Annotated in this window: 57 protein-coding genes (1 of these 57 only partly in view); 16 read left to right on the forward strand and 41 right to left on the reverse strand. The window is 56.3% G+C overall.

Annotated features, from left to right (window positions below):
- A partial coding sequence (locus tag IM299_RS03455) for an integrase core domain-containing protein (RefSeq protein ID WP_193357063.1) occupies positions 1-487 on the forward strand: 487 nt, incomplete at its 5' end.
- An 80-nt stretch (positions 488-567) separates the two neighbouring features.
- On the opposite strand, the gene lpxM is transcribed toward IM299_RS03455, so the two are convergent.
- The 3 genes from lpxM to znuA form a co-directional block, all read right to left on the reverse strand.
- The gene (gene lpxM, locus IM299_RS03460; protein WP_028013618.1) at positions 568-1,539 is read right to left on the reverse strand and encodes a lauroyl-Kdo(2)-lipid IV(A) myristoyltransferase; all 972 of its coding nucleotides are present in this window, start codon (positions 1,537-1,539) and stop codon (positions 568-570) included.
- A gap of 120 nt (positions 1,540-1,659) precedes the next feature.
- Entirely contained in the window at positions 1,660-2,979 is a 1,320-nt protein-coding gene (gene mepM / locus IM299_RS03465) for a murein DD-endopeptidase MepM (RefSeq protein ID WP_028013619.1), read from the reverse strand.
- A 15-nt stretch (positions 2,980-2,994) separates the two neighbouring features.
- Positions 2,995-3,939, reverse strand: coding sequence for a zinc ABC transporter substrate-binding protein ZnuA (znuA, locus tag IM299_RS03470; protein WP_047363007.1), 945 nt, complete (start codon positions 3,937-3,939; stop codon positions 2,995-2,997).
- Between the two features lie 77 nt (positions 3,940-4,016).
- Here znuA and znuC point away from each other — a divergent pair, with 77 nt between their 5' ends.
- Both znuC and znuB read left to right on the forward strand, forming a co-directional pair.
- Positions 4,017-4,772 carry a zinc ABC transporter ATP-binding protein ZnuC gene (gene znuC / locus IM299_RS03475; protein WP_028013621.1) on the forward strand — a complete coding sequence of 252 codons (756 nt, stop codon included), beginning with the start codon at positions 4,017-4,019 and terminating at the stop codon, positions 4,770-4,772.
- Positions 4,769-5,554: a zinc ABC transporter permease subunit ZnuB gene (gene znuB / locus IM299_RS03480; protein WP_041909449.1), complete on the forward strand. Its 786-nt coding sequence runs from the start codon at positions 4,769-4,771 to the stop codon at positions 5,552-5,554. The genes znuC and znuB overlap by 4 nt, the downstream gene beginning before the upstream one ends.
- A 52-nt stretch (positions 5,555-5,606) precedes the next feature.
- On the opposite strand, the gene ruvB is transcribed toward znuB, so the two are convergent.
- The 6 genes from ruvB to aspS form a co-directional block, all read right to left on the reverse strand.
- On the reverse strand, positions 5,607-6,617 hold the full coding sequence (ruvB, locus tag IM299_RS03485) for a Holliday junction branch migration DNA helicase RuvB (RefSeq protein WP_028013623.1): 1,011 nt from the start codon (positions 6,615-6,617) through the stop codon (positions 5,607-5,609).
- An 8-nt stretch (positions 6,618-6,625) separates the two neighbouring features.
- Positions 6,626-7,240, reverse strand: coding sequence for a Holliday junction branch migration protein RuvA (gene ruvA / locus IM299_RS03490; RefSeq protein ID WP_061097873.1), 615 nt, complete (start codon positions 7,238-7,240; stop codon positions 6,626-6,628).
- Between the two features lie 80 nt (positions 7,241-7,320).
- Complete coding sequence (ruvC, locus tag IM299_RS03495) at positions 7,321-7,842, reverse strand: crossover junction endodeoxyribonuclease RuvC (RefSeq protein ID WP_003859749.1); 522 nt, start codon at positions 7,840-7,842, stop codon at positions 7,321-7,323.
- Positions 7,843-7,876: 34 nt separating this feature from the next.
- Positions 7,877-8,617, reverse strand: coding sequence for a YebC/PmpR family DNA-binding transcriptional regulator (locus IM299_RS03500; protein WP_003859747.1), 741 nt, complete (start codon positions 8,615-8,617; stop codon positions 7,877-7,879).
- Positions 8,618-8,644: 27 nt separating this feature from the next.
- Positions 8,645-9,088 (reverse strand): dihydroneopterin triphosphate diphosphatase, encoded by a 444-nt coding sequence (nudB, locus tag IM299_RS03505; RefSeq protein WP_041909447.1) that lies wholly within the window; start codon positions 9,086-9,088, stop codon positions 8,645-8,647.
- Position 9,089: 1 nt separating this feature from the next.
- Positions 9,090-10,862 carry an aspartate--tRNA ligase gene (gene aspS, locus IM299_RS03510; RefSeq protein WP_028013627.1) on the reverse strand — a complete coding sequence of 591 codons (1,773 nt, stop codon included), beginning with the start codon at positions 10,860-10,862 and terminating at the stop codon, positions 9,090-9,092.
- Positions 10,863-11,126: 264 nt separating this feature from the next.
- Here aspS and IM299_RS03515 point away from each other — a divergent pair, with 264 nt between their 5' ends.
- From IM299_RS03515 to cmoB, 5 genes are read left to right on the forward strand one after another with little or no spacing between them, the layout of a single operon-like run.
- Positions 11,127-11,693, forward strand: a complete 567-nt coding sequence (locus IM299_RS03515) for a hydrolase (RefSeq protein ID WP_041909443.1) — start codon at positions 11,127-11,129, stop codon at positions 11,691-11,693.
- Positions 11,690-12,508: a DUF72 domain-containing protein gene (locus IM299_RS03520; protein WP_048956525.1), complete on the forward strand. Its 819-nt coding sequence runs from the start codon at positions 11,690-11,692 to the stop codon at positions 12,506-12,508. Before IM299_RS03515 ends, IM299_RS03520 begins: the two co-directional genes overlap by 4 nt.
- 52 nt (positions 12,509-12,560) lie before the next feature.
- Entirely contained in the window at positions 12,561-12,956 is a 396-nt protein-coding gene (locus tag IM299_RS03525; protein ID WP_028013630.1) for an MAPEG family protein, read from the forward strand.
- Between the two features lie 40 nt (positions 12,957-12,996).
- Complete coding sequence (gene cmoA, locus IM299_RS03530; RefSeq protein ID WP_193357064.1) at positions 12,997-13,740, forward strand: carboxy-S-adenosyl-L-methionine synthase CmoA; 744 nt, start codon at positions 12,997-12,999, stop codon at positions 13,738-13,740.
- Positions 13,737-14,708 (forward strand): tRNA 5-methoxyuridine(34)/uridine 5-oxyacetic acid(34) synthase CmoB, encoded by a 972-nt coding sequence (gene cmoB, locus IM299_RS03535; protein WP_028013632.1) that lies wholly within the window; start codon positions 13,737-13,739, stop codon positions 14,706-14,708. Before cmoA ends, cmoB begins: the two co-directional genes overlap by 4 nt.
- 120 nt (positions 14,709-14,828) lie before the next feature.
- On the opposite strand, the gene cutC is transcribed toward cmoB, so the two are convergent.
- Together cutC and IM299_RS03545 are read right to left on the reverse strand one after the other, a co-directional pair.
- Positions 14,829-15,572: a copper homeostasis protein CutC gene (gene cutC, locus IM299_RS03540; RefSeq protein ID WP_048956523.1), complete on the reverse strand. Its 744-nt coding sequence runs from the start codon at positions 15,570-15,572 to the stop codon at positions 14,829-14,831.
- Between the two features lie 78 nt (positions 15,573-15,650).
- Positions 15,651-16,211, reverse strand: coding sequence for a VOC family protein (locus tag IM299_RS03545; protein WP_047362797.1), 561 nt, complete (start codon positions 16,209-16,211; stop codon positions 15,651-15,653).
- Positions 16,212-16,450: 239 nt separating this feature from the next.
- Here IM299_RS03545 and argS point away from each other — a divergent pair, with 239 nt between their 5' ends.
- A complete protein-coding gene (gene argS / locus IM299_RS03550) occupies positions 16,451-18,184 on the forward strand; it encodes an arginine--tRNA ligase (RefSeq protein WP_028013635.1) in 1,734 nt (577 codons plus the stop codon).
- A 34-nt stretch (positions 18,185-18,218) separates the two neighbouring features.
- On the opposite strand, the gene IM299_RS03555 is transcribed toward argS, so the two are convergent.
- From IM299_RS03555 to IM299_RS03630, 16 genes are all read right to left on the reverse strand, one after another.
- Positions 18,219-19,358: a glycoside hydrolase family 105 protein gene (locus IM299_RS03555; RefSeq protein WP_193357109.1), complete on the reverse strand. Its 1,140-nt coding sequence runs from the start codon at positions 19,356-19,358 to the stop codon at positions 18,219-18,221.
- A 4-nt stretch (positions 19,359-19,362) separates the two neighbouring features.
- Positions 19,363-20,946: an MFS transporter gene (locus IM299_RS03560; RefSeq protein WP_048956518.1), complete on the reverse strand. Its 1,584-nt coding sequence runs from the start codon at positions 20,944-20,946 to the stop codon at positions 19,363-19,365.
- 263 nt (positions 20,947-21,209) lie between these two features.
- Entirely contained in the window at positions 21,210-21,602 is a 393-nt protein-coding gene (locus IM299_RS03565) for a flagellar protein FlhE (RefSeq protein WP_028013640.1), read from the reverse strand.
- The gene (flhA, locus tag IM299_RS03570) at positions 21,599-23,677 is read right to left on the reverse strand and encodes a flagellar biosynthesis protein FlhA (protein ID WP_193357065.1); all 2,079 of its coding nucleotides are present in this window, start codon (positions 23,675-23,677) and stop codon (positions 21,599-21,601) included. Before flhA ends, IM299_RS03565 begins: the two co-directional genes overlap by 4 nt.
- Positions 23,670-24,818 (reverse strand): flagellar biosynthesis protein FlhB, encoded by a 1,149-nt coding sequence (gene flhB, locus IM299_RS03575; RefSeq protein ID WP_041909432.1) that lies wholly within the window; start codon positions 24,816-24,818, stop codon positions 23,670-23,672. Before flhB ends, flhA begins: the two co-directional genes overlap by 8 nt.
- Before the next feature lie 148 nt (positions 24,819-24,966).
- On the reverse strand, positions 24,967-25,611 hold the full coding sequence (gene cheZ / locus IM299_RS03580; RefSeq protein WP_028013643.1) for a protein phosphatase CheZ: 645 nt from the start codon (positions 25,609-25,611) through the stop codon (positions 24,967-24,969).
- Between the two features lie 10 nt (positions 25,612-25,621).
- Complete coding sequence (cheY, locus tag IM299_RS03585) at positions 25,622-26,011, reverse strand: chemotaxis response regulator CheY (RefSeq protein WP_008500431.1); 390 nt, start codon at positions 26,009-26,011, stop codon at positions 25,622-25,624.
- Positions 26,012-26,028: 17 nt separating this feature from the next.
- Positions 26,029-27,078 (reverse strand): chemotaxis response regulator protein-glutamate methylesterase, encoded by a 1,050-nt coding sequence (locus IM299_RS03590; protein ID WP_014884341.1) that lies wholly within the window; start codon positions 27,076-27,078, stop codon positions 26,029-26,031.
- Positions 27,075-27,941 carry a protein-glutamate O-methyltransferase CheR gene (cheR, locus tag IM299_RS03595; protein ID WP_014884342.1) on the reverse strand — a complete coding sequence of 289 codons (867 nt, stop codon included), beginning with the start codon at positions 27,939-27,941 and terminating at the stop codon, positions 27,075-27,077. Before cheR ends, IM299_RS03590 begins: the two co-directional genes overlap by 4 nt.
- A gap of 19 nt (positions 27,942-27,960) precedes the next feature.
- The gene (gene tap, locus IM299_RS03600) at positions 27,961-29,562 is read right to left on the reverse strand and encodes a methyl-accepting chemotaxis protein IV (RefSeq protein WP_193357066.1); all 1,602 of its coding nucleotides are present in this window, start codon (positions 29,560-29,562) and stop codon (positions 27,961-27,963) included.
- Between the two features lie 44 nt (positions 29,563-29,606).
- The gene (gene tar / locus IM299_RS03605; protein WP_193357067.1) at positions 29,607-31,274 is read right to left on the reverse strand and encodes a methyl-accepting chemotaxis protein II; all 1,668 of its coding nucleotides are present in this window, start codon (positions 31,272-31,274) and stop codon (positions 29,607-29,609) included.
- Positions 31,275-31,358: 84 nt separating this feature from the next.
- Positions 31,359-32,321 carry a spore coat U domain-containing protein gene (locus IM299_RS03610; RefSeq protein WP_048956514.1) on the reverse strand — a complete coding sequence of 321 codons (963 nt, stop codon included), beginning with the start codon at positions 32,319-32,321 and terminating at the stop codon, positions 31,359-31,361.
- A complete protein-coding gene (locus IM299_RS03615; RefSeq protein ID WP_045260326.1) occupies positions 32,318-34,702 on the reverse strand; it encodes a fimbria/pilus outer membrane usher protein in 2,385 nt (794 codons plus the stop codon). Before IM299_RS03615 ends, IM299_RS03610 begins: the two co-directional genes overlap by 4 nt.
- Entirely contained in the window at positions 34,678-35,439 is a 762-nt protein-coding gene (locus IM299_RS03620) for a molecular chaperone (protein ID WP_045260435.1), read from the reverse strand. Before IM299_RS03620 ends, IM299_RS03615 begins: the two co-directional genes overlap by 25 nt.
- Before the next feature lie 17 nt (positions 35,440-35,456).
- Positions 35,457-36,005, reverse strand: a complete 549-nt coding sequence (locus IM299_RS03625; RefSeq protein ID WP_028013649.1) for a spore coat U domain-containing protein — start codon at positions 36,003-36,005, stop codon at positions 35,457-35,459.
- Between the two features lie 8 nt (positions 36,006-36,013).
- Positions 36,014-36,586 (reverse strand): spore coat protein U domain-containing protein, encoded by a 573-nt coding sequence (locus tag IM299_RS03630; RefSeq protein WP_028013650.1) that lies wholly within the window; start codon positions 36,584-36,586, stop codon positions 36,014-36,016.
- A 432-nt stretch (positions 36,587-37,018) separates the two neighbouring features.
- Between IM299_RS03630 and IM299_RS03635 the strand changes: the two genes are divergently transcribed.
- On the forward strand, positions 37,019-38,278 hold the full coding sequence (locus tag IM299_RS03635; RefSeq protein WP_041909418.1) for a dicarboxylate/amino acid:cation symporter: 1,260 nt from the start codon (positions 37,019-37,021) through the stop codon (positions 38,276-38,278).
- Positions 38,279-38,373: 95 nt separating this feature from the next.
- On the opposite strand, the gene cheW is transcribed toward IM299_RS03635, so the two are convergent.
- The 6 genes from cheW to flhD all read right to left on the reverse strand — a co-directional run bounded on the left by cheW (position 38,374) and on the right by flhD (position 43,806).
- Positions 38,374-38,877 carry a chemotaxis protein CheW gene (cheW, locus tag IM299_RS03640; protein ID WP_041909416.1) on the reverse strand — a complete coding sequence of 168 codons (504 nt, stop codon included), beginning with the start codon at positions 38,875-38,877 and terminating at the stop codon, positions 38,374-38,376.
- 19 nt (positions 38,878-38,896) lie between these two features.
- Positions 38,897-40,933, reverse strand: a complete 2,037-nt coding sequence (gene cheA / locus IM299_RS03645; protein WP_193357068.1) for a chemotaxis protein CheA — start codon at positions 40,931-40,933, stop codon at positions 38,897-38,899.
- Between the two features lie 4 nt (positions 40,934-40,937).
- Complete coding sequence (gene motB, locus IM299_RS03650; RefSeq protein ID WP_028013653.1) at positions 40,938-41,867, reverse strand: flagellar motor protein MotB; 930 nt, start codon at positions 41,865-41,867, stop codon at positions 40,938-40,940.
- Positions 41,864-42,751, reverse strand: coding sequence for a flagellar motor stator protein MotA (gene motA, locus IM299_RS03655; protein WP_008500417.1), 888 nt, complete (start codon positions 42,749-42,751; stop codon positions 41,864-41,866). Before motA ends, motB begins: the two co-directional genes overlap by 4 nt.
- A 123-nt stretch (positions 42,752-42,874) precedes the next feature.
- The gene (flhC, locus tag IM299_RS03660; RefSeq protein ID WP_013096051.1) at positions 42,875-43,453 is read right to left on the reverse strand and encodes a flagellar transcriptional regulator FlhC; all 579 of its coding nucleotides are present in this window, start codon (positions 43,451-43,453) and stop codon (positions 42,875-42,877) included.
- Positions 43,454-43,455: 2 nt separating this feature from the next.
- Positions 43,456-43,806: a flagellar transcriptional regulator FlhD gene (gene flhD / locus IM299_RS03665; RefSeq protein ID WP_028013654.1), complete on the reverse strand. Its 351-nt coding sequence runs from the start codon at positions 43,804-43,806 to the stop codon at positions 43,456-43,458.
- 795 nt (positions 43,807-44,601) lie between these two features.
- Between flhD and uspC the strand changes: the two genes are divergently transcribed.
- On the forward strand, positions 44,602-45,030 hold the full coding sequence (uspC, locus tag IM299_RS03670) for a universal stress protein UspC (RefSeq protein ID WP_047362802.1): 429 nt from the start codon (positions 44,602-44,604) through the stop codon (positions 45,028-45,030).
- Positions 45,031-45,047: 17 nt separating this feature from the next.
- Here the strand turns inward: uspC and otsA are convergent, their stop codons facing one another.
- The 5 genes from otsA to araF form a co-directional block, all read right to left on the reverse strand.
- Positions 45,048-46,472 carry an alpha,alpha-trehalose-phosphate synthase gene (otsA, locus tag IM299_RS03675; protein ID WP_028013656.1) on the reverse strand — a complete coding sequence of 475 codons (1,425 nt, stop codon included), beginning with the start codon at positions 46,470-46,472 and terminating at the stop codon, positions 45,048-45,050.
- A complete protein-coding gene (otsB, locus tag IM299_RS03680) occupies positions 46,447-47,250 on the reverse strand; it encodes a trehalose-phosphatase (RefSeq protein WP_193357069.1) in 804 nt (267 codons plus the stop codon). Before otsB ends, otsA begins: the two co-directional genes overlap by 26 nt.
- A gap of 176 nt (positions 47,251-47,426) precedes the next feature.
- On the reverse strand, positions 47,427-48,407 hold the full coding sequence (gene araH, locus IM299_RS03685; protein ID WP_032644894.1) for an arabinose ABC transporter permease AraH: 981 nt from the start codon (positions 48,405-48,407) through the stop codon (positions 47,427-47,429).
- 14 nt (positions 48,408-48,421) lie between these two features.
- Entirely contained in the window at positions 48,422-49,936 is a 1,515-nt protein-coding gene (araG, locus tag IM299_RS03690) for an L-arabinose ABC transporter ATP-binding protein AraG (RefSeq protein WP_193357070.1), read from the reverse strand.
- A 69-nt stretch (positions 49,937-50,005) separates the two neighbouring features.
- Positions 50,006-50,995, reverse strand: a complete 990-nt coding sequence (gene araF, locus IM299_RS03695; RefSeq protein WP_008500409.1) for an arabinose ABC transporter substrate-binding protein AraF — start codon at positions 50,993-50,995, stop codon at positions 50,006-50,008.
- A 787-nt stretch (positions 50,996-51,782) separates the two neighbouring features.
- On the opposite strand from araF, the gene IM299_RS03700 reads away from it, so the two are divergent.
- Together IM299_RS03700 and IM299_RS03705 are read left to right on the forward strand one after the other, a co-directional pair.
- Positions 51,783-52,286: a non-heme ferritin-like protein gene (locus IM299_RS03700; RefSeq protein ID WP_028013660.1), complete on the forward strand. Its 504-nt coding sequence runs from the start codon at positions 51,783-51,785 to the stop codon at positions 52,284-52,286.
- A 163-nt stretch (positions 52,287-52,449) separates the two neighbouring features.
- Positions 52,450-53,793, forward strand: a complete 1,344-nt coding sequence (locus IM299_RS03705; protein ID WP_028013661.1) for an anaerobic C4-dicarboxylate transporter — start codon at positions 52,450-52,452, stop codon at positions 53,791-53,793.
- 40 nt (positions 53,794-53,833) lie between these two features.
- Here IM299_RS03705 and IM299_RS03710 read toward each other — a convergent pair whose 3' ends face one another.
- The 3 genes from IM299_RS03710 to IM299_RS03720 all read right to left on the reverse strand — a co-directional run bounded on the left by IM299_RS03710 (position 53,834) and on the right by IM299_RS03720 (position 55,035).
- Positions 53,834-54,085 (reverse strand): DUF2766 family protein, encoded by a 252-nt coding sequence (locus IM299_RS03710; protein WP_008500405.1) that lies wholly within the window; start codon positions 54,083-54,085, stop codon positions 53,834-53,836.
- 109 nt (positions 54,086-54,194) lie between these two features.
- Positions 54,195-54,278, reverse strand: a complete 84-nt coding sequence (gene azuC / locus IM299_RS03715) for a stress response protein AzuC (RefSeq protein WP_014884364.1) — start codon at positions 54,276-54,278, stop codon at positions 54,195-54,197.
- 118 nt (positions 54,279-54,396) lie between these two features.
- Positions 54,397-55,035, reverse strand: a complete 639-nt coding sequence (locus IM299_RS03720) for an RpiB/LacA/LacB family sugar-phosphate isomerase (protein ID WP_028013662.1) — start codon at positions 55,033-55,035, stop codon at positions 54,397-54,399.
- A 254-nt stretch (positions 55,036-55,289) separates the two neighbouring features.
- Here IM299_RS03720 and yecR point away from each other — a divergent pair, with 254 nt between their 5' ends.
- The 3 genes from yecR to tyrP all read left to right on the forward strand — a co-directional run.
- Positions 55,290-55,628: a YecR family lipoprotein gene (gene yecR / locus IM299_RS03725; RefSeq protein ID WP_041909409.1), complete on the forward strand. Its 339-nt coding sequence runs from the start codon at positions 55,290-55,292 to the stop codon at positions 55,626-55,628.
- Positions 55,629-55,831: 203 nt separating this feature from the next.
- On the forward strand, positions 55,832-56,329 hold the full coding sequence (ftnA, locus tag IM299_RS03730) for a non-heme ferritin (protein WP_028013664.1): 498 nt from the start codon (positions 55,832-55,834) through the stop codon (positions 56,327-56,329).
- Between the two features lie 245 nt (positions 56,330-56,574).
- A protein-coding gene (tyrP, locus tag IM299_RS03735) for a tyrosine transporter TyrP (protein ID WP_041909407.1) crosses the window boundary here: on the forward strand, positions 56,575-56,907 show its 5' end (the start). It continues 879 nt past the right edge of the window; only the first 333 of its 1,212 coding nucleotides appear in the window; it begins with the start codon at positions 56,575-56,577; its stop codon lies off the right edge, out of view.

Below are 56,907 nucleotides of genomic sequence, written 5' to 3' on the forward strand. Positions count from 1 at the left end.
GCTGTGGCTGATGCGCCACGGTATCCGGGTGGGGCACTCCCGGCCTTATCATCCGCAGACGCAGGGCAAGCTGGAGCGTTTTCACCGCAGCCTGAAGTCGGAAGTGCTGCAGGGAAAATGGTTCGCGGACAGCGGTGAGCTGCAGCGCGCTTTCGATCACTGGCGCACGGTGTACAACCTTGAACGCCCGCACGAGGCGCTGGATATGGCGGTACCGGCCTCGCGTTATCAGCCGTCTGCCCGGCAGTACAGCGGCAGCGTAACGCCACCTGAATACGATGAAGGGGTGAAGGTCAGGAAAGTGGATGTCAGCGGAAAGCTGAGCATAGAGGGTGTCAGTCTGAGCGCAGGCAAGGCGTTCAGGGGAGAACGGGTCGGGCTGAGGGAGACGCAGGATGACGGCTGCTACGAGGTGTGGTGGTACAGCACGAAAGTGGGGGTGATCGACCTGAAGAAAAAGTCGATCACCATGGGTAAAGGATGTTAAAAAGTGTTCACCATGTCCCCGAACACCTGTCTACCATGTCCCCGGACTGTACAAGGGGAGAGGGACAAGATGAAGGTTTTCTATTTCCTCGGGTAAAGCTCTTTACGCTTATAGGGCTCCGTCTCTCCCGGCTTCCGCGTTTTCAGCAGCTTCAGTATCCACGTGTACTGTTCGGTATGCGGCCCCACCAGCAGCTCCACCTCTTCGTTCATGCGGCGCGCGATGGTGCGATCGTCCGCGGTCAGCAGATCGTCCATCGGCGGACGGACTTCAATGCTCAGACGATGCGTTTTACCGTCGTAAACCGGAAAGAGCGGGATCACGCGGGCGCGACAGACCTTCATCAGGCGCCCAATCGCGGGGAGCGTGGCTTTGTAGGTCGCAAAGAAGTCGACAAACTCGCTGTGCTCGGGTCCGTGGTCCTGGTCCGGCAGATAGTAGCCCCAGTACCCCTGACGTACCGACTGAATAAACGGCTTGATGCCGTCGTTACGCGCATGCAAACGTCCGCCAAAACGACGACGTACCGTATTCCAGACAAAATCGTAGATTTTATTGCCCTGGTTATGGAACATCGCCGCCATTTTCTGCCCCTGGGAAGCCATCAGCATTGCCGGGATATCCACGCCCCAGCCGTGGGGCACGAGGAAAATGACCTTCTCATCATTGCGACGCATTTCGTCGATGATTTCCAGCCCTTTCCAGTCAACGCGGTCGATGATTTTTTCCGGTCCTTTCAGCGCCAGCTCCGCCATCATCGCCATGGCCTGCGGTGCGGTGGTATACATCGCGTCGATGATGGCCTCGCGCTCGGCATCGCTTTTTTCAGGAAAACAGTAATAGAGGTTGATCTGCGCACGACGACGCGCGCTTTTACCTAAACGTCCGGCCAGACGGCCAATTTTTCCCAGTACGGGATCGCGCAGCGCGGCAGGCAGCATAGCGATGCCCGCAAAGGTGTAAACCCCCAGCCAGGCGCCCCAGTTGCGCGGGTGTCGAAAGGATTTTTCAAACTCAGGAATGTATTCAATATTATTTTTTTTTGTTTCCATGCTGGTTCCAGGGTCTGGTGACGCAAAAAATTATTCAGATAGTGTAGCGAGGCAGTCGCCCACGCACAAAAGAAAAAGCCGGCGCATGCTGACACCGGCTTTTTTCACAAAACAGAGAGCTTAGTTTAAGCTCAGCTGCGGTATCACCTCTCTCGCCTGCGCCAGGTAATCGGAACGATCTTTACCTGTCAGGCCTTCGGTGCGCGGCAGTTTGGCCGTCAGCGGGTTCACGGCCTGCTGGTTGATCCACACTTCATAGTGCAGATGCGGGCCAGTAGAGCGTCCGGTGTTGCCGGAGAGCGCGATACGGTCACCGCGTTTCACTTTCTGCCCCGGTTTGACCAGCAGCTTGCGCAGGTGCATATAGCGGGTGGTATAGGTCCGACCGTGACGGATAGCCACGTAATAACCCGCAGCACCGCTGCGTTTTGCCATCACCACTTCGCCATCGCCAACGGACAGCACCGGCGTGCCCTGCGGCATCGCGAAGTCTACCCCGCGGTGAGGCGCAACGCGCCCGGTAACCGGGTTCAGACGACGCGGGTTAAAGTTAGAGGAGACGCGGAACTGTTTCGCCGTCGGGAAACGCAGGAAGCCTTTCGCAAGGCCCGTACCGCTGCGGTCATAGAACTTGCCATCTTCAGCGCGAATGGCGTAGTAATCTTTTCCCTCGGAGCGCAGACGCACCCCCAGCAGCTGGCTCTGCTCGCGCTTGCCGTCCAGCATTTCGCGGGACATCAGGACGGAAAACTCATCGCCTTTCTTCAGCTTACGGAAATCCATCTGCCACTGCATGGCTTTGATCACCGCGCTGATTTCACCGCTGGTCAGGCCCGCATCACGGGCGCTGGAAACAAAGCTTCCGCCCACGGTACCTTTCATCACGCTGTTAACCCAGTCGCCTTTCTGCATTTCACTGGTCATTTTGAAACCGTTTGCAGTGCGGTCGTAGGTGCGGGTTTCGCGGCGGGACATTTCCCAGGTCAAACGCTGAAGATCGCCATCCGCCGTTAATGTCCAGGAGAGCTGTTGCCCGATTTTCAGGTTACGCAGGTCTTTATCCGCAGCGGCCAGCTGGCTGATATTGCCCATGTCGATACCGTACTGGTTGAGCACGCTGCTCAGCGTGTCACCGGTAGAGACAACGTATTCGTGGATCCCCGCTTCGTTCTCGGTTTTATCGTCCAGTTCATCCTGAGGGATAGCTTCATCTTCCTGAGCGGCCTGGTCGATAGGCTCGCTGGCTTCAGGCAGCAAAGAGCGGATCTCGCTCTTTTCAAGCTCGATGGTTTTAATGATAGGGGCAGAACTCGGGTGGTAAACATAGGGCCGCCAGACGGCGACCGCTAAGGTGAGAACTGTAAGCGACCCCAGCATAACGCGGTGGGGTCGAGGCAGATTGTTAAATGCCAGGGCGACAGAGCGGGCTATCTGTTGCACGTATTCACTTCCTCGTTAATCTCCTTTCAGGCAGCTCGCATACTGGTTCGCCAGTTGGCTGAGGAACTGCGAATAGCTCGCTTTGCTCAACTGGATATTCGTACCTAGCGGGTCAAGGGTTCCCATGCGCACGGATGTTCCCCTGGCCACGGCTTCTACGACCGCTGGCCTGAACTGTGGCTCAGCAAAAACGCATGTCGCTTTCTGCTCAACCAACTGTGTTCTGATTTCATGTAAACGCTGCGCACCAGGTTGAATTTCAGGGTTAACGGTAAAGTGCCCAAGCGGGGTCAGGCCGTAGTGTTTTTCGTAGTAGCCGTAGGCGTCATGAAAAACGAAATACCCTTTTCCTTTCAACGGTGCGAGCTCATTACCTACCTGCTTATCGGTTGCGGCTAATTGTGCCTCAAAATCCTTCAGGTTGGCGTCTAGTTTGGCTCGACTTTGCGGCATAAGTTCCACTAATTTGTCATGGATTGCAACCGCTGAAAGCCGCGCTATCTCTGGGGATAGCCAGAGATGCATGTTGTACTCGCCGTGATGGTGATCTCCATCACCTTTTTCACCCTCTGCAGCGTGATGGTCATGTTCGTCACCGTCATCATCCGCCCCTTTCATGAGCAACGGTTTCACGCCGGAAAGCCCGGAAATCGCGACCTGTTTTTCATCAGCAATCTGTTTGGCGGATTTCTGCATGAATGCTTCCATCTCCGGACCAATCCAGACAACTAAGTCTGCGTTTTGTAAGCGTTTTACATCAGACGGACGCAGAGAATAGTCATGCTCTGAGGCACCGTCAGGGAGCAGAACCTGGGTTTCCGTTACCCCATCGGCAATGGCCGACGCGATGAATCCAAGCGGTTTAAGCGAAGCAACAACGGCAGCGTTAACATCTTGTGCGGTTGTTCCCCAAAGGGCAGCGGATAATGCTGCGAAAAGAAGCGTATTTTTATGTAACATAATGCGACTAATCATCGTAGTGAATGCGTGGAATGTGATATTATAACATTCGTTGACTTCTTCAAGCTTAAATTGACATGACGACTCTGGTTTCTCTCGACAATATTTCGGTCTCCTTTGGCCAGCGCCGCGTCCTCTCTGACGTATCGCTGGATCTCAAGCCCGGAAAAATTCTGACGCTGCTCGGCCCCAATGGCGCAGGTAAATCCACTCTGGTGCGCGTGGTGCTGGGTCTGGTTACACCGGATGAAGGTGTAATCACGCGCGAGGAAAAATTGCGGATCGGCTATGTGCCGCAAAAATTACATCTGGACGCCACCCTGCCGCTGACGGTAAATCGTTTTCTGCGTTTGCGTCCGGGCACGCGAAAAGCCGATATTCTCCCGGCGCTGAAGCGCGTGCAGGCGGGCCACCTTATCGATGCGCCGTTGCAGAAGCTGTCCGGCGGTGAGACGCAGCGCGTTTTGCTGGCCCGTGCGCTGCTGAGCAGCCCGCAGCTGCTGGTGCTGGATGAGCCAACCCAGGGCGTGGACGTCAATGGTCAGGTCGCGCTTTATGATTTGATCGACCAGCTGCGCCGCGAACTGAACTGCGCCGTGCTGATGGTCTCCCATGACCTGCATCTGGTGATGGCGAAAACCGACGAAGTGCTGTGTCTCAACCATCACATTTGCTGTTCCGGCACGCCTGAAGTGGTCTCAATGCACCCGGAATTTATCTCCATGTTCGGCCCTCGCGGCGCTGAACAGCTTGGCATTTATCGCCATCATCATAATCACCGCCATGATTTGCAGGGACGAATCGTTCTGCGTCGGGGAAATGGACACTCATGATTGAACTGTTACTGCCCGGCTGGCTGGCCGGGGTTATGCTTGCCTGCGCCGCAGGTCCACTCGGCTCGTTTGTGGTGTGGCGCAGAATGTCTTACTTCGGTGATACCCTGGCGCATGCGTCGCTGCTGGGCGTTGCCTTTGGTTTGCTGCTGGATGTGAATCCCTTTTACGCGGTGATTGTGGTCACGCTGCTGCTGGCGGCCGGTCTGGTCTGGCTGGAGAAGCGTCCTCACCTCGCGATTGATACGCTGCTTGGCATCATGGCGCACAGCGCGCTGTCGCTGGGTCTGGTCGTTGTTAGCCTGATGTCAAATATCCGCGTTGACCTGATGGCCTACCTGTTTGGCGATCTGCTGGCCGTGACGCCTGACGATCTCATCGCGATCGCCATTGGCGTGGTGGTGGTACTGGGTATTCTGCTGTGGCAGTGGCGGAATTTACTGGCAATGACCGTCAGCCCGGATTTAGCCTTCGTCGACGGCGTGAAGCTGCAGCGCGTGAAGCTGCTGCTGATGCTGGTTACGGCGTTAACGATTGGTGTGGCAATGAAGTTTGTCGGGGCACTGATCATCACGTCGCTGCTGATTATCCCTGCCGCCACGGCGCGCCGTTTTGCACGTACGCCAGAGCAGATGGCCGGTATCGCGGTGGTTATCGGGATGATCGCCGTCACGGGCGGGTTAACCTTTTCGGCGTTTTATGACACGCCAGCCGGACCGTCGGTGGTCTTGAGCGCGGCGGTGTTGTTTGTTTTCAGTATGATGAAAAAGACCGCGCAGTAGTGAGCATGTCCCCGGTGGCGCTTCGCTTACCGGGGCTACAATTTATCGCTACTTACGGCATCGCGGGCGGCGTAATACCGAAATGATTCCACGCCCGCACCGTCGCCATACGACCACGTGGGGTACGCTGTAAGAAGCCCTGCTGGATCAGATACGGTTCCAGCACATCTTCAATCGTCTCACGCTCTTCGCCAATTGCCGCCGCCAGGTTATCCAGCCCGACCGGCCCGCCAAAGAACTTGTCCAGCACCGCCAGCAGCAGTTTGCGGTCCATATAGTCAAAGCCTTCAGCATCGACGTTCAGCATATCCAGCGCCTGGGCGGCGATCTCGGCGGAAATGGAACCATCGTGCTTCACTTCAGCAAAGTCACGCACGCGGCGCAGCAGGCGGTTGGCAATACGCGGCGTACCGCGGGAACGCTTCGCCACTTCATATGCCCCCTCTTCGCTCATATCCAGCCCCATGTAGCGCGCGCTGCGCCCCACAATGTGCTGAAGATCGGGCACCTGATAAAACTCCAGACGCTGAACGATGCCAAAGCGGTCGCGCAGCGGAGAGGTCAACGACCCGGCGCGGGTCGTGGCGCCAATCAGGGTAAACGGCGGCAGATCGATTTTGATGGAGCGCGCGGCCGGGCCTTCGCCGATCATGATATCCAGCTGGTAATCTTCCATCGCCGGATAGAGCACTTCCTCCACCACCGGTGACAGGCGGTGGATCTCATCGATAAACAGCACATCATGCGGTTCAAGGTTGGTCAGCATCGCCGCCAGATCGCCCGCTTTCTCCAGCACCGGGCCGGAGGTGGTACGCAGGTTGACGCCCATTTCATTGGCGACGATATTCGCCAGGGTAGTTTTCCCTAACCCCGGCGGGCCAAAAATCAGCAGGTGATCGAGCGCATCGCCGCGCAGCTTTGCCGCCTGGATGAAAATCTCCATCTGGGAACGTACCTGCGGCTGGCCGATGTACTCATCAAGCAGCTTCGGGCGGATCGCACGATCCACCACGTCTTCTGCCTGAAGGGTGCCTGCCGATACCAGGCGGTCTGCTTCAATCATCCTTTACCTCACAATGCAGCGCGCAGCGCTTCACGAATCAGAGTTTCACTGCTGGCGTCCGGTTTGGCAATTTTGCTCACCATCCGGCTGGCCTCCTGAGGTTTATAGCCCAGCGCCACCAGCGCGGCAACCGCTTCCTGCTCGGCGTCATCATCAGAGGCAGGCGCACCCGGAGCAGTCAGAACCAAATCGGCAGCCGGAGTGAACAGATCGCCGTGCAGACCTTTAAAGCGGTCTTTCATCTCAACAATCAGACGCTCTGCGGTTTTCTTACCAATGCCCGGAAGCTTAATCAGCGCCGCGGGATCTTCACGCTCAACGGCATTCACAAACTGCGGAGCGGACATGCCGGACAAAATCGCCAGCGCCAGCTTAGGCCCCACACCGTTGGTTTTAATCAGCTCGCGAAACAGGGTGCGTTCCTGCTTGTTGTTAAAGCCGTACAGCAGCTGAGCGTCTTCACGCACCACAAACTGGGTAAAGACAATCGCCTCTTTGCCCGCGTCCGGCAGCTCGTAGAAACAGGTCATCGGCATATGGACTTCATAGCCCACGCCACCCACTTCCAGCAGCACTAACGGGGGTTGTTTTTCAATGATGATGCCTCTGAGTCTGCCTATCACGTGACGCTCCTGCGTTCTGGGAGAAATTAACTGCCGACATAATAAAAAAAGGCTGGATGTTTATCCAGCCTGATTTCTGATTATCGTAACCTGCCTCGCGCCAGATTGAGCCGCGACTCGCTCATTTGCATCGCGTTCTGGCTGACGTGGCAGTGGGTAATCGCAATCGCCAGCGCATCGGCGGCGTCGGCCTGCGGGTTCGCGGGAAGCTTCAGCAGGGTGCGCACCATGTGCTGCACCTGGCTCTTCTCCGCGCTACCGATGCCCACCACCGTCTGCTTAACCTGACGCGCGGCGTATTCGAACACCGGCAGATCCTGGTTCACCGCAGCCACGATGGCCACCCCACGCGCCTGACCGAGCTTAAGCGCCGAATCCGCGTTCTTCGCCATAAAGACCTGCTCAATGGCGAAATAGTCTGGCTGAAACTGGGTGATGATCTCCGATACGCCCGCATAAATAAGCTTCAGGCGCGACGGCAGATCGTCCACTTTGGTGCGAATGCATCCACTGCCGAGGTAGGTTAGCTGGCGTCCCACCTGACGGATAACGCCATACCCGGTGACGCGCGAGCCGGGGTCAATCCCGAGGATAATCGACATCACGCGTCTCCCGTAAACGGTTTACAGGCTCTCATCAGAGAGTCGCTGCAACCTCATCAGAGATTTCACCGTTGTGGTACACTTCCTGCACGTCGTCGCAGTCTTCGAGCATGTCGATCAGACGCAGCAGTTTCGGTGCGGTTTCTGCATCCATATCCGCTTTGGTGGACGGGATCATGGAGACTTCAGCGTTGTCCGCTTTCAGGCCCGCCGCTTCCAGCGCATCGCGCACGGCACCCATCTCTTCCCACGCGGTGTAGACGTCAATGGCACCATCATCGTAGGTCACCACGTCTTCCGCACCCGCTTCCAGCGCCGCTTCCATGATCGCATCTTCGTCGCCTTTCTCGAAAGAGATGACGCCTTTTTTGCTGAACAGGTAAGCTACGGAGCCGTCAGTGCCCAGGTTACCACCGGTTTTGGTGAACGCGTGGCGCACTTCCGCAACGGTACGGTTACGGTTGTCAGACAGGCATTCAACCATCACCGCAGTACCGCCAGGGCCGTAACCTTCATAAATGATGGTTTCCATGTTCGCGTCTTCATCCCCGCCCACGCCGCGTGCGATAGCACGGTTCAGGGTGTCACGCGTCATGTTGTTAGACAGCGCTTTATCTACCGCCGCGCGCAGGCGTGGGTTAGAAGCCGGGTCGCCGCCGCCCAGACGCGCTGCTGTCACCAGCTCGCGAATGATTTTGGTAAAGATCTTACCGCGCTTGGCATCCTGTGCCGCTTTACGGTGTTTAGTGTTGGCCCACTTACTATGACCTGCCATAAAAAGTTCTCCAAAAATCGCGCCTTCTCAGGCCGCGTTAATTACAAATTCTTCAATCGCCTGCCGGTTGCTCCACGACTTGGTCAGTGCGGCGGCATCCGCCGCGTTCACCCAGCGGTAGTTCAGGTGTTCGGTAAACACGATCTCCCGCTCATGGGGGAGCGCGAGACAGAACCACGACTCCGTGTTGCGCTCAATGCCCGGCGCATAGCGATGACGTAAATGGCTAAAAATTTCAAACTCCACCGTGCGCTGACAGTCCTTCAGGGTCAGTTGCTCATGAGCAACGTCAATGGTGACCTCTTCCTTTACTTCACGCGCGGCGGCCTGCGGCGCGGTCTCCCCCTCTTCCAGACTGCCGGTAACCGACTGCCAGAATTCAGGGTCATCGCGCCGCTGCAACATCAGCACCCGCTTCGTGTCTTCTGCATAAATGACCACCAGGACAGAAACGGGAAGCTTATATGCCATATCAGTTTTTCTCTTCCTTCTTCACCACTTCAATGCCCAGCTCGGCCAGCGCTGCCGGGTTGGCAAAGCTTGGCGCTTCGGTCATCAGACACGCTGCGGCAGTGGTTTTCGGGAAGGCGATAACGTCACGAATGTTATCGGTGCCGGTCAGCAGCATGGTCAGACGGTCGAGACCGAAGGCCAGACCCGCGTGCGGCGGCGTACCGTACTTCAGGGCGTCCAGCAGGAAGCCAAACTTCTCGCGCTGTTCCTGCTCGTTAATACCCAGAATGCCGAACACGGTCTGCTGCATTTCACCGCTGTGAATACGCACGGAGCCGCCGCCCACTTCATAGCCGTTGATAACCATGTCATAAGCGTTTGCCACTGCCTCTTCCGGCGCCGCTTTCAGCTCTGCCGCCGTCATCTCTTTTGGCGAGGTGAACGGGTGGTGCATCGCGGTCAGGCCGCCTTCACCGTCGTCTTCAAACATCGGGAAGTCGATAACCCATAGTGGCGCCCATTTGCTTTCGTCGGTCAGGTTCAGGTCTTTGCCGAGCTTCAGACGCAGCGCGCCCATCGCATCCGCAACGACTTTCTTGTTGTCTGCGCCGAAGAAGATCATGTCGCCATCCTGCGCGCCGGTGCGCTCAAGGATCGCTTCCACGATGTCCGCGTTCAGGAATTTCGCCACCGGGCTGGTGATCCCTTCCAGACCTTTCGCACGCTCGGTCACTTTAATATAGGCCAGACCTTTCGCGCCGTAGATCTTAATAAAGTTGCCGTAGTCATCAATCTGCTTACGGCTCAGCGCCGCGCCGCCCGGTACGCGCAGGGCAGCCACGCGGCCTTTCGGATCGTTAGCCGGTCCCGCGAATACCGCGAACTCAACGGATTTCACCAGGTCAGCCACGTCCACCAGCTCCATCGGGTTACGCAGGTCTGGTTTGTCGGAGCCGTAGCGACGTTCCGCTTCGGCGAAGGTCATGATCGGGAAATCGCCCAGCTCAACGCCCTTCACGTCGTTCCACAGGCTACGCACCAGGGCTTCCATCACTTCACGCACCTGTTCGGCGGTCATGAAGGAAGTTTCCACATCGATCTGGGTAAATTCTGGCTGACGGTCAGCGCGCAGGTCTTCGTCGCGGAAGCACTTAACGATTTGATAATAGCGGTCGAAGCCGGACATCATCAGCAGCTGTTTGAACAGCTGCGGTGACTGCGGCAGCGCGTAGAATTTGCCTTTGTGGACGCGGGATGGCACCAGGTAATCGCGCGCGCCTTCCGGCGTCGCTTTGGTCAGCATCGGGGTTTCAATATCGAGGAAACCGTGGTCATCCATAAAGCGACGCACCAGGCTGGTGATTTTCGCACGGGTTTTCAGGCGCTGAGCCATTTCCGGACGACGCAGATCCAGGTAGCGGTATTTCAGACGCGCTTCTTCAGTGTTGACGTGGTTGGAGTCCAGCGGCAGCGCTTCGGCACGGTTGATGATAACCAGATCGGACGCCAGCACTTCGATAGCGCCCGTCGCCATGTCTGCGTTAACGTTTTTTTCGTCACGCGCACGCACGGTGCCGGTGACCTGAATGCAGAACTCATTACGCAGCTCAGAGGCCAGCTTCAGCGCATCTGCGCGATCCGGGTCGAAGAACACCTGAACGATACCTTCACGGTCGCGCATATCGATGAAGATAAGGCTACCAAGATCACGACGACGGTTGACCCAACCACACAGGGTGACCTGCTGTCCGACGTGGGACTGACGCAGCTGCCCGCAATATTCTGTACGCATGAGATATCCCTTAATTAGCCGCAGGCTAAATGTCGCCTGGTATGCAGGCTACTATGTCGCAGCTTTCTGTATGTCACAACTGGATGAAAAAAGGCGGCTATTATACTGGAAATTCCGCCGGACGATAAGAGCGAACCACCGCCAGACGGTCGTTTGCTGCACTCTTATTGCGCATTCTCACAAAAATTAACAAAATTATCCGACCGATAACAGGTCATCACGTCGTAAGGTGTTACGGAAGTGATTAATTTACCTGGAGTGACGATGTTAACACTTGATGCCCGCAAAACCGCGCTTGTTGTGATTGATTTACAGGAAGGGATCCTGCCCTTCGCCGGTGGCCCACACGCAGCGGATGAAGTCGTCAGCCGCACCGCTCGCCTGGCCGAGAAGTGCCGCGCCAGCGGTGCCCCTGTGGTCATGGTACGCGTCGGCTGGTCCGCTGATTTCGCCGAGGCGTTAAAACAGCCCGTTGATGCCCAGGCGCCCGCACATGCCCTGCCGGAAAACTGGTGGACGTACCCGGTGTCGCTGGGCAAACGCGACAGCGATATCGAAGTAACTAAACGCCAGTGGGGCGCGTTCTACGGGACCGACCTTGAGCTGCAGCTTCGCCGCCGCGGTATCGACACCATTATTCTGTGCGGCATATCCACCAACATCGGCGTGGAATCGACAGCCCGTAACGCCTGGGAGCTGGGCTTTAATCTGGTGATTGCTGAAGATGCCTGCAGCGCGGCTTCCGCGGAGCAGCATCAGGGCAGCATGACCCATATCTTCCCGCGCATCGGACGCGTGCGCAGCACGGATGAGATTTTAAGCGCGCTATGATGTACGTGGGCCTGCCCCAGTGGTCGCACCCGAAATGGGTGCGCCTGGGCATTACCAGCCTTGAAGAGTATGCCCGACACTTTAACTGCGTCGAGGGTAACACCACGCTGTATGCGCTGCCCAAAGCCGAGATAGTCGAACGCTGGCGGGAGCAAACAACGGACGATTTCCGTTTCTGCTTTAAGTTTCCGGCGACCATTTCCCACCAGGCCGCGCTGCGCAACTGCGGGGACTTAACGGAAGAATTTTTCACGCGCATGTCGCCGCTGGCGAACCGAATTGGACAATACTGGCTCCAGCTTCCCGCCACGTTTGGCCCGCGCGATTTGCCCGCCCTGTGGCAGTTCCTGGATGCCCTGCCCCGCGAATTCACCTACGGCGTGGAAGTCCGACACCAGGACTTCTTTGCGAAAGGCGAAGCCGAAAAAGCGCTCAACCGGGGCCTGCTGGATCGTTCCGTTAACCGGGTGATCCTCGACAGTCGTCCGGTGCACAGCGCGGTACCGCATAACGAGGCCATCGTTGATGCTCAGCGTAAAAAACCGAAAGTGCCGGTCCACGCCATCGTGACCGCACAGAACCCGATGGTCAGGTTCATCGGCAGCGACAATATGCAGCAAAATCAGGCGATGTTCGCCGTCTGGCTGCAAAAACTCGCGAGCTGGGAGCACACCACCACGCCGTACCTCTTTTTGCACACGCCGGATATTGCTCAGGCGCCCGAACTGGTCGATGCTCTGTGGCAGGCCTTGCAGGCCGCGGTGCCGTCCGTGGGCAGCGTCCCTTCCATCCCACAACAATCTTCTCTTTTCTGATATCACCCCCTATCATAGTGAAGTGCCATCTGCCAAAAAACAGGGAGTTAGTATGGTCAGCGCGCTGTATGCGGTGTTAGGTGCGTTACTGCTGATTAAATTTTCATTTGATGTTGTGCGCCTCAGGATGCAGTACCGCGTCTCTTACGGCGACGGCGGTTTCTCCGAACTGCAAAGCGCTATTCGCATTCACGGTAATGCGGTGGAATACATTCCCGTTGCTCTCATCCTGCTGCTGTTTATGGAGATGAATGGCGCGGAAACCTGGATGGTGCATATTTGTGGCCTGATGCTTATTGCTGGCCGGTTAATGCATTATTACGGCTTTCACCACCGTTTATTCCGCTGGCGTCGTTCCGGCATGAGCGCGACCTGGTGTTCGCTTTTGCTGATGGTGCTGGCTAACCTGTGGTATATGCCGTGGGAGTTGGTTTTCTCCCTCCATTAGCGCACAATACGCCACTTTATTTTTCCCGGATTTTTACGTTATGTCAGATCGCGACACGCTTTTTTCCACGCCTATCGCCAGCCTGGGCGACTGGACCTTCGATGAAAGGGTAGCCGAAGTCTTCCCGGATATGATCCAGCGCTCTGTTCCCGGTTATTCCAATATTATCTCTATGATCGGTATGCTGGCTGAGCGCTTCGTTCAACCCGGTACGCAGGTCTATGACCTGGGCTGCTCGCTCGGCGCGGCAACGCTGTCGGTACGTCGTAACATTCATCACGATGGCTGCCGAATCGTTGCCGTCGATAACTCCCCGGCTATGGTGGAACGCTGCCGTCGCCATATTGACGCGTACAAAGCCCCCGTTCCGGTGGACGTGGTGGAAGGCGATATCCGCGAGATCGAGATTAACAACGCCTCGATGGTAGTGCTGAATTTTACCCTGCAGTTCCTGGTGCCTGAAGACCGCCAGCTGCTGCTGGACAAAATTTACCAGGGGCTGAATCCCGGCGGCGCGCTGGTGCTTTCTGAAAAATTCAGCTTTGAGGATGCCAAAGTAGGCGAGCTGCTGTTCAACATGCACCACGATTTCAAACGGGCGAACGGCTACAGCGAGCTGGAGATCAGCCAGAAGCGCAGCATGCTGGAAAACGTGATGCTGACGGACTCTGTGGAAACCCATAAAGCGCGCCTGCACAAAGCCGGCTTTGAGCACAGCGAACTGTGGTTCCAGTGCTTTAACTTTGGCTCTCTGGTGGCGCTAAAAGCCGGGGATGCCGCATGATTGAATTCAGCAACTTTTATCAACTGATTGCTAAAAACCATCTTTCCCACTGGCTGGAGACCCTGCCGGCGCAGATTGCCGCCTGGCAGCGCGATCAGCAGCACGGCCTGTTAAAGCAGTGGTCAAATGCCGTGGAGTATCTGCCGGAGCTGACGCCGCATCGTCTGGATTTACTGCACAGCGTGACGGCGGAAAGCGCAGAGCCGCTCCCTGCCGGGCAGATCAACCGCATCGAAACGCTGATGCGTAATTTAATGCCGTGGCGCAAAGGGCCGTTCTCGCTGTACGGCGTGAACATCAATACCGAGTGGCGCTCAGACTGGAAGTGGGATCGCGTACTGCCGCACCTTTCCGACCTGACCGGGCGCACCATTCTGGACGTAGGCTGCGGCAGCGGTTACCACATGTGGCGCATGATTGGCGCGGGAGCCCATTTGGCGGTCGGCATCGACCCGATGCAGCTCTTCCTGTGCCAGTTTGAGGCGGTGCGAAAACTGCTCGGCAACGACCAGCGCGCGCACCTGCTGCCGCTGGGCATAGAGCAGCTCCCTGCCCTGAAAGCGTTCGATACCGTCTTCTCGATGGGCGTGCTGTATCATCGTCGTTCCCCGCTTGAACACCTGTGGCAGCTCAAAGATCAGCTGGTCAGCGGCGGCGAGCTGGTGCTGGAAACGCTGGTGATTGAAGGCGATGAGCATGCGGTTCTGGTGCCGGGCGATCGCTACGCGCAGATGCGCAACGTTTACTTCATCCCGTCCGCGCTGGCGCTGAAAAACTGGCTGGAGAAATGCGGATTTGTGGATGTGCGCATTGCCGATGTTTGCGTAACGTCTATCGAAGAGCAGCGCCGCACCGACTGGATGATCACCGAATCGCTGGAGCAGTTCCTCGACCCGGCCGACCACAGCAAAACCGTTGAAGGCTATCCTGCACCGATGCGTGCGGTGTTGATTGCGACCAAGCCGTAGTTTTTCCCTCTCCCCCGTGGGGTGAGGGGATAAAAAAAGGCCCCTGTTGAAATTGCAGGGGCCTGGTACAAGCAAGCATCATATTGGGCGACATGATGCGCGGTAAAAATCGGTACGTTGCTACACGTGATGACGCTCAATCAGCGACTTCATTTCCGCAACCGACTCTCCCTCTACGCCGTAGCGAGAATATTCATCCGCTTCAGCATCCGTCGACATTGACAGCCCTGTATTGCGATAACGCATGGGTGAAGGTATCCATTTCCCCGCAGAGCTGTGAAGCTCTTCCACCCCGGCGTTTAAAAACCGTTCCAGATTGCTGGCACGGACTCCCGCACCCGCCATTATTATTGGAACACCGGAATGTGCTTTTAGTTCCGTAATTAATTGCAGACCTTTTTCCGCCGAAGACTGCTGTCCCGATGTCAGGACGCGCACCACGCCAAGTTCGGCAAGCGTATCAAATGCTTGCAGGGGATCTTTGCACATATCAAACGCACGATGAAACGTGACGGCCATTCCTTTCGCGGCGTCCATCACCTTACGCATCCGCGGCAGATCGACGTGACCATCCTCATCAAGCAGGCCGATCACCAGCCCCGGGAACCCAAGGTCGCGAACAAGGGCGATATCTTCAAGCATGGCACTGAACTCGCCCGCCGTGTAACAAAAATCGCCGCCGCGAGGCCGAATAATCGGGTGGACCGGGATGGTGACGGCCTGGCGGGCAGACTTCAACACGCCGTATGATGGCGTTAACCCCCCTTCTTTCGGGGCGGCGCATAGCTCAATACGGTCAGCTCCCATCTGTTGCGCCGTTACGGCACACGCCACGCTGTAACAACAAATCTCCAGCAGCGCCATCTGCTTCTCCTTAAAATCAGCTTAACGCGCCATCATGGCACGCCTCTCGTTTCGTGTCTCAGCGACGAATCACAACTCTCAGGCTTCGCTGGCAACAATCTGCTCAATGGTCCAGGGATGAAATTTCACGGTCACCTGCCCGTCCGTCACGGCCAGCGTCGGGTTAGGCAGACGCTCGCGCTCGCCTTTGGGTGAACTCGTCTTCACAACAATCCCCGGCTTGCTTAACCCGTCGTCTGACAGCAGGGCCAGGGCGCGCGCGTTCAACGTTTCCGGCTCACCCGGCAGGACGATTTCGATATGCTCCCAGCCTTCGTGCGGATAGCGTTTCTCGCCCGGCCACGGCAGTTCAACCACGGTGAACTGCCAGTGCGCCACGTTCAACGGCTCATGCAGTTTGAACAGACAAATGGGGCGTCCATTGATGATGTTCTCAGAAAGCAACTCGCCACACTGTTCAAACCCGCGACGCCAGCGCTCGGCGGTGGCATTCTGGTGGCAGCGCAAGGAAATGTGATCCGCCGCAAGCGGCACGATATCCAGACCAAGACGGGTGGCAAGTTCTGTGAACGCCTTTGTGAAGCGCGGTAAATCTGCGGAGATATCATGCAGTTCGTCAATGGATTGCCAGTTCGCCATAAGTCAGTCTCTTTTCGTGTCGCAAAGCCGCTAATTTACTCCGTTGCCCCGTTTTGACCAACCGCTGAATCCGGCTTTTTATGACTGCATGGTTATGCACGCTTTCTTAGCCTGGATTCTGAGCAATCTTCGGGCCCCGCAATGCTGACGCCAGAAGGCATTTGCAGTATACTCCCGCCCTAAATTCTTTAACTGGCGCGGGCGGTTGTAAGCCCGCATCAAAAACGTAAGGTATCCAGGTGAATATTCAGGCTCTTCTCTCCGAAAAAGTCAGTCAGGCACTGATTGCCGCAGGCGCACCTGCGGATTGCGAACCGCAGGTTCGTCAGTCAGCAAAAGTACAGTTTGGCGACTATCAGGCTAATGGCGTGATGGCAGTGGCTAAAAAACTGGGCATGCCGCCGCGACAGCTCGCTGAGCAGGTACTGACGCATCTGGATCTCTCCGGCATTGCCAGCAAAACCGAAATTGCTGGTCCGGGCTTTATCAATATTTTCCTTGAGCCTGCGTTCCTGGCGAGCCACGTTGACGCGGCGCTGAAATCTGACCGTCTGGGCGTTTCCCAGCCGGAAGCGCAGACCGTGGTGGTCGACTACTCTGCCCCGAACGTGGCGAAGGAGATGCACGTAGGCCACCTGCGCTCCACCATCATCGGTGACGCCGCGGTACGCACCCTTGAGTTCCTCGGTCACAAGGTGATCCGCGCGAACCACGTGGGCGACTGGGGCACCCAGTTCGGCATGCTGATTGCTTACCTGGAAAAACAGCAGCAGGAAAACGCGGGTGAAATGGCGCTGGCGGACCTGGAAGGGTTCTACCGCGAAGCCAAAAAGCACTATGACGAAGACGAAGCCTTTGCCGAGCGCGCCCGCAGCTACGTGGTGAAGCTGCAGGGCGGGGATCAATACTTCCTCGAGATGTGGCGCAAGCTGGTTGACATCACCATGTCCCAGAACCAGCTTACCTATAACCGTCTGAACGTGACCCTGACCCGCGACGACGTGATGGGTGAAAGCCTGTATAACCCGATGCTGCCAGGCATTGTGGCGGACCTGAAAGCCAAAAACCTGGCGGTGGAGAGCGAAGGCGCAACGGTAGTGTTCCTTGATGAGTACAAAAACAAGGAAGGCGAACCGATGGGCGTGATTATCCAGAAAAAGGATGGCGGCTATCTCTACACCACCACGGACATCGCGTGTGCGAAATACCGCTATGAAACCCTGCATGCGGACCGCGTGCTGTATTACATCGACTCCCGTCAGCACCAGCACCTGATGCAGGCGTGGACTATCGTGCGTAAAGCCGGTTACGTGCCGGACTGCGTGCCGCTGGAACACCACATGTTCGGCATGATGCTGGGTAAAGACGGCAAGCCGTTCAAAACCCGCGCGGGCGGTACCGTGAAGCTTTCCGATCTGCTGGACGAAGCGCTGGAGCGCGCCCGTCGCCTGGTGGCAGAGAAGAACCCGGACATGCCTGCTGACGAACTGGAAAAACTGGCCAACGCCGTCGGTATCGGCGCGGTGAAATACGCGGATCTTTCCAAGAACCGCACCACCGACTACATCTTCGACTGGGACAACATGCTGGCGTTTGAAGGCAACACGGCGCCGTACATGCAGTACGCCTATACCCGCGTGCTCTCCGTGTTCCGCAAGGCGAACATTGATGAAAGCGTGCTGGCGAATGCGACAGTGACCATCACGGAAGATCGTGAAGCACAGCTGGCGGCGCGTCTGCTGCAGTTCGAAGAGACGCTGACGGTTGTCGCGCGTGACGGCACGCCGCACGTGATGTGTGCTTACCTGTACGATCTGGCGGGTCTGTTCTCCGGCTTCTACGAGCACTGCCCTATTCTGTCTGCAGAAAATGAATCGGTGCGTAACAGCCGCCTGAAGCTGGCTCAGCTGACGGCGAAGACCCTGAAGCTGGGTCTGGATACCCTGGGTATCGAAACCGTAGAACGTATGTAAAAAAGAAACCCGGCAAACGCCGGGTTTTTTATTATCAGAAATATTTCCGCAAATACTCTGTCAGACAGAGAATCGCCATCGACTGGCCATACGGCATCGACGTCAGCGGGATCTGGCGATAAAACTCAAGATCGCTGCCCATTCCCGTCCCGAACGACGTTTGCAGCAACTCCCCTTCCGGCGAGATATTTTTCACGATGCCGCGAATCGCTTTTTCAGCAACGTCAGCATATTCAGGCTCAACATAGCGCTTCCGCACCGCTTTCAGGATCCCGTAGGCAAACCCTGCCGTGGCGGATGCCTCCAGGTACGAGTTCGGATCGTCCAACAGCGTATGCCACAACCCGCTTTCGTCCTGACATTTTGCCAGCGCGGCAACCTGCGCCTTCAGCACCTGCACCAGATAACGGCGCACGGCGTTGTTTTCCGGCAGATCCACCAGCTCAAGGAAGTCCGGGATCACGATGGTCAGCCAGCTGTTGCCGCGCGCCCAGCGGGCCCGGGCAAAGTTATGATTGCCGTCGTAGCTCCAGCCGTGGAACCACAGCCCCGTCTCCCGGTCCATCAGGTTCTGCACGTGGAGCAAGAACTGATAGATCGCCTCCTCTACGTACTCCGGCTTATTCAGCAGCCTGCCGATTTTCGCCAGCGGCAGCACCGTCATCATCAGCGTGTCGTCCCACATCTGCTGATGATTCTCTTCCGCCAACGTGATGTGCTGCATGCCCCCATGTTCGGTGCGTGGCATCTCATTCATCGCCCACTCCGCCCAGCTTTCCAGCCACGGCAGCCAGGCCGGGTTTTTGCTCTCTTCGTAGCGATAGGCCAGCGTCAGAAACGGCGACATCGTATTGACGTTTTTGGTGGTGGCGCCTTCCGCAAAGCGGTCGGCAAACCAGCTGTCGATAATGTTGCGCATCCCTTCGTCACCGGTCTGGCAGTAGTACTGCCAGATGCCATACAGGCCGACGCCGTGCGTCCACTCCCATCCGGCCCAGCCTTTGGTGTCGATCACGCGCCCGTCGTCCAGCCGCAGCAAAAATTCACCCGTTTTATCGTGGATATTGACCAGGTTGTGCGTCACTTTTTGAATCAGCGATTTCAGCTCGTCCCGGGCGATAAAGCGCTCTGGCTGACGCAATAGCGGACTATGTTTGACAGGCCAAACTTTCATCATCTTAACCTCTGTTGTATGTCGAATTGAGTACCGCGCGATCCTTCAGCGAAGATGCAGCTGGCTTATTGCGATTCAGATAACCGATGTTGTTATTGCCCCACAGTGACTCATAAGGCATACCGGCCAGCATCTCGACGGTGGCGCGGGCGTGTGGCGTCGCTGACTCCGGCATCGCATGACCGCACTCACGCATTTTCGCGGTCTCCTCGCGCAGCGTGCGGTGGGTCTGCAAATTAAGCCTGAAGCGCAGGGAAACGAGGAAACCGCAGAACAGCACCAGGATGGTGCCCACGCTCAGGATCAGCAGAATGGTGTGGCTCACTTCCGCAGGCTGTACCTTCTGACCGCTGACAAAGCCGGACATTTGCATCACGATGCCCACCAGCATCACCGCACCGGCCTGTGACGCCTTACGGGTCAGGGTCATGATGCCGGCGAAAATCCCTTCCCGGCGCTGGCCGGTGATCGCTTCATCCACGTCAGCAATGTAGGTATACGTATTCCATGGCACGTAGTTAATACCGCCGCGCCCCAGCCCAGCCACCGCAGAGATCAGCAACAGCAGAGCGTAGACGTCGCTCAGACCGGCGTAATAGAGCATGGCGTAAGAGAGAGACGCCAGGCCAAACAGCACCACCACCATGCGGTAGGACGGCGCAGGTCCGAAGCGAATACACAGCGGGATCATCCCGATCACGGCGAGGAACTGGAAGATAGCCATCGTGCCCAGCAGGTTGGACGCCATTGACGCTTCCTGCATCAGCACAAACACCACGTAATAGGTGAAGACTGCGTTAAATACGTCCTGCGCGATGTAGCCGCCGAGGTACATGCCAAGATGCTGGCGGAAAATCTTGATGCGCAGCGTAGAGCTTAATTCGACAAACAGACGATTGATGCTTTGCCCCAGCGTCAGTTTCTTCTTCTCTTCTTCGGCACGCAGCGCCGCTTCAGACCACTCCTCACGCGGGCGCTCCCAGGTAAAGAACCAGACAAAGGTCAGCATCAGGGCGCACAGCACGGAGAAAACCAGGCTTGCGTAAAAGAATGAGACGGCGTTGTCTTTACCGAAGTGGGTGAGCAGGATCCCCGGCAGGAAGGAGGCCAGAATCGCTGACATCTGCGCCATAGAAATACGCGCCCCGGAGAACTTGGTTTTCTGTTTGAAGTCGTCGGTCATTTCCGGCACCAGCGTCTCGTAAGGCACCAGAATCATGGTGTAGACAATATCAAACACCAGATAGGTCAGCAGGTAGTACCAGAAATTCATGTCCCCTACCCACATCAACGAGTAGCTGAACACGCACGGAATGCCTAGCAGGATAAAGAACTTACGGCGACCAAAGCGCTTTCCAGGCCAGGTCGTACCGAAGTTATCCGTCAAAAAGCCCATTAACGGGCTGACAACAGCATCCAGCACCCTCGCAGCGGCAAAGATGAAGGTTGCTTCAATCGGTGTGAGTCCACAGAAGGTGGTATAAAAATACAAAAGCCAGGCCGCCGTCAGGGCGGTCGTACCGGCCCCGAGAAAATCGCCTGCCCCGTAAGCAAGATAATTTGCGAGTCCAATTTTACGTGTTTTCATTGCCGTCAACCCTAAGCAAATTTGGGAGACTCCCTGCAAGTAAGGCTCATCGGGGAGTTTTTACACGGCTACAGTAAATGCAACGACGTCCTGATACCTTTCTGTTTCTGCCATCACGGGCAGGGTAAATGGCAAAAATGCAAAGAGTCGCGTCACGCGTGTCACTAATTTATAAAACAGCGTTTCTGTTGCATCAAAAGGTGAGGTCAATTTTGCGAGACAGCCATCAGAATTGACTGATGGCTGGTGACAAAGGCAGGCAGCTAGCGGTAGTTGACGATGACAGAATTGCTCTGCACCTTCAGCGCCGGGATCAAACGTCCTCCGCCTGGCACTTCCCAGATAAAACGTAAAGGTTCAATGGCCGGCACGCCGTTGAACGCCTGCGTTGTGCCATTTTCGCCGTCGATTTCCGTGCAGCGGGTCTGTGAGCAGAGGCGCACCCGCAGTCCGGCTGGCGTTGGGCCAATGAGCCTATAGTTCCACACCACCATCCCCATCTGACCAGAAACCGTTTCAGAGGGCGACAGCGGATTAGAAGACATGGCGACACCCCGGTTGCTGAGGGTCACGCCCATGCTGCTTGCCTGCCAGGTCCCTTCCCCGGCAGCCTGAGCCGCCAGCGGGAAGAGCAAAATCCATAGCCATTTCATTATTTTCCTCCAATCGTTGCCGTCATACGGATATGGCGGTTATCCGACAGCTCCAGATTCGACAGCACAACAAGCTGATTCAGGCTGCGGCGCAGGAAGCGCGACAGCAGCGGACGCAGCGCGTGGTTGACCAGCAGCACCGGCGGCGCGCCCAGCATCTCCTGACGCGCCAGCGCCTCCTGAGTTTGCTCCAGCAGGCGATCCGCCAGGCCAGGCTCGAGGCCGCCGCCGCCCTGCAGGGCCTGCAGCAGCAGGCGTTCAAGCGGCGTATCGAGTCCAATCACCTGGACTTCGCCGGTCCCCGGGAACCACTGCTGGGTGATCGCACGCCCCAGCGCCACGCGCACCACCGCCGTCAGCTCGTGCGGATCGCTCTGCAGCGGCGCATGCTCGGCAAGGGTTTCCAGGATGGTACGCATATCGCGGATCGGCACTTTTTCCTCAAGCAGGTTTTGCAGCACCTTGTGCAGCGTAGTTAACGTCAGCACGCCCGGCACCAGGTCTTCCGTCAGCTTCGGCATCTCCTGCGTCACGCGATCGAGAAGCTGCTGCGCTTCCTGACGGCCAAACAGCTCGGCCGAGAATTGCCCAATCAGGTGATTAAGGTGGGTTGCCACCACGGTACTGGCTTCGACAACCGTATAACCCTGAATTTGCGCCTGCTCTTTCAGCGCGCTTTCAATCCAGATTGCCGCCAGGCCAAAGGCCGGATCGACGGTCTGCTCGCCCGGCAGCGTGCCAGCTGCAGTGCCAGGGTTAATCGCCAGCCAGCGTCCCGGGTAAGCATCGCCGCTGCCAATTTCAACCCCCTTCATCAGAATACGATAGCGCGCAGGCGGCAGGTCCATATTGTCCTTGATATGCACCACCGGCGGCAGGAAGCCCATGTCCTGGGCGAATTTTTTACGGATGCTGCGGATGCGGCCGAGCAGCTCGCCATCCTGCTGGAAATCCACCATCGGGATCAGGCGATACCCCACTTCCATTCCCAGGGAATCTTCCAGTTGAACGTCGTTCCAGGTCGCTTCTACGGCCTGGGTTTTCTCCGGCATTTTCACCGGAACCGGATCCGCAGCCGGCCTGGTCTCACGACCACGCATCCACCAGGCCAGCCCCAGCAGCCCCGCCGTAAACAGCAGGAACACGAGGTTTGGCATCCCCGGCACCAGGCCGAGCAGCCCGAGCACCGCAGCCGCCAGCAGCATCACGCGCGGGTTACTGAAGAGCTGGCCCACCATCTGCTCGCCAACGTCCTGATCGGTACTGACGCGGGTCACGATAACGCCCGCCGCCGTGGAGATAACCAGCGCCGGGATCTGTGCGACCAGACCATCACCAATGGTCAGCAGCGTATAGCTTTCCGCCGCATGGCCCATGTCCATCCCGTGCTGCAGTACCCCCACCAGCAGGCCGCCGACCACGTTAATCACCATGATCAGGATGCCCGCGATGGCATCACCGCGCACAAACTTACTCGCGCCGTCCATGGAGCCGTAGAAGTCCGCCTCCTGGGTCACTTCCGCACGGCGTTTTTTGGCTTCATCTTCAGCGATAAGCCCGGCGTTCAGATCGGCGTCGATCGCCATCTGCTTGCCCGGCATCCCGTCCAGCACAAAGCGCGCGCCCACTTCCGCGATACGCCCGGCACCCTTGGTGATAACCATAAAGTTGATGATCACGAGGATAACGAACACCACGATACCGATAGCGAAGTTCCCGCCCACCAGGAAATGGCCGAAGGCCTCGACCACCTTACCCGCCGCTGCTGCGCCGGTGTGGCCCTCCATCAGGATGATACGCGTGGAGGCCACGTTCAGCGCCAGCCGCAGCAAGGTGGTAAACAGCAGAATGGTCGGGAACGCGGCGAACTCCAGCGTGCGCTGGGTGAACATCGCCACCAGCAGCACCATAATGGACAGCGCAATATTGAAGGTGAAAAGCAGATCGAGGATGAACGCCGGGAGCGGCAGTACCATCATCGACAGAATTAACAGGATGAGGATCGGCCCGGCGAGGATCTGCCATTGGGTCGATTTCAGGTTGCCGGGCAGGCGCAACATTGCCACCAGATTAGCCATCAGTGTCCTTCTCGTTCATAAAATCCAGCGCGGCAGGCACCGGAAGGTTCTCAGGTTTGACAGGCCGTTGACCGCCGGCCAGACGCCAGCGCTTCAACTGCCATACCCAGGCCAGCACTTCCGCCACCGCGGCGTAGAGCTGTCCAGGGATCTGTTGTCCGATATCCGCGTGGCGGTAAAGGGCTCGCGCCAGCGGAGGCGCTTCCAGGATCGGCACGCGATTTTCGGTACCAATTTCCCTGATGCGCAATGCAATCAGCCCCGCCCCTTTTGCCACCACTTTCGGCGCGCTCATTTTGTTTTCGTCATAGCGCAGCGCCACGGAATAGTGCGTCGGGTTGGTAACGATGACGTCCGCTTTCGGCACATCTTCCATCATGCGGCGACGGGCAGCGGCACGCTGCATCTGCCGGATGCGCCCCTTCACGTGCGGGTCACCTTCCATCTGCTTATATTCGTCGCGGATGTCCTGACGTGACATTCGCAGTTTCTTGAAGTGGGAATAGAGCTGGAAGATAACGTCAAAACCCACCATCGGAATAATGCTGAGCACCACCAGCAGCGCGCAAAGCCCAACCAGGTTCAGCGCATTGCTCATCGCGGTAAGGGGCGACTCGCTGATAAGGCGCATCATTTCGGGCCAGTGGTACCAGAGGAAAAACCCTGCAGAACTGCCCATCAGCACCGATTTGAGAATAGCCTTGAGCAGCTCGGCCCCGGTCTGCGCCGAGAACATTTTCGCAATGCCCGGCAGCGGGTTCAGTTTTGAAAATTTGGGTTGCAGCGATTTTCCGCTAAAGACCAGCCCGCCCAGCATCACCGGGGAGACCAGCGCCACCAGCACCACGCCGGTAATCAGGGGCAGTAGCGCAACCATGGCCCCTTTTATCAGCTGAATAATCTGGCTGAGGATCAGATTCGGGTCGTTGACCATGCTGTGGTCAAAACGTAAGCCGGTGGAGAGCATCCCCGCCAGCTTGCGGGCGAGCGACTCCCCGCCCCACCAGATAATGCACACGCCTACGATCAGGATCAGCAGGGAGGTCAATTCTCGGGATCGGGGGATCTGCCCTTCCTCACGCGCCTTTTCTAGTCGGTGGGGTGTGGGGGCTTCCGTTTTGTCGTCGTTCTCTTCTGCCACAGTGCATGCTCAGCCCATTACGTCACGGGTATCATGCCAGCGCAGCGGAAATCCAATGGCGGGAAAAGCCCGTTTATTCGGGCTCTTTTCGGTGATTTTGTCGTAAACCGCCTCAGGCGGCGTAACCCCCCTGAGGCGGAATAGACAATCAGAAGCCGAGGCTGTCCAGCAGGTCGTCCACCTGATCCTGGCTTGCCACGACGCCCGCCTTGCTGGCGTCGAGCTGTGGGCCATTGAGCAGGCTTTCGTTCTCGCGTTTTGGACGGGCAGCCGGTTCCGGGATGTTCTCCAGCAGCACCATCAGCAGCTGGCGCTCAATCTCCTGAATCACATCCATCATGCGCTTGATGACCTGACCGGTCAGATCCTGGAAATCCTGCGCCATCATGATGTCCAGCAGCTGGGCGTTGGTGAAGCTGGTGTGGCCCGGCACATCCCCCAGGAACTGACGGGTGTCAGTCACCAGTTCGCGGGCATCCGCCAGCTCGATGGGGTTCTCAAACCACTCATCCCAGCGTTGGGTCAGGGCTTTCGCGCCCTTTTCCATCGCATCCTGATGCGGCTGTGAGGCTTCAACGCTGTTCAGCGCACGCTCAGCTGCCTGAGCGGTCATCTGCACAACGTAGTCCAGACGGTCGCGGGCGTCCGGGATCGCTTCCGCCGCTTCGGCTATGGCCTGATCCAGCCCCAGTTCACGCAGGCTGTCACGCAGCATGCGCGTCAGGCTGCCGATGCGGACGATGATGTCGCTCGGCGAGTGTTCTTCAACGGGTTTCATTGCAGGTTGCATCATCACCAACACCTCACATGCCGAGTTTCTCGAAGATCTTACCGAGCTTCTCTTCCAGGGTCGCTGCGGTGAATGGCTTCACCACGTAGCCGCTTGCGCCCGCCTGTGCAGCGGCAATGATGTTCTCTTTTTTCGCTTCTGCAGTGACCATCAGCACCGGCATAGACGCCATGCCCGCGTCCGCACGAATGGTTTTAAGTAGCTCCAGACCGTCCATATTCGGCATGTTCCAGTCGGAGATGACAAAACCAAACCCGCCAGCCTGCAGTTTGTTCAGCGCATCCACGCCGTCTTCTGCTTCTTCAACGTTGTTGAAGCCCAGCTCTTTCAGCAGGTTGCGCACAATGCGACGCATGGTGGAAAAGTCATCCACAACCAAAAACTTAAGCTCTTTATCCGCCATAAAATAATACTCCTGAGTCAAATACGTATTGCCTGTCCGGCACTGATTTTCGCCAGCATCTGCTGGCTTACCTGGCTAAGATCGACCACTTCGCTCACGCCACCCATATTGATGGCCTCGCGCGGCATGCCGAACACCACACAACTTGCTTCATTCTGCGCAATCGTCCAGGCGCCAGCCTGGTGCATTGCAAGCATTCCGGCGGCACCGTCGTTGCCCATCCCCGTCAGGATCACCCCAACGGCGTTGCGCCCCGCATGTTTCGCCACCGAATGAAACAGCACATCCACCGACGGACGGTGCCGGTTAACCGGCGGTCCGTCATGAATTTTGATTTGATAGTTAGCGCCGCTGCGCGCCAGCTCCATATGCTTGTCCCCCGGCGCAATATACGCATGTCCCGGCAGCACGCGCTCGCCGTCTTCCGCCTCTTTCACGCTGATCTGGCACAGCTTGTTCAGACGTTCGGCGAAGGAGCGGGTAAAGCCAGGCGGCATATGCTGCGTGATCAGAATACCCGGACTTGAAAGCGGCAATGGCTGGAGTACATGGCGAATTGCCTCTGTTCCTCCGGTTGACGCCCCAATAACCAGCAGTTTTTCCGAGCTGAGTAACGGTCCGGCCTTCAGGGTTGCCGGCGCGGCCATCGGCTTGTGGGCCGCGAGCTTCGCGCGCGAGGCGGTGCGAATTTTCTCGGCGATCATCTCGCTGTACGCCAGCATCCCCTCGCGAATGCCGAGCTGCGGTTTGGTGACAAAATCCACCGCCCCCAGCTCCAGCGCGCGCAGAGTGATTTCCGATCCTTTCCCGGTCAGGGAGGAGACCATCACCACCGGCATGGGACGCAGGCGCATCAATTTCTCAAGGAAATCAATGCCATCCATGCGCGGCATCTCGACATCCAGCGTTAGCACGTCGGGGTTATATTTTTTAATTAAATCCCGCGCTACCAGCGGATCCGGCGCAGTGGCCACCATCTCCATGTCGCTATGGCTATTGATGATTTCAGTCATGATCTGACGCATCAGCGCTGAATCATCGACAGACAATACCCTGATTTTACTCATGCTTTTTCCTTACTCAGCGCATATACCGTTTGCCCACGCAGGCTAAACTCACGCGCGAGGTTGCTGAAGTTTTCCGAATGCCCGGCAAACAGTAAACCGTCAGGCTTGAGCAACGGAACAAACCGACGCAGAATGTCCTGTTGCGTCGTTTTATCAAAATAGATCATGACGTTACGGCAAAAAATGGCGTCGAAAGGCCCCGGCACGTTGTACTGCTTATCGAGCAGGTTAACGGGCGCGAATTCGACGCAGTTCGCCAGCTCCTGGCGTACGCGAACCAGGCCTTCATGCGGCCCCGTACCGCGCATGAAGTAACGCTGCAGCTGCTGCGGCGACAGCGTTTTCAGCTCGTCCTGGCGATACACGCCGTTACGCGCCTTCTCCAGCACCTCGGTGTCGATATCGCTGGCGTAGACTTTCCAGCGTCCCGGCGCCATGCCCAGCGTATCGGCAAGGGTGATCGCCAGCGAGTACGGCTCTTCACCCGTTGAGGCGGCCGCACTCCATACGCGATACTCCCCGGTGCGACGGCGCGCGTGCTCGGCCAGAACCGGAAAGTGGTGGGCTTCACGGAAAAAGGCCGTCAGGTTGGTCGTGAGTGAGTTAATAAAAGCCTGCCACTCCGCGCTGTTCTGGTTCGCTTCGAGCATGCTCAGATAGCGGCCAAAATCATCCAGCCCCAGCGTACGCAAGCGCCGCACCAGTCGGTTGTAGACCATGTCCCGCTTATGATCCGCAAGCACGATCCCCGCACGCTGGTAGATTAACTGACATATCCGACGAAAATGCGCGTCGGACAGCGCGAGGCGCTGTGTCATCTGCAACAATAATGACGTTTGCCCAGGGGGCATTGGTGATGTCATAGCGCCTTCTTAATTACATTCAGGATACAACTGGCACGGCCTGTGACCGCCCGACTTCTGTTACTGCTTCAACGTGCTCTTTCACATTAAATACCGCGACCAGCCCGGTGAGACGATCCGCCTGGCTGGCCAGCTGATCGGTTGCCGCTGCCGCTTCCTCAACTAACGAGGCATTCTGTTGCGTCACCTGATCCATCTGGCTGACGGCCTGAGCAACCTGCTCTATCCCGCGACGCTGTTCGTCCGACGCCGAGGCAATTTCGCCCATGATGTCGTTAACCCGCGTCACGGAGGTGACGATCTCGTGCATGGTATGCGCCGCCGTATCCACCAGGGCAGACCCCTGCTGGACGCGAGAGACCGACTCTTCAATGAGGGACTTAATCTCTTTCGCCGCGTTGGCGCTGCGGCTCGCCAGGTTTCGCACTTCACCTGCCACCACCGCAAACCCACGTCCCTGCTCGCCGGCGCGCGCCGCTTCCACGGCGGCGTTCAGCGCCAGGATGTTGGTCTGAAACGCAATACCGTCAATCACGCTGATGATGTCGCCGATCTTCTGCGAGCTGGCGGCAATCTCCTGCATGGTGCTGGCCACGTGAGAGGCCTGATCGCCCCCTCTCTTCGCCGTCAGCGCCGCCTGTTTTGACAGGTCAGACGCCTGGCGCGCGTTATCGGCGTTCTGGCTTACCGTCGCGGTCAGCTGTTCCATACTGGCCGCCGTCTGCGCCAGCGACGCCGCCTGCTGCTCGGTGCGGGACGAGAGATCGTTATTCCCCGCCGCAATCTCTGAGATCCCCGTATGCATGGCGTAACTGCCCTGACGCACGTCGGATACCGTTTCCCGCAGCGCCCCCTGCATGGCCTTCAGGCTGGAAAAGATCGCCGAAATTTCGTTTTTGCCAAACACCGCCACCGGACGCGCCAGATCTCCCTTCGCAATACTGTCGAAGTGGCTGCTGATAATCGCCAGCGGCTGCACAATCATTCTGCGCGCCCAGAGCAGCGCCCCGCCGGTCAGCAGCCCCGCCAGAATCACAACGACGGCAAAGATAACGCCAGACATGTGATAGCTGGTGCGGCTTGCTTCACCGGCGCGCAGAACAGACTGATTGATATCCTGCTGCCATGCGTCAAAGCTGCCGTCAAACGTCGCCTGAGACGCCTGGACCGGAGCGGTCATGAAGTCCGAAAGCTGGTTGTTCTCAAGCCAGGTCGCCTGGTGGTCCAGATCGCTGTACCACTGCTCAAAGTTCTTTTTCATGGCCGCCTTCAGCGCTTTCTCTTTCTCGCCGTCGGCCGCCTGCGCCGTGAAGGCTTTAAATTGTGCGTCTGCCTGCTTCAGGCTGTCGCGCGCCGTTGCCATCAGCGCCTTAATGTCATCCGGCGGATAGCTGAGCGCGGTTAAGGTTCCTGCCTTGTTCAGCGCAGTGCTTGCCTGCAACAGCACGGCACGCGTTTGTGCCAGTGCGGAGCGCTGCTGATTACTCGCCTCAACGTCCTGCAAATTCTGATAGCCATCGCGAAACGCCCAAAAAGACAACCCGTTACTGCCAACCTGCAACACACCGCAAAGGATCAGAATCAAAAACAGTGTGGTCGAGATACGAATACGATTTAACATCCACGCTCCCATCAAGCGGCAAGCAGCCGCGGTTTAATTGTCAGTCAAAATGTTTCCCAGTTTTCATCTTGTCCGGTCGTTGCAGCACGCGTGCGGGTGACCGCCGTGTCGGCGGCTGGCGCGCGGTACGTAGCTTGCGCAGTGACCGTATTTCCAGCGAGTGAAGCGAGACGAAACGCCGAGACGGCCATCTTCAGACGGCTCGCCTGGTCTTCCAGCGCAGCGGCCGCCGCAGCGGACTCCTGCACCAGCGCGGCGTTTTGCTGTGTCACGCGGTCCATTTCCGATACCGCCAGGGCAACCTGGTCGATACCACGACTCTGCTCATCGGACGCAGAGGCGATTTCACCCATGATGTCCGTCACGCGGGTAACGGCATTCACGATGTCATTCATGGTCTCCCCGGCACTCTCCACCAGCACGGAGCCGGTATCCACGCGGGAGACGGAGTCTTCAATCAGGGATTTAATCTCTTTTGCCGCGTTGGCGCTGCGGCTGGCAAGGTTGCGCACCTCCCCGGCCACCACCGCAAACCCGCGACCCTGTTCGCCCGCGCGCGCCGCTTCCACGGCGGCGTTGAGCGCGAGGATGTTGGTCTGGAAGGCAATGCCGTCGATGACGCTGATGATGTCGGCGATTTTCTTCGAGCTGTCGGCGATTTCGTGCATGGTTTTCACCACGCCATCCACCACTCGACCGCCGCGCTGCGCGGTTTCGGAGGCGCTTTCCGCCAGCTGAGACGCCTGGCGGGCGTTATCGGCGTTCTGCTTCACGGTTGCGGTGAGCTGCTCCATGCTGGCGGCCGTCTCTTCCAGCGCCGACGCCTGCTGCTCGGTACGAGATGAGAGATCGTTATTCCCCATCGCGATTTCGCTGGTGCCGGTATAGATCGCCTCGGATCCGTTACGCACGTTGGCGACGGTCTCGATCAATGAACGCTGCATGTGGTCGACGCTGTTGGCCAGCTCGGTGATCTCGTTACGTCCGGAAACGGTCAGCGTTTTGGTCAGATCGCCAGAGGCAATCTCGCGAATATGGGCAATCACGCGGCCGAGAGGGTTCAGCAGGATGTGGCGAATGCCGTACCACACAGCGAACAGCACAATGACCAGCGCCAGGGCCAATACCGCCATCTGCCATTTCGCAAAGCGGTAGTCATTCTGGCTTTCAGTAAAAGCCGAGTGATACAGATCGTCGCTGGCCTTCGCGTATTCCCCCAGCGCCGCGCCGAGTGCGTTTTGCATCCCCTGCGTGGGCTGTGCGAAGTAGGCATCCATGTTGCCGCTCTCCAGGAACTGGATCAGCTCCGTCAGCCCGGCATAGTAGGCGCTGTATTTTTCATCAATGTTCTGGCTCACCTGCGCCATAGCAGGCTGCGGTGCGATTTGCCTGAAGGCGGCGTAGTGTTTAGCCGCGTCGGCCAGCGTGGCCCGGGCATTTTTTAGCAGATCGTTTTTCGCGCTGCTCTGCTGATTGTTCGGATCCATCATCATGCGCGCGGACGAGCGGCTCAGGTTGATGCGCGTTTGCAGCATCAGATCCCACGTCGACGTGAGCTCACTCTGCTGCAGGCGGAGATCGTTCGAGGCGGCGAAACTGTCCTGGTTCTGTTTTAACGACGAGAAAAAAAGCCCGCCGGAGATAAGCTGAAGTAGTGCGAAAATGACCAGCACCATCATTAGCATTGTGACAACGCGGATACGGTTCAACATACAACACCTTCTCATAGATTTATTAACGGTGTTATCGGCACAGGCCACAGGAACTTTACATTTGCGAAAGGGAAAAGCGCGGGGTTAAAACGCGACGTCAACAATCAGCGTATCGGTGTAGGTGCCGGCGGGCGGCGTGGCCTGGCTGGTCAGAACTTTGGCGGTGTAGTTATAGGTACGCAGCAGGCCGTCGGCGCTGACCAGCGAGGAGGTCGCGCTGGTCCAGCGTTCGCTGCCGCTGCTGCCCCAGCGGTTAGTCGTGGCTTCTTTATAGATGTCATAACTCAGGTAGTTACTGCCGCTCACCATCCGGCGCACGTTATTCAGCGCGTTGGCACCATTGTTAATCCCGATGGTATAGGTACTGCCTTTGGTACAGGTGACGGCAATCGCCTGCGAGACCGTGGGGAAATTTTGCACCAGCGGCGCACTGCTAAAGTTGACGTCCGGCGTGGTCATGGCGCTGCAGTCGTTGGTGACGGTCAGGTTAAGCAGAATACTGGTCGTCGCGGTTCCCGTTTGATTGATGGTGCAAATACCGAGCGCCCCCACGGAACAGACGCTGTAGTTAACGCTGAAGGTTAACTGCACCTGATACGGCCCGGCAGAGACGTTTTGTCCGGCGACGGTGCGGAAATAGAGCGGAATGTTGTACTGCTTTGACCCGAGCAATCCCAGCAAGGTATTTCCGCTCCAGGTATACGATTTACTTATCTGTACCTCACTGCTGCTCGCGCAACCCGAAAGTCCACACAGCCGGGTGGGGATCACGTCCGTGATGGCGGCATTATCGGTGCGTTTCAGGGTCGCACGACTGTTGGCCGATATCGTTGCTGCGGTGTAGTTCAGCGTCACCGAGTCGTTCGTCAGCAGGTTGAGTATCGAATCACACGCCACCACCAGCGTGCCGGTGGTCTCCACCTCCCCGGAGCCGCTCAGCGCAAACGACGTGACGCTGCCGAACGACGCATTGACCGTGCTGACGGTACAGGCCGCCCAGCTGCCGCCGGAGAGCAGCAGCAGGAGCAACATCACCCAGCGCTTCATGGCCCCTCCCGGCAGACCAGCGGGCCGTAGGTTTGCAGCCTGTGGTCCGGGTTCGCGCCGATGGTCAGCGTTGCCCTGCAGCGTTTGCCTGTCGGCGTCGTGACGTCGAGCAGATTGACGTCGCTGAGGTTTTCCAGCCAGGCAATCCCGTCATATCCCACCACCGCATTGCTGCGCGAGGCGCGTCGAACCTGGCTTCCCACCGGAATGGCCTCCCCCTGCGCGTCGTGCAGGATGACGCTCGCTACCCGCTCCTGTTCCATCGGGAAATCCACCAGATAACCGCTGTGGCGGCGGATCGCCACCCGCCGCTCGGTCTCTTTCAGCCGGGTGTCGGCAGGCAGGTTCAGGGTATTAATACTGTAGCTTGCCGGGTAATAGGCCGAGACGCCGCTCACCAGCAGATACCCGTTGCGGTTGGTTTTACCAACCGGCTGGTTTTCATAGCTGACGGGGACATCCGGCTGGCCATCGGTGCTGATGACCACAAACGCATCGTTGATTTTGTTTGCCGCAAACAGTTCGCCGTCCATCAGCACCAGGGAGCCCATCGCTTCGCTCCACCAGGTCATCATGCCCTTCTCGCCGTACCCGCCCCCCTGCAGCTCGATATTGTTATTGCGCCAGCCCACCGTTCCCTGCTGGTAGTTATTCGATCGCGACTGGTTCGCCCACGCCATATTCCAGCTGAAGCCGCCGTCGGAGGGCATCGAGTGGTTGTAGTTGATGCGCTGCGTGCTGCCTGCATCCGGGGTATTTTCCACGGTGAGCGCCGCGCTGTCGCGTTCGCCCAGCGGCACCTGGAATGACATCGCGACCGTCCAGTCGCCCCGCTGCTGGTCCCGGCTGGCGGCGAGGTAAATGCTGCTGGAGCCCCACAGATTTCGGCTCCAGGAGAGGTTAAGCAGCTCGGTTTTCTGGCTGTCAAAGCTCTCCACGCCGATCCAGGCCGCCCCGATGTTGCCGTATTCCCCCAGGTTGAAGGTCAGGGAATATTGATCGGTATTGCGGCTAAAGCTGGCGATGGGGCGGTCATTTTCGTCGTACACCGTCGGCTGGTCATACAGGGCCAGGTTACCAAAGCCGCGATCGCGGCGGGTATGCTGGGTGGCGAGGCTGAACTCGCTGGTGCTGTACTGGTAGCCCCAGTTGATTTGCCCGCCGTCATCTCCGCGCATCCGGCTCTGACTGTACGAGGTATTCACCACGCCAAAACGCCCCAGCTTGACCACCGTCCCCGCACCGGCGAGCGCCAGTTCCTCCGCGCCTTCGGCGTGCCCCTCCAGCGTCAGCCAGTCCGTCAGGCCGTAGCGATACGATCCGCTCCCCGCCGCCGGGCCGTAGTCAAAATTCTTAATGCCGTAGTTGCGCCGCAGGCTCCCCAGGGTAACGGCCCCATCGCTCAGCCCTTCTTTCAGCAGATCGCTGGTGACGTAAAACGGCAGCGTGGTACTCACCTGGCGCCCCAGCGCATCGGTGGTGACCAGCACCGCATCCCCGGCGCCGTTAATGTAGGGCAGGTTCGTCAGGGTGAACGGCCCGGGCTGCAGCTGCGTGGACCCGGAGCGGTAGCCGTTGATGAAGAGGTCGACCGAGGTCGGCACCGCCGCTTCACCTGAAAATTCCGGCAGCGGCCAGGTCACCAGGTCCGGACGCAGGGAGAAATCACGCCCATAGCTGATCCCGCCCATGCGGACGCTGCTGCTCCAGCTCAGGGCATCGCTGATGACATCCCCGGCGGTCCAGGTGGTGGCGTCCTCCTCGTTGGTCACCAGCAGGGTGGTGTCATAGCGGACATAGCCCTCCTGCTGACCGTCGTTGCCGGTGAAATTTTCGCGGGCGTAGCCGGTGGAGGAGAATGAACCGTTTTCATTGAAGTAGCGGAATTCATGCCAGAGCGAGGCCTGCCCGCCGACGTGCTCGGTATGGTTGGTATAAAAATCGTAATTGAGCAGCGCGCCTCTGCCATAGTGAGGCTTACTCTGCGTCGGCTGGCCGCCAAACGGGGTGACGCGGGAGGTTATCCACTCACGGGGCACGGTCAGCAGCAGACGCTGGGCGGGACTGTCGTACTCCACCCGCACCGCCGGAAGCGTGCTGAGATTGACGTCGCCGTTGGGCACATGTTCAGGCGGAAGCCCGGCGCGCAGCAAATCGGCGCTGGAGATATAGTAAGCGCCGTCGCGTTGCGTCACGGGAACCACCAGCCCGGTGTCGTAGTGGTTCAGTACCAGGGCGAGCTGGAAAACCGCCTCCCCGTTTATCGCCTGCGCTTGCGGCGGCGGCGGTAAGCTGTCATCACCCGGTTCGGCCCAGGTACTGGTACTCACGCAAAGCAGGATCATCATTGCGGGCTTCAGTTGACGGGCGTCGACTGCCATTGTGCATCCCTGGCATTAATCTGCGCGCTGATCTGGCTGGGCTGGCGGATCCCGGCCGGAATCGGCCAGCTGCGGGTGCTGCCCGGCAGCACATAGCCCAGCAGGCCATCCGCAATCATGCGCTTTTGTCCCCCCTGCTCCAGCGCCACCTGGCTGAGCCTGACGTGAACATCGCCCTGATTGCGGACTTCAATGGCAGGCTGGCCCGCCACCTGCGTGACGCGCCAGCTCAGGTTACGGGTATCCACGAGGGCATGATGCGCCCCCTCTTTTATTGTCGGTATCCCCTGTCCGTAAACGAACAGGGGTATGGAATAGCGCATCTGCAGTTTAAGGCCGATGGCGGGGTCGGCCTTCGCGTCCGGCTGGGGAATTTCATCCACGATAATGCGATAGGCTTGTTCAACGCCCATCGGAACCGTACCCTGTTTGATCAGGCGGATCAGCTGTTTACTGCCTTTGCCGATGGTGACGATGGGCGGGCTGGCGACCACGTCCTGCTGGGCGGTATAGCGCTCAAAGCCCCCCTCCTGCTTCCAGCGCACAATGCGCACCTGCATCGTTGTGGCACTGTTTCCCTGATTCTGGATCCACAATTCAGTCGCTTTGCTGTCGGCCGACAGCCACGGATCGATGGGCCATAACAGAATGGTCGCCGCCGCCTGCGCCTGTCCTGCCGCCATGGCGGTCACGCCCAACATACTCACCAGGTACCAATGCCTGAATAGTGGCTTCATCGAATGTTCTCCCTTTTTCACCATGACAAGGTCACGGTGAGCTGATCGGAATAGGTGCCTGCCGGGCTAAATCCCGTCAGCAGCGCTACGCCAAAAAGTGGTAGTGCAATATTGTTGCTGTTGGTGTAGGTCACCGGGATGGCCTGGTTGACCCCAATCTCACTGTTCGCCGCCAGTGAACTGCTGCTGTAAAGCCGGTAGCCCACCACGTCGGTGCCGCCTGAACGCGTCATGCGGCGCACCGAGGCGTAGTTTTGCCCGCCGTTGATGCTCATGCTCAGCGCCACGCCCGGCGTGCAGGCGATGGACAGCGCCCCGTTGGGCACAAAGCTGGTGCTGACCGGGGCACTCTCCACGCCGGTATGGGTCCCAAAATCCAGCGTCCCGAAGATCCCGCCGGTCCCCGTCGTGACAGAACATCCCGGCACGACGGTCGCGCTCACCTTAAACGACTGCGACGTCACCGCGCCGGCCCCGGAAACCAGGGTCAGCCCCAGCGCCAGCGCAAAAAAAGGCTGCACGATCCCCTCTGCGCAAGCGCGCAGACTTAAAAAGGAGGCCTTCATGGCTGGAGCTAGTAGGTGACGCTGACGTTGATCGTGTCGGTATAAGTGCCCGGCACCACCGTGACGCTGTTACCGCCGCCGGTGATGCGCCCGTAAAGGGTGTAGCTGTTGACCCCGCCCGCCGTCGACGCGACCGGCAGCGCCGCGTTGTTGGCGATGACGTTGTTAAATCCGCTGTCGCTGTACAGACTGTAAGCCACGCCCTGCGCCGCATTGGCGGTATTGATCAGATAGCGCGCAGGCGTGCCCGGCGTGCCGACCACGGTACCGGGTGCGGTGGAGTTAGTGTTGCCGGTGATAGCCACCGTATAGCTGGCGGTGGTGCACTGAATGGTGAACGTATTCCCGCCGCTGGCGCCGGTGAGCTGGGTGGTCAGCGTGGAAAACGTGGCGGGATGGGTACCAAAATCGAGTGTCCCGAAGTTAATACCGTTTTGCGTGGGCGATCCGTTAATCAGACACCCGTTTGTGAGGGTCAGCGTCGCACCGATGGTGCCGCTGCTGGTCACGGCCAGCGCAGGATGTACCGTTGTCGCCGCCAGTAACGCGCCAGCGCAGATTAAAAGGCGTTTTCTTTTCATTTTCCACCCTCCGGAAGTCAAACGCGTTCCCTTGCCACATTTTATTTATGCTGTTCAAGATGTTAGCCCCGCTTAAGGTTCCTCTGAGAGGGGTTAATGAGAATTTAGTTTACGGATATCGCTTCCACCACCCGCCCCAAAACGCATAATCCTTGAGTCCTATTGACTTAATATTCTTATAGATAACAATGAATTAAAATTATTTTGGCCGCATTTTTATTTTTTTTTGAAGAGAATATATCCCTTATAGTGTGATCACCATCACAATATATCGTTATGCCACCAACAACAAAATCAATAAAACTTAAAAACTTGTTGTAACCCCCTACGCTTTGCGTCAATTTATGCGCCGAATATTTTCCCGCGCAGTAATAAAAAATTTATATGTATCGGCGCGGGCGACATCTGATAGCGCATAGAGGGTCTTTTTTCGTGGCAAGTGCAAACAAACTTACACTCTTCATCGTGATATTCATGCTGGCGGGTATTCTTTCAGGGGCGGCAATTCACGAGTACGCATCTGCGGATGCCATCAAAGCCTGGTCGGATAATATTACCCTTCTGACCGATATTTTCCTCCGTCTGATCAAAATGGTTATTGCGCCGCTGGTCTTCAGCACGCTGACCGTAGGCATTATGAAGCTGGGAGAAACCTCCACCATAGGCCGGGTGGGCGGCAAAGCGATGGTATGGTTCATCAGTTCATCCGTGCTTTCTATTCTGGTCGGACTGTTTATCGTCACGCTGGAGCGTCCGGGAAGTGGCCTGAACCTGACTATTCCAACCGAGGCGGTGGATACCGGTCTGGCCGTGGGCGGGATGACGCTGAAAGCGTTCCTGTCTCACACCATTCCCACCAGCATCGCGGGGGCGATGTCGAACAATGAGATCCTGCAGATAGTGGTGTTCTCGATGTTCTTCGGCATCGGCGGCGCGTCGCTGGGGCAGAAATTCAACGCGCCGCTGGTGGCCGCACTGGATGTGGTTTCCCATATCATGCTGAAGGTAACGGGTTACGTGATGTACGTTGCGCCGCTGGCCATCTTCGCGGCGATCTCCTCCGTCATTGCCACGCAGGGTCTGGGCATCCTGTTGAACTACGCCTCCTTTATTGGCGGCTACTACGTTGCCATTCTTCTCACCTGCATGGTGCTGCTGGCCGTGGGTTACATGGTGCTGAAAAAAGAGGTGTTTCGCCTGGTCAGCATGCTGAAAGATCCGGTACTGGTCGCATTCACCACCAGCAGTTCTGAAGCGGCCTACCCTAAAACGCTGGAGCAGCTGGAGCGCTTTGGCTGCTCGCGCAATATCGCCTCTTTCGTTCTGCCGATTGGCTACTCCTTCAACCTCGTGGGGTCAATGGTGTACTGCTCGTTTGCCTCGATGTTTATTGCGCAGGCGTACAACATTCACCTGAGCTTCTCTGAGGTGACGGTGCTGATGTTAACCCTGATGCTGGCGTCAAAAGGCATTGCGGGCGTGCCGCGTTCTTCGCTGGTGGTGCTGGCCGCGACGATCCCGAGCTTTAACATTCCGGTGGCGGGGATCCTGCTGCTGATGGGTATCGACCACTTCCTGGATATGGGGCGTTCCGCGATTAACGTGCTGGGGAACGGCATTGCGACCGCGATGCTGTCGCAGAATGAAGGTGCGCGGGAAGCGGACGCTGAGCTGGTAAAGCAGGAAGCGTAAGGGTATGAAAAAGCCGGGTGGCGGCTTCGCCTTACCCGGCCTACAAATGGCTCGACACGTAGGCCGGGTAAGCGTCAGCGCCACCCGGCTTTGTTTTAGGCTACGTGACTCGCGGCGATATCCAGCAGCGCCATCTCTTCGCTGTTCAGCAGCTTTTCGATGTTCACCAGAATCAGCATACGCTCGCCGAGCGCCCCCAGGCCGGTCAGGTATTCAGTCGACAGGGTGACCGCAAACTCCGGCGCAGGACGAATCTGGTCAGAGGTCAGTGAAAGCACGTCAGATACACCATCCACCACGATACCCACCACGCGCTGTCCCAGGTTGAGGACGATCACGACGGTATTGTCGTTGTAGTCAACGTCACCCTGGCTGAACTTCACGCGCAGATCCACGATTGGCACAATCACGCCGCGCAGGTTGGTGACGCCTTTAATAAACGCTGGCGTGTTAGCGATGCGGGTAACCTGGTCGTAACCACGAATTTCCTGCACTTTCAGGATATCGATGCCGTACTCCTCATCGCCCAAAGTGAATACCAGGAACTCCTGCCCTGATGGCTCGCCCGCCAGTTTCGTTACATTACTCATACCGGTCATGTTATTACCTTCTACTTAATCAGGCGGCTGTGTACGCCACACGTTGTTCACGATTTAATCCCTGAAGCGCCGACACGTCGACGATCAGCGCCACGCTACCATCCCCCAGAATGGTGGCAGCAGAAATACCCGGCACCTTGCGGTAGTTGCTTTCGAGGTTCTTCACCACCACCTGGTGCTGACCAATCAGCTGATCGACCAGCAGCGCGTAGCGACGGCCCGCGCTTTGCAGGATCACCACGATACCCTGCGTGGCCTCGGTCTTCGCCCCGTCCACTTCGAACACTTTCCACAGTTCGACCAGCGGCAGGTACTCACCGCGCACTTCGAGAACGCGCTCGCCGCCCGCCAGCGGATGCAGATCTTCTTCACGCGGCTGGAGGGATTCCATCACCGCGTTCAGCGGCAGAATGAAGACTTCGTCCGCGACTTTGACCGACATGCCGTCGAGGATCGCCAGCGTCAGCGGGAGCAGGATGCGGATGGTGGTGCCGGAGCCCTGTTTAGACTGGATCTCAACGTGGCCGCCCATCTCCTGAATGTTACGTTTCACCACGTCCATGCCGACGCCGCGTCCGGAAACGTCCGTCACCTGCTCGGCGGTCGAGAAGCCCGGCGCGAAGATCAGCATGCCCACTTCTTCGTCGGTCATGTTTTCATTCACCGCCATCCCCTGTGAAATAGCTTTCGCCAGGATGCGCTCGCGGTTAAGGCCCGCGCCGTCGTCGGTCACTTCGATGCAGATGTTCCCGCCCTGATGTTCCGCAGAGAGGATCAGATTCCCGACCGGGGATTTCCCGGCGGCAATGCGGTTTTCCGGCAGTTCAATACCGTGGTCGAGGCTGTTACGCACCAGGTGCGTTAACGGGTCGATGATGCGCTCGATCAGGCTCTTATCCAGCTCCGTTGAGCTGCCCATCAGGGTCAGTTCAATCTGCTTATTCAGCTTGCTGGCAAGGTCGCGCACCAGGCGTGGGAAGCGGCTGAAGACATATTCCATCGGCATCATGCGGATGGACATCACCGATTCCTGCAGGTCGCGGGCATTACGCTGAAGCTGGCCCATGCTGGTGATCAGATCGCCGTGCGTGACCGGGTCCAGTTCGTTAGAACGCTGCGCCAGCATGGACTGGGTGATCACCAGTTCGCCAACCAGGTTAATCAGCTGGTCAACCTTCTCAACGGCAACGCGAATGCTGGTGGACTCACTGGAGCGCGCGGCCGGTTTTTCACCACGGCCAGGCGCCGAGGCCTCTTTTGGCACCGCCTTCAGCACCGGGGCCGCTGGGGCCACAGCCGGTGCGGCGGCCTGGGCAACGACAGCAACCTCTTCTTCTGCAGCCGGAGCTGCTACCGCGGCGGCTTCCGTTTCGAAGGCGATCTGGTCGGCTTCAATGACAAAGCACAGCACCGCCACGATATCGTCCTGACTGATACCGTCATCGAGGGTCGCTGCGAGGCTGTCTTTGCCTTTCACTACGTTACTTAATTTCGCCAGGTTACCCAGCTCTTCTTCCAGCAGGTTAACTTCGCTCTCTTTCAGGCGTGACAGCACAACGCGCAGCTTGCCCGCTTGCGCAGCGGCTGGCGCGGCCTCTTCAGCAGCAACCGCATCGACAACGCTCAGTTTTGCTGCAGGGACAACGGCTGCAGCGACCTCACCTTTTGCTTCCAGGGCGAGCTGGCGCAGCGCATTGCAGATGTATTCAAAGCTGGCGGCATCAGGCTCTGCCGAACTTTTATAGGCGTCGAGCTGTTCCTGCATAATATCTTTGGTTTCCAAAAACAGGTTGATAATGTCGGTATTGAGCTGCATCTCACCGCGTCGTGCTTCATCAAGCAGGTTTTCCATTAAATGGGTCGTTTCCTGCAAGATGGTAAATCCAAACGTTCCGGCTCCGCCTTTAATAGAATGCGCCGCGCGGAAGATGGCATTGAGCTGCTCGGAGTCCGGTGCTTCGGGCACCAGATCGAGCAAATGTTGCTCCATATCCGCCAACAGTTCGTCGGCTTCATCAAAGAATGTCTGGTAAAAATCGCTAATATCCATGCTCACGCTATCACCTCGGATTGGCTGGTGGCGATGTTGGAACGGCAGCCGCAGGGACGGCCCCAGGCTGTTTTAAATCGTCCAGTGACTCATTCTGACTTTCGGCGTTTTCGTGCAGGATGGCCTGCTCCGCCTGCTGGTTCAGCACTAAAAGACTGATACGACGGTTGATGGCGTCATCCGGCCCGCGGTCGGAGACCCGCATGGTTGCTGCCATGCCGACCACGCGCAGTACCTTGCCATCATCAAGCCCACCTGCCACCAGCTCGCGACGCGAGGCGTTGGCACGATCGGCAGAAAGCTCCCAGTTGCTGTATCCCTTCTCCCCACTGGCGTACGGGAAGTCATCCGTGTGGCCCGAAAGGCTGATTCGGTTAGGAATGCCGTTCAGCACCGGCGCAATGGCGCGTAAAATATCGCGCATGTACGGCTCAACTTCCGCACTCCCGGTTTTAAACATCGGGCGGTTCTGGCTGTCGATAATCTGAATACGCAGCCCTTCCTGGACCAGATCGATTTTCAGGTGCGGCCGCAGCGCGCGCAGTTTAGGATCCGCTTCAATCAGTTGGTCGAGATCGCCACGCAGTTTTTTCAGACGCGCCTGCTCCATCTTGCGTTTCAGCTCGTCGATGTTCGGCTCTTTTTTCACCTCACCCTTCTGCTGGGTGTAATCATCGCCGCCGCCAGGGATCGGGCTTTCGCTGTTAGAGATACGCGGCCCACCGGTCACCGCCGTCGCCAGCGGGGTACGGAAATATTCGGCAATCTGGATAAGCTCCTTCGGGCTGGAGATGGAGATCAGCCACATCACCAGAAAGAACGCCATCATTGCGGTCATAAAGTCGGCGTACGCGATTTTCCAGGAGCCGTGGGAACCGTGCCCGCCGCCCTTGTGCTTGCGTTTTTTGACAATGACGATCGGATGGGACTGGTTTTTCATGCGTCCTCAGTTGTCGTCTGTTGGTTTGGGTTTTTCACCGCGCGCACGTGTTCTTCAAGCTCGATAAACGACGGACGCTCGCTGGAGTAAAGCGTTTTACGGCCAAATTCAACCGCGATCGGTGGCGCGTAACCGTTGAGGTTAGAGAGCAGCGTGATCTTCACGCACTGCATCATTTTGGTGGTTTCCGCGCTTTTCTGGCGCAGCACGCTTGCCAGCGGAGAGATAAAACCATAAGCCAGCAAAATACCGAGGAAGGTGCCCACCATCGCATGGGCAATCAGCGCGCCCAGTTCAGCCGCCGGACGGTCCGCCGAGGCCAGGGCGTGTACCACCCCCATGACCGCCGCCACGATACCAAACGCCGGAAGGGAGTCGCCCACCAGCGCCAGGCTGTTGGCCGGCACTTCAGATTCGCTTTCGTGGGTTTCGATCTCTTCGTCCATCAGCGCTTCAATTTCGAAGGTATTCATATTGCCGCTGATGATGAGACGCAGGTAATCGACGATGAAATCCAGCATCATGGCGTCCGCCAGAATGCGCGGATAGCTGGCAAAAATTTCGCTCTCTTTCGGGTTTTCGATATCCCGTTCAAGCGAGAACATCCCCTGCTGACGCGACTTCGCCATCAGGCGATAGAGCAGCGCCAGCAGATCCATATACATGCTTTTGGTGTATTTCGAGCGACGGAACAGCAATGGAATTGCCTTCAACGTGCCCTTGATCGATTTACCGTTGTTGCCAACGATAAAAGCCCCTACCCCTGCGCCGCCGATGATAATAAGTTCAGCCGGTTGATAGAGTGCTCCAAGGTGCCCGCCGGTCATCATGTAACCGCCGAAAACTGTACCGAGAACTACCAGGTAACCTAATAAGATAAGCACGACATCATCCTTCCGCTAGTGACTATGGCAAGGACGTCCAGCTCGCAGCGTTTACCGTTTGCGGGGTAAAAAAAAGCAGCGGTAATGACTTACCGCTGCTGGAATCTTGCCCACACGTTCGGGTTAAACAGCTTGTTCGATCTGTTCATCCAGCAGTTGTGGAATAATATCGGCAGCATCCCGGGAAAGTTTACGTCTTTTTACTGCGCGGGACGGCGGCTGACATAAACTACAGGCGAAGCTGCCTGCAGGCTGATGAGCATGGGTAATAAAATTGCCGTCGCAGCAATTGCAGCGCGACAGTTCAAGCATTCCGCTCTCAACAAAACGCACCAGCGTCCATGCGCGGGTCAGCGCCAGCAGAGGGCCTTCTTCCTGCTGTGGGCATTGTTCAAGGTAAAGTTTGTACGCTTTGATCACGGCGTCTACGCCGCTACACAAACCGGTTTTGAGAAGATACTGCCAGGCATTACAGAACATGGAAGCGTGGATGTTCTGCTCCCAGGTCATAAACCAGTCCGTAGAAAACGGCAGCATGCCTTTCGGCGGGGGACTACCGCGTAACTCTTTATACAGTTTGATGAGGCGACCACGGCTCAGCTGAGTCTCGCTTTCCAGCATTTGTAAACGAGCACCCAGCGTAATCAGCTCCATGGCCAACTGTATGTCACGCGCTTCCTGAACAATGCTTTTTTCGCTCATTGCTAGGCCCTTTTCTTACGGGCTGCGTCATCAGGCTGACTGATGTCGCTAAGCAAGCGAGTGGAGAGCAGGATACCGGTATGGATCTGTTGCAGATCGTCCACGCGGGATTCCTGCGTCAGACGCGTTATCGTCTGCGGATTATCAAAACGGAACTGGCACACCAGTTGATTCGTTTCCGCCAGTTTTACCATCTGCGGGAGGGTTAATCCACCCAGCATGGTTGCCATTTCTTCGTTAATACCCAGACGAAACATCGCGGACGCTTTGTCCTGACTAATTAAACGCTGCGCGAGCAGTAAATATGACAAATTGATGTCATAGATATGTTTTAGCAACTCGGATGTATGCATTGTTCCCATCCCGAATAACCAACTATTATTTTTATGCGGAAAGACCGCACCCCGTGATGTCGCCGGGAAATCACCCGGTATAAAAAAGAAAAGGCTAAATGCATAGTTGAATCTAGGTTTGTATTCATCCAAACGCGTAAGGGATGCAACGCGGTTACATCTCTTACAGGTTTTATCATTTCTTACAAATAACTAAGATTTTTCCTAATTCGACGCAAACTCTACTCGCCAGATTTGACACATACAATGCAGCCACCCTCAAATTTAAAAAAAATGTGATCCACGTCACACAATTTAAGTGAATGTTACCCATAAATCCATCAGTATGACTTCTAATTTGCTCATTTTTTAATCAATCGGCCCTGTTTTGTATTCTTAATCGACGAATACTCATGCATAAGCGTGAGAATAAGTGGCACGCAATGTGCTTTTAGCCGTGCGTGCAGTATCGGCAATCGTTTACATCGCGTATGCGTCAGGGACACATTTTGATTACTTCGATAAAACATAGAGTTATGCATTTCTGGCAAAAAAATTGTTTCATTGCGTGATCATTCGAAATGCGTTTATAACTTGTTAGAATGATTTAATAGCGAAAGCGAAGATTTGTGTGACTTACGTTAAGTTGTTAATTTTTTTCATTTAGGCGCATTTATCAGTTATTCTTCTTATAAGAATAATTAATGAATAATTATGATAAGCTTCACACTAATGTCGTATTCAAGTCTTGCGAAACCAGGAAATTCGCGGTAATGGTGATGAAACGCTGTCTGTCAGACATCTAAGGAGTGCGCCATGAGTTACTCCCATCTTCTTGTTTCTGTTGCCGTTTCCCCCGAAAGCCACCAGCTTGTCGCCCGGGCCGTTTCCATCGCCCGGCCGCATAATGCGCGCATCAGCCTCATTACCCTCGCGGCCGAGCCCGAGATGTACAATCAACTGGCGGCCCCGATGCTGGAAGATATTCGTGAGGTTTTGCAGGAGGAAACGCAGCAGTTTCTGCGAGAGCTTGTCGAAAAAGCAGAGTACCCCATTGATGAAACCGTTATTGCGACGGGGGAACTGAATGCCCATATTCTTGATATGTGCCGCAAGCAGAATATTGATTTAGTGATTTGCGGGAACCATAACCACAGCTTTATATCGAGGGCTACCTGCGCGGCAAAATCTATTATCGCCTCAAGCCAGGTTGACGTGCTGTTAGTGCCGCTTGGGGGGGCTTAACCCCCCCCAGAGGAATATCAGGCGAGTTTAGGGAAGGTCGCGATCTTTTTTTGCAGATCGCCTTCGTGACTTTGCGGGGCTATTTCGCGTAGATCCTGAATAAAACGCGCCTGCCAGTGATTTATATCGTTATTCCGGATCGTCTCCATCATTTCGGCATGGCGGGAAATTCGCTCCGTCAGCGGCATGGTCAGCGCGCGGTTGAGGGCATTTGCCACATCATCCCGATCGTAAGGGTTAACGAGCAGCGCTGAGGTCAGTTCGTTCGCTGCCCCGGCAAACTGGGAAAGCACCAGCACGCCCGGATCCGCCGGGTCCTGAGCCGCCACGTACTCTTTTGCCACCAGGTTCATCCCGTCACGCAGCGGCGTAACCAGGCCAACGTCGGCGTAGCGGAAGACCTTCATCAGGATCTTACGGTCAAAATGCTGATTCAGATAAAAGAGCGGGGTCCAGCCCAGCTGGCCGTAGCGCCCGTTGATGCGCCCCGCTTCGGTCTCCAGTTGATGACGAATGTCCTGATAGGCCTGCACTTCCCCGCGCGACGTTGGCGCGATCTGGGTATAGCGGATTTTACCGTGGTGCTGAGGGTATTTATCCAGCAGCGTTTCATACGCCAGGAAGCGTTCCGGCAACCCTTTGGAATAATCCAGACGCTCTACCGAGAAGATATTCTTCACGTGCTTGAGTTCATTCTTAAGCTGGGCCAGCTTCGGCGGCAGCGGGCCCGAGGCCTGTTCCGCAATTTCGTCGGGTTCAATACCAATCGGATAGACCTCGGTGTGGAAGGTTTTTCCCCACGCCGTATGGGTTTTGCCGCCGTTGGTTACCAGGCGCGTTTTGCCTGACACGGAGTCCAGGAACGCGAGACGGTCATTTTCGGTCTGGAAGCCCAGCAGGTCATAATCACACAGCGCCTCCAGCAGTTCTTCATGCGGCGGCAGCGCGGTGAAAATTTCCGGCGTCGGGAACGGAATGTGCAGGAAGAAGCCAATCCGGTTATTGACTCCCCTTTTACGCAGCTCTCTGGCGAAGGGGAGCAGATGATAATCGTGGATCCATAAAATATCGTCTTCCTCAATTAAAGGCAGCAGTTTATCCGCCAGCAGCGCATTCACCCGCGAGTAGCCCTCGAAGGATTCACGCTGGAATTTCACCAGGTCAAGACGATAGTGAAACGCAGGCCACAGGACCGCGTTGGAGAACTGCGAGTAATACTCGTCATAGTCTTTCTCTTTGAGCGCAAATGATGCCCACGTAATGTTCCCGCGCGTCACCTTTTTAAGCGGTTTCTCTTGTTCATTGATTTCACCGCTCCAGCCAAACCACAGCCCGCCAGCAGCTTTTAAGGCACCTAATACCCCTACCGCCAGGCCACCTGCACTGGCTTTTTTATCATCAGGCGGTGCAATTCGGTTAGAGACGACGACTAAGCGACCCATAATGGTTTCCCCCTTTGTTTTGCGCTATTTGTTGTTGTTGCTGGTTAGCGATATCAGAAATCCACTGCCAGACGGCCTCGACATTCGCCAGACGCCGTTCAGCGACAGTGTCACCAGGCCCTACCTTGACGGCGATCCCTCCGGCCTGTTTCACCACGCGAAAACCGGCCTCATCGGTCAGGTCATCGCCAAAAAATACAGGTGTACGTCCCTTAAATGGCGGTTCCGCCATAAACGCCGCAATAGCGGCCCCCTTATTGATGCCCTCAGGTTTTATCTCAACGACACACTTCCCCGGCTGCAGCGCGAGCTGCGGATGTGCATCGGCCACGCTTCGGGCAATCGCAAAGATCGCCGCTTCGTGATGCGGAGCCTGCCGATAGTGCAAGGCGAACGCCATGCCTTTCGCTTCCAGTTCCGTGCCCGGGAGCGACGCCAGCGCCGAGGAGAGTTCAGTATGTAACGCCTGAATCAAGGTATCGGGGAGTGATACAACATGCAGTTGATCATGGATATCGCGGCGCTCCGCTCCGTGTACACCGGCCAGCGGAAAGTGGTAAGGACTGGCGAGCACATCCAGCTCGGCCATTGAGCGCCCTGAAATCAATGCCAATGCGCCCTCGTTCAGTCGAGAGAGCTGCTGCAAATTCTCTAGCACCGTATCCGGTACGACCACGTCGTCAGGATGCGGCTGGATCCCGGCGAGCGTCCCGTCGAGGTCAAAAAAGAAAGCATATTTTCCGGGCAGTACAGGCGGTGCGGTTAACAAGTCAGCCACCCTAATCCTCCTTACGGTTTACGAGAGGTAAACGCCTTTACCTCTTTCATAGCCATGTAAGTATAGACAGTGTGATGGGCCTCGCCATTTGACAACCGCCCCGCCAGCAAAACTGGCGAGGCGGTTCAGGGGTCAACTATGGTTATTAGTTGAGCAATAAAAAGTCAGCGCTGGGGTTACACGGTACGCTTCGCTTTTTGCTTGTAACGGTCGAAAATCACGGCTGCCAGCAGGATCAGGCCGCGCACGACGTACTGAGAGAACGGCGAAATATTCAACAGGTTCATGGCGTTTTCCACCGTGCCCAAAATCAGGATACCGGCCACCACATATGAGATTTTTCCGATGCCTCCCTTGAGGGAAACGCCCCCTAAAACGCACGCCGAGATGACGATCAGCTCATAACCGATAGACGTCATTGGCTGGCCGCTGGTCATACGCGACGCCAGAATAATCCCCGCCGCGGCGGAGACCAGCCCGGAGAGCACGAAGATAATAATCTTGGTGCGTACAACCGGCACCCCTGCCAGACGGGCCGCTTCTTCATTGCCGCCGATCGCCAGCGTATTACGACCAAAGGTGGTGCGGTTCAGCAGGAAGCCGAACAGGATCAGGCAGGCCACGGTGAGCCAGATAGGCGCAGGCAGGCCCAGCCAGTTGGCGTAGCCCAGCGTAAAGAAGCGCTCGTCTTCAATCCCTACCGCTTTACCGTCGGAGATGATATAGGCCAGACCGCGGACTATCTGCATCGTGGCAAGCGTGGTAATCAGGGCATTAATCTTCAGGCGTGCGATAACAAAACCGTTCACCAGACCGCTGATCACGCCGAGCAACAGACCGGCAAAAACGCCAATCCACAGGCTTTCCGTCATGTTGATAACCACCGCCGTGGTGACGCCCGCGCAGGCGATAACCGAGGCCACCGACAGGTCGAAATCACCGGAGGCCAGACAGAAGAGCATGCCGCAGGCCACCATGCCGGACATGGAAATCGCCAGTCCCAGCCCTTTCATATTAATGAAGGTGGCAAAATTAGGGACGAAGATTGCACAGGCGATGAAGAGTGCGGCAAAGACCACCAGCATGCCGTACTGATCCCAGATGCGTCCAAAACTAAAAGCCGACTTCGGCGCTCCGGATGTAGTAACAGAGGACATCATTAACTCCTTACTCAGGCGACAGCCTGGCTGACTATAGGCATGGCGAGGTTCAACGCCTGTTGTTCATTCGCCTGTTCATGAAGTAATTCACCGGCGATTTCGCCTTCGCGCATCACTACAATGCGGTCAGCAACGCCAAGCACCTCAGGCAGATCGCTGGAGGCGAACAGCACCGCCACGCCGCGTTTTGCCAGTTCATATATCACGTTGTAAATCTCGTGTTTTGCGCCCACATCGATACCGCGCGTCGGCTCGTCCAGCAAAATGACCTTCATATCCTCCGACAGCCAGCGGCCTAAAATGGCCTTCTGCTGGTTTCCTCCTGACAGATTCATAATCAGCTGTTCCGGTCCCGGCGTTTTGATATTCAGCGAGCGAATATGATGGTCGGCGTTGCTCGACTCCCAGCCGTCGTTAATCAGGCAACCCGCACGGATAAATTTACGCCGGGCGGAAATGTTGATGTTGTCGCGCACCGAATGCACCGGAATGATCCCCTCCGCCTTGCGGTCTTCCGGGCAGAGCATCATCCCGGCCCTGATTGCGTGGGCGGGTTTCTGGATATCCACCTGCTCGCCGTCAATGGAGACCTGCCCTGCGGTAATACGTGTACCGCCGAACAGCCCTTTCATCAGCTCGCTGCGCCCCGCCCCTACAAGGCCAAACAGACCGACGATCTCACCGCTGCGTACGGATAACGAAACCGGCGTTCGCACGCCCGGCGCTTTGACGTTGTCCAGACGCAGGCGCTCGGGGCCGTACTCGCGCGGTTTCCAGTGATAGATATCGCCCAGATCGCGCCCGACCATCGCCTGAACAAGCTGATCATGGTTAACCTGCTGCATATCGGTAAAGGTGCGCACATAGCGCCCATCCTTAAATACGGTGATGGCATCGCTCAGGGCAAATATCTCCTCCATGCGGTGCGACACGTACAAAATGGTGCGGCCTTCTTGCCGCAGCTCGCGGATCACGCGGAACAGGTTTTCAATTTCACGTGCGGAAAGCGAACTGGTGGGTTCATCAAAGGCAATAACCCTGGCGTTACGCGCCAGCGCCTTGGCAATTTCAACCATCTGCCACTGGCCGATGGAGAGGTATTTCAGCGGGGTCTGGGGATCGACGTCCAGACCAAGATGCTTAAGCTGCAGCCCCGCTTCATAATTAAGTAGCGAACGATTCACCACGCCGCTTTTGTGCGGAAGCTGGCCTAAATAGATATTTTCGGCCACGGTCATCTCAGGGATGAGGTGCAGTTCCTGATAGATAATGGCGACACCGGCGTTGAGCGCCGCCGTGGTATCGGCAAAGGCCACCTCTTCACCGCGAATGGCCAGCGTGCCGGTTGTTGGCGCGTAGTTGCCGCTGAGGATTTTTAGCAGCGTGGATTTCCCCGCTCCGTTTTCCCCCATCAGGGCATGAACCTGGCCGGCATAGCAGTCGAAGCTGATATCGGTCAGCGCGTTAACACCGGGAAACGTTTTCCCGATGCCGCGAAAAGAGAGATACGGATTAGACTGTTGCATAACGACTCCGTGATTCCTGTAGTGTACGTCTGGCCCCTTACGGCGAGTAAGGGGCACAATCACAGCGTATTACTTACCGCCCAGTCCCTTTTTCGCCAGTTCCTCTTTGAAGTTGTCGCGGGTAATCAGCACCACGTCGGTCACTTCGGTAAATTTCGGCGGTTCAGCCCCTTTGGTTACCCAGTTGTAGAGCATTTCACTGGATTTGTAGCCGTGAACGTCCGGGCTTGGCAGCAGAGAGCCGTAGAAGCCGGTGGCCTGCGCTTTGGACAGCTCGCTCACCGCATCCACGCCGTTGATGCCGATCCCGATAACGTCAGGCGCCTTGAAGCCCTGACCTTCCGTCGCGCGCACGCCGCCCAGCACGGTGTTGTCGTTCATGCCGACCACCAGCCAGTGCTTCACTTCCGGGTGCTGGACCAGCATAGAGTTCGCCGCGTCAAAGGCGCCCGGGATGTCGTTGGATTTGGTTGGCACTTTATAGATCTGTTTTTCAGGGAAGCCAGCCGCTTTCAGCGCGTCCATTGATCCGGTCGTACGACGTCGCGCCGTGTCCAGCTCGTCTGCGGTGATGGCCATGACGGCGGTCTCTTTCACATCCCAGCCGCGTTTCTGCATCTCTTTATAAAGCTCCTGCCCCTGACGTTCACCGATTTTGGTCGCCGCCATCATGACCAGCGGAACGCTGTCCATCGGTTTGCCTTTGGCGTTAACGAACTGATCGTCAACCGCAATAACCTTCATGTCGTAACCGCGGGCTTTCGCCGCAATTGCCGATCCGAGTTTTGGATCCGGAGTGCAGATAACAAAGCCTTTCGCGCCGCTGGCCGCCAGGCTGTCGATGGCGTTCAGGGTTTTTTCACCGTCCGGCACGGCGATTTTAATCACTTCAAAACCTAAATCTTTTCCGGCTTTATCAGCGAATTTCCATTCGGTCTGGAACCAGGGTTCTTCCGGCTGTTTTACCAAAAAACCGAGTTTTAAATTCTCAGCGATAGCGGATTGTGACATAACGGCAGCCAGACCGATGGCCGCCAGCGCTTTAGTAAATTTGTGCATGGTAAACTCCAGCTTTAGCATTCTTTTCTGTAGGGAAGATTTGCGTGCTTCTTATTTAATCGGACTTAAAACAAGGCATTAGCGCTTACCTCGTCATAAGCGTTATTGCTGGTGATAGTTTTAGCGGGAAATTAATCATCCATAAGAGAGCCTCATCACACCGCAGAATTACAGTAATTGCGTACATAAATTCAGCGAAAAATGACATAAAAAAGGCAGGTATTGTCTGACAAATGAAAGCAGGGTAAGCAGAATTATCCATAAGATTAGCTAAGAAATCCCTGATGCCTTACGGCGGATGTCGCTGTGGCTCTCCCCTGACGGGGATCCATGCTTTTTATCAAAAAAACGAACGCATCATGAAAAGGCGTTATTCCGTTAAAATTGACTTAGCGCAAATTCGGCAACGCATTATATATTTAAAATGAATAATCTGTATTTATTTTTCTTACAGCGCATTATTCCGGCTAAATGTTCACGAAAGTAAATCAGTATCCCTCAAAAGACACTTAGCCTTTAATATCAAGATGTTAATAAAATCCCCTTTGATGACTATATATTTGTATTTTTGTACTATATTAAACTTTGTAATGTATGGTAAACACAGCCTAATTAAGAGTTTTCTTAATCATAAGACAAAGGTATGCTTATTTATATCGAACACAGGAAGTGAATTTTCGATCGATTTTAATCACTGCAAAAATTGCAATTCTGTTTTTCTTCGTATTTGCCTGGCTGTCAGGTTAAGCAGCGGACATCACGTCCCACAGTCTATAAGGATATGAGTATGGCTACCCAAACGATGATGCAAAAACTTAACGCGCAGATGAACCTTGAGTTCTACGCCTCGAACCTGCACCTTCACCTAAGTGCATGGTGTTCTGAAAAAAGTCTCACGGGCTCTGCCACGTTCTTTCGTTCACAGGCACAAAGCAACGTCACCCATATGATGCGCGTCTTTAACTTCCTGAAGGCCGCGGGGGCTAACCCGGTTGTTAAAGCCCTTGATGGGATCAACGAAAATTACTCTTCTCTGGAAGAACTGTTCCAGAAAACGCTGGAAGAGCATGAGCAGCGCTGTACGACGCTCAACAAGCTGGCCGATGAAGCCAGAGCACAGCATGACATCATCACTCTCAAATTTTTACGCGATATGGATAAAGAACAGCAGCAGGACGGTATGCTGCTGAAAACGCTGGCGGATGAGATCCACAATGCGCGCCAGGCCGGTTTACGTCCGGAGCAAGCCGACCGCCACCTGCTCGATCTTGTGACGGTGCAGCACCACTAAGCGTTTAACCTGCCTTGGCCCTGGTTCAGGGGGGCAGGTTCCTTCTTATTTCCCCAACCCTCTGCTTTTGCTGAAATTTAACAAATCAGATCTCGCTCTCAATGATTAACCTTACAAAATGTAATGATTTATTTAATTACATAATCATTGATGAGGGAAAAGCATGATCACCATTGAGTTTGTTGTCATTCTCCTCTGCCTGCTGACGGGAACACGTTTCGGCGGCATGGGGCTTGGGTTAATCAGCGGTATTGGCCTTTTTATTTTGTGTTTTGTCTTTGGGCTCCAGCCCGGCAAGCCTCCGGTTGACGTCATGTTAACCATTCTCGCGGTGATTGGCTGTGCCGCTACCCTGCAGACCGCGGGTGGCCTCAACGTCATGATGCAGTTTGCTGAACGCCTGCTGCGCAAACACCCGCAGCACATCACGCTTCTCGCCCCTTTTACCACCTGGATGCTGACCTTTCTGTGCGGCACCGGGCACGTGGTCTACACCATGTTCCCCATCATTGCGGATATCGCCCTGAAAAAAGGGATCCGCCCGGAACGCCCAATGGCGGTGGCATCGGTGGCATCCCAGATGGCGATCACCGCGTCTCCGGTTTCCGTCGCCGTTGTGTCGCTGGTCTCCATCCTGGCCGCACAGCATGGGATTGGGCACGCGTGGGGGATCCTGGAAATCCTCGCCGTATCGGTTCCCGCTTCGCTTTTCGGCGTCGCGATCGCGGCCCTGTGGAGTTTACGTCGGGGGAAAGATTTGGCTGACGACGGGGAGTTTCAGGAGAAACTGAAAGATCCCAAACAGCGCGAGTTTATCTATGGCGGCACGGAGACGTTAATGAACCAGCGTTTTCCGAAGCAGGCCTACTGGTCGACATGGATTTTCTTTGCCGGTATTGCGGTGGTAGTCCTGCTCGGGGCTTTCCCCGAACTGCGCCCGGCCTTCGAACTGAAAGGTAAAATGACGGCCCTGTCGATGAACCTCGTCATTCAGATGATGATGCTCATTGCCGGTGCCGTGATGCTGATGGCCTGTAAGGTCAATGCCTCAGCCATCTCAAACGGTGCGGTATTCAAGGCCGGTATGGTGGCGATCTTCTCGGTGTTCGGGGTGGCGTGGATGAGCGATACCTTTTTCCAGGCGCATCTCGATGAGTTAAAGCTGGCGCTGGAAGGGGTGGTGAAAAGCCATCCGTGGACGTATGCCATCGTGCTTTTCCTGGTGTCGAAGCTGGTAAACAGCCAGGCGGCGGCCCTGACGGCCGTGGCGCCGATGGGATTGATGTTGGGCATCGATCCAAAAATGCTGATCGCCTTCTTCCCGGCGTCCTACGGCTATTTTGTTCTGCCGACCTACCCGAGTGATTTAGCCTGCATCGGCTTTGACCGCTCGGGAACAACCCGCATCGGCAAATTCATCATTAACCACAGCTTTATTCTGCCGGGGCTAATTGGCGTGAGCTGCGCCTGCGCGGCGAGCTACCTGCTGGTCCAGACCTTCTTTTAACGTTTTCAACGGGCGACACGCGTGGTCGCCCGTTCGCGTTTTAATGAGACTCGCCCTGCGGCGTAAAGCGCAGTTCAATCAGCGCGATGGCTTTCTGGATCGCGCGAAGCGTCACCGGGTCGGCAGCCGCGGGATGGCTGGCAAAATCGATGTTTTTCAGCTGCGTGGACATCTTCTCGCGCACTTCAACCGGTGCAATAACGTCCAGAACATCAAGTATTTGCTTGATAACCAGCTGACAGGCGACAACATCAGAGACCAGTTCCTGATCGGCGCTCAGGTTTTGTGACATGGGGGTTTCTCCTTATTCAAAGGCCGCCATAGTATCAAAACGTGGCCCGTGACATCTGCCCTTCATTGCCGCAGGACACAAAAAAACCCGCCGAAGCAGGTTTTTTTTATCAGAACATGGCGCCAGGCGGCACGTCTTTAAAAGTGCGGCAGTAATTGGCCCACATACTTTTCAGGATTTTGCGCAGTTTCATTGTGATGCTCCATTAACTTGTTATACAACTTTATTGTCAATGTGCCTATAATATGACCATCGTCACAAAAATCAATATTTTTGTGACGCATATCACAATTTAAACTGCGCAGTGCGCATTAACCCACGATACTGCGAACAAAATCCTCGATCGCCTTATCCTGGCAATTTTCAAAGAAGCACTGCTGGAAACGCGGGCCGGAAACAGCGGTCTTCACCAGCTCAGGATCGATGGCGCGCAGCGAGTCAAGATAGTTATCTTTTACCACGGCCGCTTTTACCTGGTTCAGAATACCGGCGTTACGCACCTGCGGCTCTTTACGCTCTGGAGGATAACCCTCCCCTTTTCGGCCGGTAAACGCCTTTTCAAAGATAAAGCGAACGTTTAGCTCCGCTCCCCAGCCAAACCCTTTGGCAAAAGGCAGCGAGAGCGCATTGCCGTTATTGATTTGCGCGAAGAGAAACGCGTCTGCGGGATCGATGCAGTAGCCGCATATCACGCCAGGGTGGATGTTTAACGACATCAGCGCCCCCTGCCCGGTGCCGCAGCCGGTGACCACAAAATCCACCGCTTTCGCATTCAGCAAAATGCTCGCCATAATGCCCAGGTGGATGTAGGTCAGGTGATGATCGTTTTCGTCGCTCATACCCACGTTGTAAACCGGAAACCCTTTTTCATCGGCTACCGTTTTCAGCTCTTTTAATATGACTGGGTTTTTAGCCGCCTGGCTGTTTTCCATCATCAGTGCAATTTTCATCGTGTCTCTCCAGAATGCGCTGCGGGCGCTCCCCGCCATGGATACCTGTTCCCGTTCATTCTGGCATCAAATAAACAGACTTTCAAAGTAAATGAAATGCAGTTTTAAAAACTAAATGCACGCTCACAATTTTGTGAAGGGGAGGATCTACGCCGTCCGTTGCAAAGAGTGAGGGTAGATCGTCCGGCTATTCCTGGCATTGCAGCGGGCATCTGCGGGTACGATAACGTATTTCCATCCACTCAGAGCGAACCATGAAAAGAGCCATCGTAGCCGCTACAGTCCTGCTGCTCGCGGGATGCAGCGTTAAACGCCAGGCGGAAATCAGCAGCCTCGACGCGCCGAACGGCATTGTCCGCCTCGACTATGGCCAGGCCGTGCTGCAAAACGCCTGGTCCGATGAATATGTTAATAACGGTACCGCGGTAAAAGCCTGTCAGAACATGGGCTATGCCACCGCCTCTGCCTACGGGCAGCCGGTCAAAACCTGTACCCTGACAAGCGGCTCTTTGTGCCTGAACGAGAGCGTTACTATCCAGTATAAGTGCATGGGGTATGCCGTTAACCCTAAGGCAAATAATCCCTGGTATTAATCAAAGCTGCCAGCGTTTGCTGGCGCTTTATTTAACTAAGAACAAAAATAATTCGCATTAATAAAAATAAATATCGCCAATGCGTTTTATTCCCATTCGTATTTTAAACGAACAAATATTTAATTTTACGTTTTGCAAATAATTAAATAACAAATTATAGTGTCGCTCATTATGAACCCGTAATAATAATCCGGAGCGCCACCATGCTGAAAACTGAAATGATCGACAAGCTCAATGCACAAATGAACCTTGAGCTCTATTCATCCCTTCTCTACCAGCAGATGAGCGCCTGGTGCAGCTATCACAGCTTTGAAGGTGCGGCCGCGTTTCTGCGTCGTCACGCCCAGGAAGAGATGACCCACATGCAGCGCCTGTTTGATTATCTGACCGATACGGGCAGCCTGCCGCGCATTGAGAACGTGGCATCGCCTTTTGCTGAATATAATTCTCTCGACGAACTGTTCCGCGCCACCTACGAGCACGAACAGCTGATCACCCAGAAAATTAACGAACTGGTTCATGCGGCAATGATCGGCCAGGATTATCCAACCTTTAATTTCCTGCAGTGGTACGTTGCGGAACAACACGAAGAAGAGAAGCTGTTTAAATCCGTGCTGGATAAATTATCCCTGGTGGGTAAATCCGGCGAAGGACTTTACTTTATTGATAAAGAACTGTCGACTCTCGATACGCAGAATTAATATCAGCGCGGTGCCGGTTTCCGGCGCCGCGTTAATTTACCTTTCCCCTGCATTAAAACATGCATTTTATTCCCCGTGCGCCTTATTAACGTCACGCCTGACCGTCGCCCCACTCAGGATGAGCAGTAGCGCAATACGTAAACCTTTCATTACACGCCTTGTAACGGTGGTTTGACGAATTACCGCTTTTGCCTTACTCTGCGCCGCAGATTTTGTTGCGGTTAAGCGTCGTTGTAGAGGAAAGCGTGAAGAACAGAACCCTGGGAAGTATTTTTATCGTCGCCGGAACGACGATTGGCGCAGGAATGCTGGCAATGCCTCTGGCTGCCGCGGGAGTGGGATTTGGGATGACCCTGCTGCTGCTTGGCACGCTCTGGGCATTAATGTGCTATACCGCACTGCTCCTGCTTGAGGTTTACCAGCATGTGCCCGCCGATACCGGGCTGGGTTCGCTGGCGGCGCGCTATCTGGGACGCTACGGCCAGTGGATCACCGGCTTTAGCATGATGTTCCTGATGTACGCCCTCACGGCCGCGTATATCAGCGGTGCCGGGGAGTTAATCGCCTCCAGCGTCAAC

Origin of the sequence: Enterobacter cloacae complex sp. P47BA (genome assembly GCF_014930485.1) — a bacterium.
GTDB classification, from domain to species: Bacteria; Pseudomonadota; Gammaproteobacteria; order Enterobacterales; family Enterobacteriaceae; genus Enterobacter; species Enterobacter bugandensis.

Excerpts from the sequence above, each read along its gene's own strand:
- lpxM (WP_028013618.1), bottom strand. The coding sequence starts at position 1,539 with ATGGAAACAAAAAAAAATAATATTGAATACATTCCTGAGTTTGAAAAA.
- znuA (WP_047363007.1), bottom strand. The coding sequence starts at position 3,939 with ATGTTACATAAAAATACGCTTCTTTTCGCAGCATTATCCGCTGCCCTT.
- znuC (WP_028013621.1), top strand. The coding sequence starts at position 4,017 with ATGACGACTCTGGTTTCTCTCGACAATATTTCGGTCTCCTTTGGCCAG.
- znuB (WP_041909449.1), top strand. The coding sequence starts at position 4,769 with ATGATTGAACTGTTACTGCCCGGCTGGCTGGCCGGGGTTATGCTTGCC.
- ruvB (WP_028013623.1), bottom strand. The coding sequence starts at position 6,617 with ATGATTGAAGCAGACCGCCTGGTATCGGCAGGCACCCTTCAGGCAGAA.
- ruvC (WP_003859749.1), bottom strand. The coding sequence starts at position 7,842 with ATGTCGATTATCCTCGGGATTGACCCCGGCTCGCGCGTCACCGGGTAT.
- IM299_RS03500 (WP_003859747.1), bottom strand. The coding sequence starts at position 8,617 with ATGGCAGGTCATAGTAAGTGGGCCAACACTAAACACCGTAAAGCGGCA.
- nudB (WP_041909447.1), bottom strand. The coding sequence starts at position 9,088 with ATGGCATATAAGCTTCCCGTTTCTGTCCTGGTGGTCATTTATGCAGAA.
- aspS (WP_028013627.1), bottom strand. The coding sequence starts at position 10,862 with ATGCGTACAGAATATTGCGGGCAGCTGCGTCAGTCCCACGTCGGACAG.
- IM299_RS03515 (WP_041909443.1), top strand. The coding sequence starts at position 11,127 with ATGTTAACACTTGATGCCCGCAAAACCGCGCTTGTTGTGATTGATTTA.
- IM299_RS03520 (WP_048956525.1), top strand. The coding sequence starts at position 11,690 with ATGATGTACGTGGGCCTGCCCCAGTGGTCGCACCCGAAATGGGTGCGC.
- IM299_RS03525 (WP_028013630.1), top strand. The coding sequence starts at position 12,561 with ATGGTCAGCGCGCTGTATGCGGTGTTAGGTGCGTTACTGCTGATTAAA.
- cmoA (WP_193357064.1), top strand. The coding sequence starts at position 12,997 with ATGTCAGATCGCGACACGCTTTTTTCCACGCCTATCGCCAGCCTGGGC.
- cmoB (WP_028013632.1), top strand. The coding sequence starts at position 13,737 with ATGATTGAATTCAGCAACTTTTATCAACTGATTGCTAAAAACCATCTT.
- cutC (WP_048956523.1), bottom strand. The coding sequence starts at position 15,572 with ATGGCGCTGCTGGAGATTTGTTGTTACAGCGTGGCGTGTGCCGTAACG.
- IM299_RS03545 (WP_047362797.1), bottom strand. The coding sequence starts at position 16,211 with ATGGCGAACTGGCAATCCATTGACGAACTGCATGATATCTCCGCAGAT.
- IM299_RS03555 (WP_193357109.1), bottom strand. The coding sequence starts at position 19,358 with ATGAAAGTTTGGCCTGTCAAACATAGTCCGCTATTGCGTCAGCCAGAG.
- IM299_RS03560 (WP_048956518.1), bottom strand. The coding sequence starts at position 20,946 with ATGAAAACACGTAAAATTGGACTCGCAAATTATCTTGCTTACGGGGCA.
- flhA (WP_193357065.1), bottom strand. The coding sequence starts at position 23,677 with ATGGCTAATCTGGTGGCAATGTTGCGCCTGCCCGGCAACCTGAAATCG.
- cheZ (WP_028013643.1), bottom strand. The coding sequence starts at position 25,611 with ATGATGCAACCTGCAATGAAACCCGTTGAAGAACACTCGCCGAGCGAC.
- cheY (WP_008500431.1), bottom strand. The coding sequence starts at position 26,011 with ATGGCGGATAAAGAGCTTAAGTTTTTGGTTGTGGATGACTTTTCCACC.
- IM299_RS03590 (WP_014884341.1), bottom strand. The coding sequence starts at position 27,078 with ATGAGTAAAATCAGGGTATTGTCTGTCGATGATTCAGCGCTGATGCGT.
- cheR (WP_014884342.1), bottom strand. The coding sequence starts at position 27,941 with ATGACATCACCAATGCCCCCTGGGCAAACGTCATTATTGTTGCAGATG.
- tap (WP_193357066.1), bottom strand. The coding sequence starts at position 29,562 with ATGTTAAATCGTATTCGTATCTCGACCACACTGTTTTTGATTCTGATC.
- tar (WP_193357067.1), bottom strand. The coding sequence starts at position 31,274 with ATGTTGAACCGTATCCGCGTTGTCACAATGCTAATGATGGTGCTGGTC.
- IM299_RS03610 (WP_048956514.1), bottom strand. The coding sequence starts at position 32,321 with ATGAAGCGCTGGGTGATGTTGCTCCTGCTGCTGCTCTCCGGCGGCAGC.
- IM299_RS03615 (WP_045260326.1), bottom strand. The coding sequence starts at position 34,702 with ATGGCAGTCGACGCCCGTCAACTGAAGCCCGCAATGATGATCCTGCTT.
- IM299_RS03620 (WP_045260435.1), bottom strand. The coding sequence starts at position 35,439 with ATGAAGCCACTATTCAGGCATTGGTACCTGGTGAGTATGTTGGGCGTG.
- IM299_RS03625 (WP_028013649.1), bottom strand. The coding sequence starts at position 36,005 with ATGAAGGCCTCCTTTTTAAGTCTGCGCGCTTGCGCAGAGGGGATCGTG.
- IM299_RS03630 (WP_028013650.1), bottom strand. The coding sequence starts at position 36,586 with ATGAAAAGAAAACGCCTTTTAATCTGCGCTGGCGCGTTACTGGCGGCG.
- cheW (WP_041909416.1), bottom strand. The coding sequence starts at position 38,877 with ATGACCGGTATGAGTAATGTAACGAAACTGGCGGGCGAGCCATCAGGG.
- motB (WP_028013653.1), bottom strand. The coding sequence starts at position 41,867 with ATGAAAAACCAGTCCCATCCGATCGTCATTGTCAAAAAACGCAAGCAC.
- flhC (WP_013096051.1), bottom strand. The coding sequence starts at position 43,453 with ATGAGCGAAAAAAGCATTGTTCAGGAAGCGCGTGACATACAGTTGGCC.
- flhD (WP_028013654.1), bottom strand. The coding sequence starts at position 43,806 with ATGCATACATCCGAGTTGCTAAAACATATCTATGACATCAATTTGTCA.
- uspC (WP_047362802.1), top strand. The coding sequence starts at position 44,602 with ATGAGTTACTCCCATCTTCTTGTTTCTGTTGCCGTTTCCCCCGAAAGC.
- otsA (WP_028013656.1), bottom strand. The coding sequence starts at position 46,472 with ATGGGTCGCTTAGTCGTCGTCTCTAACCGAATTGCACCGCCTGATGAT.
- araH (WP_032644894.1), bottom strand. The coding sequence starts at position 48,407 with ATGTCCTCTGTTACTACATCCGGAGCGCCGAAGTCGGCTTTTAGTTTT.
- araG (WP_193357070.1), bottom strand. The coding sequence starts at position 49,936 with ATGCAACAGTCTAATCCGTATCTCTCTTTTCGCGGCATCGGGAAAACG.
- araF (WP_008500409.1), bottom strand. The coding sequence starts at position 50,995 with ATGCACAAATTTACTAAAGCGCTGGCGGCCATCGGTCTGGCTGCCGTT.
- IM299_RS03700 (WP_028013660.1), top strand. The coding sequence starts at position 51,783 with ATGGCTACCCAAACGATGATGCAAAAACTTAACGCGCAGATGAACCTT.
- IM299_RS03705 (WP_028013661.1), top strand. The coding sequence starts at position 52,450 with ATGATCACCATTGAGTTTGTTGTCATTCTCCTCTGCCTGCTGACGGGA.
- IM299_RS03710 (WP_008500405.1), bottom strand. The coding sequence starts at position 54,085 with ATGTCACAAAACCTGAGCGCCGATCAGGAACTGGTCTCTGATGTTGTC.
- azuC (WP_014884364.1), bottom strand. The coding sequence starts at position 54,278 with ATGAAACTGCGCAAAATCCTGAAAAGTATGTGGGCCAATTACTGCCGC.
- IM299_RS03720 (WP_028013662.1), bottom strand. The coding sequence starts at position 55,035 with ATGAAAATTGCACTGATGATGGAAAACAGCCAGGCGGCTAAAAACCCA.
- yecR (WP_041909409.1), top strand. The coding sequence starts at position 55,290 with ATGAAAAGAGCCATCGTAGCCGCTACAGTCCTGCTGCTCGCGGGATGC.
- ftnA (WP_028013664.1), top strand. The coding sequence starts at position 55,832 with ATGCTGAAAACTGAAATGATCGACAAGCTCAATGCACAAATGAACCTT.